At 55.4% G+C, this 57,671-nt stretch carries 55 protein-coding genes (1 of these 55 running past the window's edge); 29 read left to right on the top strand and 26 right to left on the bottom strand.

The annotated features are described in order from the left end of the window. Positions 1–28 precede the first annotated feature (28 nt). Entirely contained in the window at positions 29–208 is a 180-nt protein-coding gene (locus tag FBY13_RS10110; protein WP_063880551.1) for a hypothetical protein, read from the bottom strand. A gap of 189 nt (positions 209–397) precedes the next feature. Here FBY13_RS10110 and FBY13_RS23720 point away from each other — a divergent pair, with 189 nt between their 5' ends. Both FBY13_RS23720 and FBY13_RS10100 read left to right on the top strand, forming a co-directional pair. Then, complete coding sequence (locus FBY13_RS23720) at positions 398–661, top strand: hypothetical protein (RefSeq protein ID WP_082875218.1); 264 nt, start codon at positions 398–400, stop codon at positions 659–661. Position 662: 1 nt separating this feature from the next. Then, positions 663–1,166 carry an AlpA family transcriptional regulator gene (locus FBY13_RS10100; protein WP_145394070.1) on the top strand — a complete coding sequence of 168 codons (504 nt, stop codon included), beginning with the start codon at positions 663–665 and terminating at the stop codon, positions 1,164–1,166. Here FBY13_RS10100 and mgtE read toward each other — a convergent pair whose 3' ends face one another. From mgtE to ppk1, 5 genes are all read right to left on the bottom strand, one after another. Continuing rightward, positions 1,167–2,600, bottom strand: a complete 1,434-nt coding sequence (mgtE, locus tag FBY13_RS10095; RefSeq protein ID WP_063880549.1) for a magnesium transporter — start codon at positions 2,598–2,600, stop codon at positions 1,167–1,169. Between the two features lie 124 nt (positions 2,601–2,724). Then, complete coding sequence (locus tag FBY13_RS23715; RefSeq protein WP_063880548.1) at positions 2,725–2,910, bottom strand: YfgG family protein; 186 nt, start codon at positions 2,908–2,910, stop codon at positions 2,725–2,727. Between the two features lie 98 nt (positions 2,911–3,008). Further along, entirely contained in the window at positions 3,009–3,647 is a 639-nt protein-coding gene (gene tehB / locus FBY13_RS10085) for a tellurite resistance methyltransferase TehB (RefSeq protein ID WP_172896757.1), read from the bottom strand. Between the two features lie 2 nt (positions 3,648–3,649). Further along, a complete protein-coding gene (ppx, locus tag FBY13_RS10080; protein ID WP_063880547.1) occupies positions 3,650–5,173 on the bottom strand; it encodes an exopolyphosphatase in 1,524 nt (507 codons plus the stop codon). A gap of 5 nt (positions 5,174–5,178) precedes the next feature. Next, entirely contained in the window at positions 5,179–7,239 is a 2,061-nt protein-coding gene (ppk1, locus tag FBY13_RS10075; protein WP_063880546.1) for a polyphosphate kinase 1, read from the bottom strand. Between the two features lie 154 nt (positions 7,240–7,393). On the opposite strand from ppk1, the gene FBY13_RS10070 reads away from it, so the two are divergent. The 3 genes from FBY13_RS10070 to pstB are packed head-to-tail and all read left to right on the top strand — an operon-like array spanning position 7,394 to position 11,901. Next, positions 7,394–9,490, top strand: a complete 2,097-nt coding sequence (locus tag FBY13_RS10070) for an ABC transporter permease subunit (RefSeq protein ID WP_145394069.1) — start codon at positions 7,394–7,396, stop codon at positions 9,488–9,490. Continuing rightward, positions 9,487–11,121, top strand: coding sequence for a phosphate ABC transporter permease PstA (gene pstA / locus FBY13_RS10065; protein WP_145394068.1), 1,635 nt, complete (start codon positions 9,487–9,489; stop codon positions 11,119–11,121). The genes FBY13_RS10070 and pstA overlap by 4 nt, the downstream gene beginning before the upstream one ends. Positions 11,122–11,127: 6 nt before the next feature. Next, on the top strand, positions 11,128–11,901 hold the full coding sequence (gene pstB / locus FBY13_RS10060; RefSeq protein WP_063880543.1) for a phosphate ABC transporter ATP-binding protein PstB: 774 nt from the start codon (positions 11,128–11,130) through the stop codon (positions 11,899–11,901). 29 nt (positions 11,902–11,930) lie between these two features. Here the strand turns inward: pstB and purN are convergent, their stop codons facing one another. Continuing rightward, on the bottom strand, positions 11,931–12,569 hold the full coding sequence (gene purN, locus FBY13_RS10055; protein WP_145394067.1) for a phosphoribosylglycinamide formyltransferase: 639 nt from the start codon (positions 12,567–12,569) through the stop codon (positions 11,931–11,933). After that, positions 12,566–13,606, bottom strand: a complete 1,041-nt coding sequence (gene purM, locus FBY13_RS10050; protein WP_096012831.1) for a phosphoribosylformylglycinamidine cyclo-ligase — start codon at positions 13,604–13,606, stop codon at positions 12,566–12,568. Before purM ends, purN begins: the two co-directional genes overlap by 4 nt. A gap of 229 nt (positions 13,607–13,835) precedes the next feature. On the opposite strand from purM, the gene upp reads away from it, so the two are divergent. The 3 genes from upp to hda all read left to right on the top strand — a co-directional run bounded on the left by upp (position 13,836) and on the right by hda (position 16,714). Next, positions 13,836–14,462 (top strand): uracil phosphoribosyltransferase, encoded by a 627-nt coding sequence (gene upp, locus FBY13_RS10045; RefSeq protein WP_013026702.1) that lies wholly within the window; start codon positions 13,836–13,838, stop codon positions 14,460–14,462. Positions 14,463–14,621: 159 nt separating this feature from the next. Continuing rightward, on the top strand, positions 14,622–15,917 hold the full coding sequence (gene uraA / locus FBY13_RS10040) for a uracil permease (protein ID WP_096012832.1): 1,296 nt from the start codon (positions 14,622–14,624) through the stop codon (positions 15,915–15,917). 95 nt (positions 15,918–16,012) lie between these two features. Further along, positions 16,013–16,714 carry a DnaA inactivator Hda gene (hda, locus tag FBY13_RS10035; RefSeq protein WP_216639872.1) on the top strand — a complete coding sequence of 234 codons (702 nt, stop codon included), beginning with the start codon at positions 16,013–16,015 and terminating at the stop codon, positions 16,712–16,714. Here the strand turns inward: hda and arsC are convergent. Further along, positions 16,711–17,058 carry an arsenate reductase (glutaredoxin) gene (arsC, locus tag FBY13_RS10030; RefSeq protein WP_145394066.1) on the bottom strand — a complete coding sequence of 116 codons (348 nt, stop codon included), beginning with the start codon at positions 17,056–17,058 and terminating at the stop codon, positions 16,711–16,713. The genes hda and arsC overlap by 4 nt on opposite strands. Positions 17,059–17,062: 4 nt before the next feature. Further along, on the bottom strand, positions 17,063–18,526 hold the full coding sequence (locus tag FBY13_RS10025; protein ID WP_096012834.1) for a M48 family metallopeptidase: 1,464 nt from the start codon (positions 18,524–18,526) through the stop codon (positions 17,063–17,065). Positions 18,527–18,640: 114 nt separating this feature from the next. On the opposite strand from FBY13_RS10025, the gene FBY13_RS23435 reads away from it, so the two are divergent. From FBY13_RS23435 to FBY13_RS09990, 8 genes are all read left to right on the top strand, one after another. Next, positions 18,641–18,793 (top strand): hypothetical protein, encoded by a 153-nt coding sequence (locus FBY13_RS23435; RefSeq protein ID WP_186440809.1) that lies wholly within the window; start codon positions 18,641–18,643, stop codon positions 18,791–18,793. A gap of 288 nt (positions 18,794–19,081) precedes the next feature. Then, entirely contained in the window at positions 19,082–20,107 is a 1,026-nt protein-coding gene (locus FBY13_RS10020) for a substrate-binding domain-containing protein (RefSeq protein ID WP_145394065.1), read from the top strand. Then, positions 20,091–21,113, top strand: coding sequence for an ABC transporter substrate-binding protein (locus tag FBY13_RS10015; protein WP_096012836.1), 1,023 nt, complete (start codon positions 20,091–20,093; stop codon positions 21,111–21,113). Before FBY13_RS10020 ends, FBY13_RS10015 begins: the two co-directional genes overlap by 17 nt. Further along, positions 21,113–21,994: an ABC transporter permease gene (locus FBY13_RS10010; protein ID WP_109717558.1), complete on the top strand. Its 882-nt coding sequence runs from the start codon at positions 21,113–21,115 to the stop codon at positions 21,992–21,994. The genes FBY13_RS10015 and FBY13_RS10010 overlap by 1 nt, the downstream gene beginning before the upstream one ends. Next, positions 21,991–22,806: an ABC transporter permease gene (locus FBY13_RS10005; protein ID WP_096012838.1), complete on the top strand. Its 816-nt coding sequence runs from the start codon at positions 21,991–21,993 to the stop codon at positions 22,804–22,806. The genes FBY13_RS10010 and FBY13_RS10005 overlap by 4 nt, the downstream gene beginning before the upstream one ends. Then, complete coding sequence (locus FBY13_RS10000; RefSeq protein ID WP_109717559.1) at positions 22,803–23,789, top strand: ABC transporter ATP-binding protein; 987 nt, start codon at positions 22,803–22,805, stop codon at positions 23,787–23,789. The genes FBY13_RS10005 and FBY13_RS10000 overlap by 4 nt, the downstream gene beginning before the upstream one ends. Positions 23,790–23,800: 11 nt before the next feature. After that, positions 23,801–24,631: a phosphodiesterase gene (locus FBY13_RS09995; protein WP_063880531.1), complete on the top strand. Its 831-nt coding sequence runs from the start codon at positions 23,801–23,803 to the stop codon at positions 24,629–24,631. 155 nt (positions 24,632–24,786) lie between these two features. Further along, positions 24,787–26,367, top strand: a complete 1,581-nt coding sequence (locus FBY13_RS09990) for a sensor domain-containing diguanylate cyclase (RefSeq protein WP_063880530.1) — start codon at positions 24,787–24,789, stop codon at positions 26,365–26,367. A 70-nt stretch (positions 26,368–26,437) separates the two neighbouring features. Here the strand turns inward: FBY13_RS09990 and FBY13_RS09985 are convergent, their stop codons facing one another. Continuing rightward, complete coding sequence (locus FBY13_RS09985) at positions 26,438–27,259, bottom strand: AraC family transcriptional regulator (RefSeq protein ID WP_145394080.1); 822 nt, start codon at positions 27,257–27,259, stop codon at positions 26,438–26,440. Between the two features lie 247 nt (positions 27,260–27,506). On the opposite strand from FBY13_RS09985, the gene FBY13_RS09975 reads away from it, so the two are divergent. From FBY13_RS09975 to FBY13_RS09965, 3 genes are all read left to right on the top strand, one after another. After that, positions 27,507–28,907, top strand: coding sequence for an MFS transporter (locus FBY13_RS09975; RefSeq protein WP_145394063.1), 1,401 nt, complete (start codon positions 27,507–27,509; stop codon positions 28,905–28,907). 10 nt (positions 28,908–28,917) lie between these two features. Continuing rightward, positions 28,918–30,873 carry a glycoside hydrolase family 127 protein gene (locus tag FBY13_RS09970; RefSeq protein WP_145394062.1) on the top strand — a complete coding sequence of 652 codons (1,956 nt, stop codon included), beginning with the start codon at positions 28,918–28,920 and terminating at the stop codon, positions 30,871–30,873. A gap of 261 nt (positions 30,874–31,134) precedes the next feature. After that, entirely contained in the window at positions 31,135–32,205 is a 1,071-nt protein-coding gene (locus FBY13_RS09965; RefSeq protein ID WP_063880527.1) for an AI-2E family transporter, read from the top strand. A 37-nt stretch (positions 32,206–32,242) separates the two neighbouring features. Here FBY13_RS09965 and bcp read toward each other — a convergent pair whose 3' ends face one another. After that, complete coding sequence (bcp, locus tag FBY13_RS09960) at positions 32,243–32,710, bottom strand: thioredoxin-dependent thiol peroxidase (protein WP_014605294.1); 468 nt, start codon at positions 32,708–32,710, stop codon at positions 32,243–32,245. Positions 32,711–32,852: 142 nt separating this feature from the next. Next, on the bottom strand, positions 32,853–33,467 hold the full coding sequence (locus FBY13_RS09955) for a glycine cleavage system transcriptional repressor (protein WP_306278027.1): 615 nt from the start codon (positions 33,465–33,467) through the stop codon (positions 32,853–32,855). A 110-nt stretch (positions 33,468–33,577) separates the two neighbouring features. Here FBY13_RS09955 and dapA point away from each other — a divergent pair, with 110 nt between their 5' ends. The 6 genes from dapA to ypfH all read left to right on the top strand — a co-directional run bounded on the left by dapA (position 33,578) and on the right by ypfH (position 40,071). Beyond that, a complete protein-coding gene (dapA, locus tag FBY13_RS09950) occupies positions 33,578–34,456 on the top strand; it encodes a 4-hydroxy-tetrahydrodipicolinate synthase (protein WP_063880525.1) in 879 nt (292 codons plus the stop codon). Positions 34,457–34,470: 14 nt separating this feature from the next. Beyond that, a complete protein-coding gene (bamC, locus tag FBY13_RS09945; protein WP_109717566.1) occupies positions 34,471–35,502 on the top strand; it encodes an outer membrane protein assembly factor BamC in 1,032 nt (343 codons plus the stop codon). Between the two features lie 146 nt (positions 35,503–35,648). Further along, entirely contained in the window at positions 35,649–36,362 is a 714-nt protein-coding gene (gene purC, locus FBY13_RS09940) for a phosphoribosylaminoimidazolesuccinocarboxamide synthase (protein ID WP_145394060.1), read from the top strand. Positions 36,363–36,492: 130 nt separating this feature from the next. Next, positions 36,493–37,353 carry a neutral zinc metallopeptidase gene (locus tag FBY13_RS09935; protein ID WP_109717567.1) on the top strand — a complete coding sequence of 287 codons (861 nt, stop codon included), beginning with the start codon at positions 36,493–36,495 and terminating at the stop codon, positions 37,351–37,353. Continuing rightward, the gene (locus tag FBY13_RS09930) at positions 37,350–39,317 is read left to right on the top strand and encodes a tRNA(Met) cytidine acetyltransferase TmcA (protein WP_145394059.1); all 1,968 of its coding nucleotides are present in this window, start codon (positions 37,350–37,352) and stop codon (positions 39,315–39,317) included. The genes FBY13_RS09935 and FBY13_RS09930 overlap by 4 nt, the downstream gene beginning before the upstream one ends. A gap of 73 nt (positions 39,318–39,390) precedes the next feature. Next, positions 39,391–40,071 carry an esterase gene (gene ypfH / locus FBY13_RS09925; protein WP_145394058.1) on the top strand — a complete coding sequence of 227 codons (681 nt, stop codon included), beginning with the start codon at positions 39,391–39,393 and terminating at the stop codon, positions 40,069–40,071. 35 nt (positions 40,072–40,106) lie between these two features. On the opposite strand, the gene FBY13_RS09920 is transcribed toward ypfH, so the two are convergent. Genes FBY13_RS09920 through FBY13_RS09910 form a run of 3 tightly spaced genes read right to left on the bottom strand, consistent with a single transcriptional unit; the run spans position 40,107 to position 41,812 of the window. Then, a complete protein-coding gene (locus FBY13_RS09920; protein ID WP_047715355.1) occupies positions 40,107–40,292 on the bottom strand; it encodes a YpfN family protein in 186 nt (61 codons plus the stop codon). A 22-nt stretch (positions 40,293–40,314) separates the two neighbouring features. Continuing rightward, on the bottom strand, positions 40,315–41,442 hold the full coding sequence (gene dapE / locus FBY13_RS09915; protein ID WP_063880518.1) for a succinyl-diaminopimelate desuccinylase: 1,128 nt from the start codon (positions 41,440–41,442) through the stop codon (positions 40,315–40,317). Between the two features lies 1 nt (position 41,443). Beyond that, entirely contained in the window at positions 41,444–41,812 is a 369-nt protein-coding gene (locus tag FBY13_RS09910; protein ID WP_063880517.1) for an ArsC family reductase, read from the bottom strand. A 386-nt stretch (positions 41,813–42,198) separates the two neighbouring features. Between FBY13_RS09910 and ypfM the strand changes: the two genes are divergently transcribed. Then, a complete protein-coding gene (ypfM, locus tag FBY13_RS23900; RefSeq protein ID WP_139015967.1) occupies positions 42,199–42,261 on the top strand; it encodes a protein YpfM in 63 nt (20 codons plus the stop codon). Between the two features lie 124 nt (positions 42,262–42,385). Here the strand turns inward: ypfM and acrD are convergent, their stop codons facing one another. From acrD to narQ, 3 genes are all read right to left on the bottom strand, one after another. Further along, the gene (gene acrD, locus FBY13_RS09895) at positions 42,386–45,502 is read right to left on the bottom strand and encodes a multidrug efflux RND transporter permease AcrD (protein WP_109717570.1); all 3,117 of its coding nucleotides are present in this window, start codon (positions 45,500–45,502) and stop codon (positions 42,386–42,388) included. A 164-nt stretch (positions 45,503–45,666) separates the two neighbouring features. Beyond that, positions 45,667–46,299: a response regulator gene (locus FBY13_RS09890; protein ID WP_063880515.1), complete on the bottom strand. Its 633-nt coding sequence runs from the start codon at positions 46,297–46,299 to the stop codon at positions 45,667–45,669. A 192-nt stretch (positions 46,300–46,491) separates the two neighbouring features. Further along, complete coding sequence (narQ, locus tag FBY13_RS09885; RefSeq protein ID WP_145394057.1) at positions 46,492–48,180, bottom strand: nitrate/nitrite two-component system sensor histidine kinase NarQ; 1,689 nt, start codon at positions 48,178–48,180, stop codon at positions 46,492–46,494. Positions 48,181–48,429: 249 nt separating this feature from the next. On the opposite strand from narQ, the gene FBY13_RS09880 reads away from it, so the two are divergent. The 3 genes from FBY13_RS09880 (at position 48,430) to nudK (ending at position 51,209) form a co-directional block, all read left to right on the top strand. After that, positions 48,430–48,705 carry a DUF1471 domain-containing protein gene (locus tag FBY13_RS09880; protein ID WP_145394056.1) on the top strand — a complete coding sequence of 92 codons (276 nt, stop codon included), beginning with the start codon at positions 48,430–48,432 and terminating at the stop codon, positions 48,703–48,705. A gap of 273 nt (positions 48,706–48,978) precedes the next feature. Further along, positions 48,979–50,451 carry an L-asparagine permease gene (gene ansP / locus FBY13_RS09875; RefSeq protein ID WP_063880512.1) on the top strand — a complete coding sequence of 491 codons (1,473 nt, stop codon included), beginning with the start codon at positions 48,979–48,981 and terminating at the stop codon, positions 50,449–50,451. A 179-nt stretch (positions 50,452–50,630) separates the two neighbouring features. After that, on the top strand, positions 50,631–51,209 hold the full coding sequence (gene nudK, locus FBY13_RS09870) for a GDP-mannose pyrophosphatase NudK (RefSeq protein ID WP_063880511.1): 579 nt from the start codon (positions 50,631–50,633) through the stop codon (positions 51,207–51,209). A gap of 44 nt (positions 51,210–51,253) precedes the next feature. On the opposite strand, the gene FBY13_RS09865 is transcribed toward nudK, so the two are convergent. The 7 genes in view from FBY13_RS09865 to FBY13_RS09835 are tightly spaced (at most 13 nt apart) and all read right to left on the bottom strand, a layout consistent with a single transcriptional unit that may run on beyond the window. Beyond that, positions 51,254–52,213, bottom strand: coding sequence for a ribokinase (locus tag FBY13_RS09865; protein WP_109717575.1), 960 nt, complete (start codon positions 52,211–52,213; stop codon positions 51,254–51,256). Then, on the bottom strand, positions 52,210–53,106 hold the full coding sequence (gene alsK / locus FBY13_RS09860) for an allose kinase (protein ID WP_145394055.1): 897 nt from the start codon (positions 53,104–53,106) through the stop codon (positions 52,210–52,212). The genes FBY13_RS09865 and alsK overlap by 4 nt, the downstream gene beginning before the upstream one ends. Then, positions 53,103–53,795 carry a D-allulose 6-phosphate 3-epimerase gene (alsE, locus tag FBY13_RS09855; protein ID WP_109717577.1) on the bottom strand — a complete coding sequence of 231 codons (693 nt, stop codon included), beginning with the start codon at positions 53,793–53,795 and terminating at the stop codon, positions 53,103–53,105. Before alsE ends, alsK begins: the two co-directional genes overlap by 4 nt. Next, the gene (locus tag FBY13_RS09850; protein WP_109717578.1) at positions 53,795–54,847 is read right to left on the bottom strand and encodes an ABC transporter permease; all 1,053 of its coding nucleotides are present in this window, start codon (positions 54,845–54,847) and stop codon (positions 53,795–53,797) included. Before FBY13_RS09850 ends, alsE begins: the two co-directional genes overlap by 1 nt. A 13-nt stretch (positions 54,848–54,860) precedes the next feature. Next, positions 54,861–55,850, bottom strand: a complete 990-nt coding sequence (locus tag FBY13_RS09845) for an ABC transporter permease (protein ID WP_063880506.1) — start codon at positions 55,848–55,850, stop codon at positions 54,861–54,863. Beyond that, a complete protein-coding gene (locus tag FBY13_RS09840) occupies positions 55,843–57,348 on the bottom strand; it encodes a sugar ABC transporter ATP-binding protein (RefSeq protein ID WP_063880505.1) in 1,506 nt (501 codons plus the stop codon). The genes FBY13_RS09845 and FBY13_RS09840 overlap by 8 nt, the downstream gene beginning before the upstream one ends. A gap of 2 nt (positions 57,349–57,350) precedes the next feature. After that, positions 57,351–57,671, bottom strand: the final stretch of a protein-coding gene (locus FBY13_RS09835; RefSeq protein WP_145394054.1) for a substrate-binding domain-containing protein. It continues 660 nt past the right edge of the window; the window shows 321 of its 981 coding nt (coding positions 661–981); its start codon lies beyond the right edge, outside the window; the stop codon is at positions 57,351–57,353.

Genomic DNA, 57,671 nt, shown 5'->3' with positions numbered 1-57,671 from the left:
GCGGTCGGTGTGAGTCACGTCACCCCTTTTAACAGACGCCAAAATCGCCCTCTTCATGGTAGAGATTGACGCTTTCTGCGTTAACTTCAATTTCCTTTTTGCTGGCATCGTCCACGCGAGCGCACCACAGTGTTTCACCATCGGCACGCAGTACGACCATTTTGGGTCCGCCCGTTTTCGCTTGTACCAGGTCATCAGTTTTAAACATATTTCCTCCGTTGTTATCTTCGATTGTCGTCCATCACGTCAGGCTGACACTTTTTTGCGTAATCCTTTCCATTTTAGTCGCAACCTGTTTTACCTGCCGCCAGACAGCCCGCATGCTGCCCCTGTACCGCACGAATGACACTTTAGTTGTCAGTTGACAGCCCTCTAAAAACAAGGAATGATAGGCGCCATGGTGGACAGAAAGCGACATCCCAGCAAAGAGATTGAAGCCGCCTTATGTTACGCAGAATCACAGGGGTGGCTCGTGGTGGCTACGGGTCATCACGCATGGGGCAAAATGTACTGTCCGGCAAATCTGGCGACGTGCCGCTGTGGGGAATACTGTCTGACCTGTATCTGGCGCACGCCAAAAAATGCCCATAACCATGCCAGAGCGCTGCGGCGCGTGGTAGATAACTGTACCGTTACTGATACGTTAAAAAGAGGGAATTAATATGACGGAATATCATTTCATCTTGCGGTTTGAATTGCCTGAATCAGCGGTGTCCATTGATGCGTTACTGGAAAAACTGGCGGAGGCAGGATGCGATGATGCATTGGTCGGTGCCGGTGTGGCAGGCAAGCTGGCGCTGGAATTTACGCGCCACGCCGACTCGGCGAGCCACGCACTCAGCAGTGCGATAGCAGATGTGCAGTCTGCTATTCCTGGCGCATTGATGGTTGAAGCCGCGCCTGATTTTGTCGGCTTAACCGATGTTGCAGACCTGATTGGCGTATCACGTCAGAACATGCGCAAACTGATGCTGACGCACAGCAAACAGTTTCCGTTACCGGTACACGATGGCAAAACGGCTATCTGGCATTTAGCTGATGTGCTGGAGTGGCTGGGGCAGCGCAATCACTACCAGCTGCCCGCGGTCACCTGCGAACTGGCACAGGTGACACGTCGACTGAATGTCATGGGATCGCTGCAGCGCTACGGTTATCAAAACCAGTAATCAATGCGGTATCAGGAAGATCGTCGCCAGGCCCAGGAAAATAAAAAAACCACCGGTATCGGTGATGGCGGTAATTAATACACTGGAGCCCACGGCGGGATCGCGTTTCATTTTGGTCATGACCAGCGGCACCATCACACCCATTATGGCTGCCAGCAGAAGATTCAGCACCATGGCCAGCATCATCACGCCGCCCAGCGCCATGTTGTCGTACATAAGCCAGGTGATACCGCCCATAATCGCGCCCCAGAACAGGCCGTTGATCAAGGCTACGCCGAGTTCGCGCATAAACAGGAACGAGAAGTTGCCCGGTTCAACCTGATGCAGCGCAAGGGCGCGAACAATCATCGTGATGGTCTGATTGCCGGTATTACCGCCAATACCGGCAATAATCGGCATTAACGTGGCAAGGGCGACAATTTGCGAGATAGTGTTTTCAAATAAGCCAATGACGCGGGATGCAACAAACGCCGTACATAAATTGATCGCCAGCCAGGCCCAGCGATTACGCACAGATTTACGCACCGGGGCGAAAACATCCTCTTCCTGGCTAATCCCGCCCATTTTACGGATATTGCTTTCGTTCTCTTTGTTGACCAGGTCGACAACGTCTTCAATGGTAATACGGCCAATAAGTTTACCCTGCGCATCGGTCACCGCCGCTGAGATCAGGTTATAACGTTCAAAGGCACTGGCCGCGTCTTCGGCTTTGTCGTCGAGCTGAAAGGTGGTGGGATGCGAATTCATCACGTCGCTCACCATAGTCTTAGGTTTGTTCAGCAGGATATCGGTTAGCAGTAGCTCGCCCAGCAGCTGATTGTTTTCATTGGTGATGAAGATTTTGTCTGTGCCATCCGGCATGCTTTTGCCTTTACGCAAAAAGCGCTGCACAGTGGCTAATGTGACGTCCTCGCGTACCGTGAGGATATTAAAGTCCATGACCCGACCCACGCGATCACGGTCAAACTGCATCACGCTCAGGATGCGGGCGCGCAGGTTCGGCTCCAGAGAGGTCAGCAGGCGTCCTGTAAGGTCGCGCGGCAGATAACGCACCAGCCAGGCCTGATCGTCAATATCCAGCGGTTCCATCGCCTGCAGGATGGCGCGATCGCTCATCTCTTCAGTCAGGCTGTCCCAGACGGTTTCTGAGGCTTCAACCAGTACGCGGCCGCGTTTTTCACCCGGAACCAGGCTCCAGAGCGCCAGTCGGGCTTCTTCAGGCAAGGCTTCAAGAATATCGGCAAGGTCAGCGGCGTGAAGCTGGCTGATGTCTTGCTGGAGTATTTCCCGATGTATCACATTTTCACGTTGCTGCTCAGGGGAGAGATGACTGGCTTTATCCAGTAATTCATCCACAAGGTCGTGCTCATTGAGCAGCAGCGTCAGAATACGATGACGAATTTCACTTAAACGTTGAGAGTGTGAGGCAGACACATTGCATCCCTTTAGTCTGAAAGCACCTGCACGAAGTGTAGCGTTTTGACTGGAAAAGGGATGTAAAAAATGGCGCAAGCAGCGGGATTGCGCGTCGTTTAATCAGGTTAATGACACCTTTCGATTAACGACTGTCAGAAAGCGTCGTGATCACCGGCGGTGATTCAGTTTGTTTTTGCTGGTGATGCTCGAAGGCCGCAGGCAGGATAAAAACGAGGCGACTAAACAGAATGATAAAACTGATCAGTAAAACAATCCGCGTCATGCTGACGCTTTTTTTACGTCTTCGTGGAGAAAGGGCGCTGTTCACGCAGGGTAATTCCTGTAATAACCCAAACCGGGCGACAGCAATATTTAGTCACAGTCGCCCAGTGAAATCAACCGTTGTTTAAAAAAAACACAACTGTGTTAATAACTGGCTTTCTGCGCCAACAGCGTGGCAAAGCGGCAGTTAATCCGGTTGCCGTTTTCATCTTTGCGATGTAGCTGTCCCCAGTTTTCGTTGTACTTCACAATATGCCAGTTGCGGTAGTAATGACTTAACTCACCCGATTTAAAGGCAAACGGGAAGTCAGACGGGCAGGGCGCGTCCTCGGTATTCATGGCCGCAACAATCAGGTTAAAGCCGTTTTTCACCGTACAGGCCTGCATATCGGCAATAAGCTGCGGGATCGTTCCCGGTTGTAAAAACATCATTACCACCGTGGAGAGCACCACTTGGTAGGCTCCATTAAAACGCACCTGGTTCAGATCCTGTTGGGCCGTATGAATGCCGGTCAGGCCTTCGGTGGCAATAATGTGATTCAGGCGATCCAGGCTGGCGGGATTATGGTCCCAGGCCGTGACTTCAAAACCATGTTGATTCAGGAACAGCGTGTTACGCCCGCTTCCGCATCCCAGATCAAGCGCTTTTCCGGGCGTCAACTGAGGTAAGGCTTCGACCACTTCAGAATGGGTCGGTGTTAAGCCGTAGGTCTCGGCAAAATAATTATCGGTTCGTAATGTCATCGTCGTCGGTTCAGTGATGCGGGCAGTCAATGCCCGCATTATCAGGCTTCTGCGAGAATCAGTTTCCAGCCGGTTACTTCATCCCAGTAGGTTTGCTCACGCTCAAGATCGAGTTGCACTAGGTTATTCTGATTGAAATAGCCTGCCGGGAAGGTGAGCGTCCAGTGACCGTCATCGCAGGTCAGTTTTAACGAATCCGGGCGCGTCGTGGCCTGGCGCTGGTTGTTCAGTAAGGTGCCCAGACGAAGCAGAAAGATCAGGGGTAAAAACTGCTTCTTCTTGAACAGCGTCACGCGTGGCAGCTCATCCACCTTCACCGCTTTACGGTGAAATCTGACCAGCGCCGCCAACAGCATTTGCTGATCCTGATTGAAGCCCGGCAGGTTAGTGTTCTGCAAAATATAGGCAGAATGGCGCTGTAAACCACTGTGGTTAATGGTCAGCCCGACCTCATGCAACATGGCTGCCCATTTCAACAGCGCAGCCAACTGGGGATTCGCCAGTTTGGGATTTTGATCGCGCCACTGCAGATAAAGCTGTTCAGTCGTTTCCAGTACGCGCCGGGCCTGATCGCTGTCGATGGCATAGTGATTAGCCAGGCTCTGGGCTGTACGGCTGCGAATATCCTGATGACGGAAACGGCCTTCCATTTCATACAGCACGCCTTCCCGTAGTGCGCCATCACTCAGCGTCAGCTCACGGATGGCGAGTGCATCAAACACGCCACAGAGAATGGCTAAGCCGGGAACAAATACGCTTTTACGCTCTTCAGACAGACCCGGCAAACTCAGCGCCGCAAAGGATTTGTGCTTAATGACTTCATCGTAAAGCATGGTCAGGCGCTCGGGCGTAATCAGCTTCTCCTTCTCGCCCATGGCCAGCAGCACTTCGCAGGCCGCTTTGATGGTGCCCGATGCGCCCAGCGCATACTGCCAGCCGTGCAGACGATACTGCCACGCCAGCGTTTCCAGCTTTTGAGTGGCGGCCAGGCGAGCGCGACGAAAGTTCTCTACGCTGATTTCACCGCCAGGGAAATAAAGCTGGGCAAAACTGACGCAGCCCATACGACGGCTTTCCACCAGTTGCGGCTCAAAATCCTCGCCGATAACCAACTCCGTTGACCCGCCGCCGATGTCGATCACCAGCTTGCGGCCTTTTTCTGGCTGAGTATGCTCGACGCCCATAAAAATCAGGCGAGCTTCTTCGTGGCCGGAAATCACCTCAATCGGATAGGGAATGACCTCTGCTGCACGCTGCAAAAAGGTTTCGGCGTTCACCGCCTGGCGTAACGTATGGGTGCCCACAATCGTCACGTTGCTGGCGTTAAAGCCCTGCAGGCGTTCAGCAAACAGCGCCAGGCAGTTCAGCCCGCGTTCCATTGCCTCTTCGCTCAGGTAATTTTTGGCATCCAGACCATCGGCCAGATGTACCCGTTGCTTCAGACGCCCCAGAACCTGCAAAGCACCATCCACCACGCGGGCAATTACCATGTGGAAACTATTGGAACCAAGGTCAATTGCCGCAAACTCTTGAGGTTTCGGCGTACTTTTTTGGGAGATTGGCATAGGCGTTATTCAGGTTGTTCCAGCTTCTTAATGTAATCGTAAATGGCCATCTGCGACCGCACTTTACGACGATTGCCGCGCTGAACGTACTGGTTAGTCAGCTCTTTATCGACAACCCGGGCTTTAACGGTGTCGCTGAGCTGAATAGCAATAATGTCCAGAATGCGCTGCTTTATTTGTGGATCAAGGATCGCTACGGCAACTTCGATGCGATAATCAATGTTACGCGTCATCCAGTCAGCGGATGAAAGAAACACTTTCTTATCACCACCGTTTTCAAAAATATAAACACGGTCGTGTTCCAGGAAGCGGTCAACGATACTGATTACACGAATATTTTCACTGATCCCGGGCAAGTCTGGAATCAATGAGCACATTCCGCGCACCAGTAAATTAACATTTACGCCCACGCTGGATGCGGTATAAAGCCTGTCTACCAGCCCTTTGTCCACCAGGTTGTTAATTTTCAGCGTAATCCCACTGGGGCGTTTTTGCTGGGCATTGGCTATCTCGTTATCGATCAAATCATACAGCATCCGACGTGAGTTTTGCGGAGAAACCATTAAATGGTCAAAGGTCACCGGACGGTAAGGGTTTTCGATAAAGTTGAACACCCGGCGCACTTCATTGGTGATACGAGCATCGGCGGTTAACAGGGAATAGTCCGTGTAGAGCCTTGCCGTTTTTTCGTTGAAGTTACCGGTGCCAATGTGGGCGTAGCGCACGATCTCTTCGCCTTCACGTCGGGAAATTAAAAACAGTTTGGCGTGAATCTTCAGGCCGGGTGCCGAGAAAATAACGTGTACACCGGCTTCAGTCAGACGTTTCGCCCAGTAAATATTGGCTTCTTCATCAAAGCGGGCCTGAAGTTCTACCACAACCGTGACTTTCTTCCCGTTATAGGCGGCATGAATCATCGCATCCATGATGCGGGAATGCTTGGCGACGCGGTAAATATTGATTTTAATCGCCAGCACGCTCGGGTCGAATGACGCCTGACGTAACAATTCCAGCACATGCTCGAAGGTGTGATACGGATAGTAAAGCAGCACGTCGCGATTACGGATGGCATCAAAACCGTTGCGGAAACCATCAAAGCCAATATGACGGATTTGCGGCATCGGCCGGTTAATCAGGTTGTTTTTCCCGACATTAGGGAAGCCGATAAAATCTTTAAAGTTGTGGTAACGGCCGCCCGCCAGGACGGAGTCATAATTTGAAATCGACAGTTTGTCGCACAGCAGCGCCACCATCGAGTCCGGCATGTCACGCTGGTAAACAAACCGCACAGGTTCAGCCGTCAGGCGTTGTTTCAGACTGGAGGACATCAGTTCCAGCAGGCTGGATTCCATTTCCGTTACCAGATCGTACTCTGCGTCACGCGTCATTTTCATCGAATAAGCGTTGAGCGTGTCGTAGTCATAAAACCCCTTGAAGATATCATCCAGGCAATAGCGCAGGATGTTATCTAACAGGATCATCGGCTTACGGCGACGTGGCGGTTCAGCTGGCAGATTAATAAAGCGCGGCACCTTGTCGGAGGGGATCTCCAGCAGGGCGTACTGAATATCCTGACCGCGAATAATTTCAACGGCCAGGTACGTGTAATCGTCTTTAAGAAACTCGGTCAGGTCGGTTTCATGGGTAATCAGAATCGGTGTGATGTGCTGACGCAGTTCATGCTTGAAATAGTGGCGTAGCCAGCTTTGCTGATTGGGGGAAAGCTGACGCTCGTTAATCAGGAAGATTTGATTGCGCGCCATCTCCAGCAGCAGGTCGTTATACAGGGCATCAAATTCCTGATCTGATTTCAGGACGCGCTGTTGAATCTTCTTTAATAAATGACGTGGCGTACTGGCAGAGCCTTGCTCTTCGCCAATCAGGATACGTCGTTTCAAATCGGCAAAACGTACCTTGTAAAATTCGTCGAGGTTGTTCGAGTAAATACCTAAGAAACGCATACGTTCAATCAGCGGATTACTTTTATCTGCCGCTTCCTGCAAAACACGTTCGTTAAAGCACAACCAGCTCATTTCTTTTTCGATATAAAGCTTTACCTGACCCATTCTCACTCCGTATGACGGTTGCAGGACTGACGACGATACAGTATCCAACTGCATTATGGCGAGAGTATGGCAAGGTTGTCCAACGGCAAAAGTTGTCTTATCAACCAGCTACGGGCAACATAGCGACTCATTTCCGCCGGATAATCAGGGCCGCATGAGCGTAAACCATATTCCTGTGCAGTTTAGCGATCGCCGACGACGTGCGATTGACCGCTTTACGCGGCGCCTCGTCACGTCTTGCGGGGTGGCTATTCTGCTACTGATGATGCTGCTGTTCTTCTGGTTGCTTTGGGTGGTCCTGCCGCTGTTCAGCGCGCCGGGCGTGCAAAGCATCAGCAGCCAACGACTGTGGGACTCGGCCCCGGCCCTGGCGATTGGCAACCAGGGAACCCTGGGCTGGCGCATCAGCAGTGATGGTAAGGCGCGATTTATTCCGCTGAATGGCCAACCGGCGGCACCGGCTTTAGCACTGTCATCCGTTCCACAGCAAATCGTGACCAGCGCAGACGACAGGACATTACTGCTTAATGCCCAGGGCAACTTAACGCTGCTGCAACCGGTGATAAGCCAGGGCGAGGGCGAGTGGCATTTTCCGCTAGGTGATAACGTGTTTCGGCTGCCGCAGGGTGGCATAAAAAAGATGGCGCTCGCCACAATAACCCCGAAACAGTGGCGCATTGCCGCCTCAGGTGACGCAGGATTAAGCATACTGACGCTGGGCACTAACCAGCAGGCATCGCTGATTACGCTGCCAGCCCAGCAGCCCCAACATCTGTTACTGTCGCCAAAAGGTGACCTGCTGTATACCACCGAAGGTCACCTGCTGCGGGTCTGGCAAATTGATGACGGGCGAGCATGGCTGCGCGAAACGCAGACGCTGCCTCAGGTGCCTCAGCAGCTGAAGTTACTGGCTGGAGGGCAAACCCTGCTGATCCAGGATGACAGCGGCATTACCCAGTGGTTTTCCATCGCAGGTGAGCACGGTCTGCGCTTACACCCTGTGCGTACTTTTGAACACAGCGCCGGACAGGCCACGATCATCAGCGAGCCACAGCGACGGGTTTTCGCCACTTTTGATCACGCCGGCATGTTGAAAGTCTTTGCCAGTAAACAGAATGGGCCGATCCTGCAACGCCAGTTGGCCCCCGGCATTCTTCAGGCGCAATTCTCACCGCATGGCGACAGCCTGTTGCTGGAACGGCAGTCAGGCTGGGAAACGCTGAAGCTGACGAATGCCTGGCCGGATGTGACCTGGCGTAATTTCTGGCAAAAAATCTGGTATGAAAACTACCCTAAACCCGACTGGGTCTGGCAATCCACGAATGCTGGCGACAGCTATCAGGCAAAATTCAGCTTAATTCCCATGGTTGTGGGCACACTGAAAGCGGCCAGCATGGCACTGTTGTTTGCGACACCACTGGCGCTGGCGGCTGCCATGTATACTGCGTGGTTTATGGCGCCGGGCTTGCGCCGTTGGGTTAAGCCCGCGATTGAGATGATGGGCGCACTGCCCAGCGTGGTGATCGGACTGATAGCCGGATTATGGTTAGCGCCCCATGTGGGTCAGGCGTTAATTGGCGTGCTGTTGCTGCCCGTCACACTTGCCGGTAGCCTGCTCGGGTGCGGCGTAGTGAGCCATCGTCTGCCTGAACGCTGGCGGCAGCCGGGGCGCGAGGTGCTGTTATTACTGCCTGTGCTGCTTGTTGTCACTCTGCTAACGTTGTGGCTGCCGACGCTGATCGTACCGGATGCCGGCGACTGGCTACCGCATTACGAGCAACGTAACCTGCTGGTGGCAGCGCTGGCGATGGGGTTTGCGCTGGTGCCCTTAATTTTTACCCTGGCAGAGGATGCGCTGTTTAGCGTACCGGCCTCGCTGGGACAAGGTTCACTGGCGTTGGGTGCCACACCCTGGCAAACCCTGACGCGCGTGGTGCTGCCGGGTGCCTCGGCGGGCATCTTTGCCGCCCTGATGATTGGCTTTGGCAGGGCGGTCGGCGAAACCATGATTTTACTCATGGCGACCGGTAACACGCCGCAAAGTGAAGGCGGCTTGTTCAGCGGCCTGCGTACGCTTTCCGCCAATATCGCGATTGAGATGCCCGAAGCCGCAGTGGGCAGCGCCCATTATCGGATTCTGTTCTTAAGTGCGCTATTGCTGCTGATTTTTACGATGATCATTAATACCTTTGCAGAACTCATCCGCCAGCGCCTGCGCCTGCGCTTCAGTCAGTATAAGGAGCAGGCATGAAGGTGATGCGACAAAACGACCGCTGGCGCTGGTTAACGGCCGGGGCCGTGACGGTGTGTCTGCTGGCGTTTACCTTACTGATTGGGTTGCTGGGATGGCAGGGGCTACGGACGTTTTGGCCCCACAGAGTAGAGCTCTATACGTTTACGCAGCCCGACGGCAGTCAAACCCGCCTGCTGGGTGAAACCCTTGAGCGGCAGTCGAAGTATCCGGCACCCGCTGAAGGGACAGACGGCCAGCGAGCCTTTCTGCACCGCTACCTGATCAAGACCGGCAACCGCGACTGGGCCGCGCCCGATTTTCGTATTGCGCTCAGCAAAGCCGCACCGGCGGTCAGTCAGCCGGACGATATCATGGTGTTACAGCGCCGCAGCCACGGCAATGCTTACGGCTGGCTTGTCGGCTTGCGCGAAGACAATGAGGCGCTGACGGCAAAGAACATCCATGCGCTACTGCAGCAGCGACTCGAACAGGTACAGCTCACTGTGCGCCAGGCCAGCGAGATCCGTCGTATTGATATGGCCCAGCTGAATCAACAACTGGATCAGTTAGACGATCAGGCTGAACAGCAGCGCGAGGAAAAGCAGTTCGATTTACAGGCGCAGTCAGAATACGACGCCAACCAGGCAGCCCTGGAACGCCGGCTTATCCAGCTCAATGAAAGACTCAACAACCTGCAAGAAGAAAGCGAGCGTGACGTGTTGATTCTGCGTGACGTTAATGGCATTGAGCACAGTATCCCACTGTCGCAGATTGTGGCCGCCTGGCAGCCCAACGCCATGACGCTAACAGAAAAAACAGGGCACTTCTTACAGCAGTTGTGGCGCTTTGTCAGCGATTCACCTGCCGAAGGCGAAAGCGATTTTGGCGTTTTCCCCGCGCTGTTCGGCACGGTGCTGATGGTGCTGCTGATGTCGGTGGTGGTCATGCCGCTGGGGGTCATCGCGGCAGTCTGGCTGCATGAATATGCCGGACGTAATGCGTTGACTCGGCTGGTGCGCATCGCGGTGGTGAATCTGGCGGGCGTGCCCTCTATTGTCTATGGTGTGTTTGGTCTGGGCTTTTTTGTCTGGCTGGTGGGCGGAACGGTCGATCGGCTGTTTTACAGCAGCGCACTGCCGAATCCCACGTTCGGTACGCCGGGCTTACTTTGGGCATCGCTGACGCTGGCCTTGCTGACCCTGCCGGTGGTGATTGTGGCAACGGAAGAGGGGTTATCACGTATTCCGGATAGCCTGAGGCAGGGATCGCTGGCGCTCGGGGCGACCCAGGCCGAAACCTTGTGGAATGTGGTGTTACCGATGGCGGTTCCGGCCATGTTAACCGGGCTGATTCTGGCGGTGGCCCGCGCGGCGGGAGAAACCGCCCCCCTGATGTTGGTTGGCGTGGTAAAAATGGTACCGGAATTGCCCGTTGATGCCGTCTTCCCCTATCTGCACCTTGACAGGAAATTCATGCATCTGGGCTTTCAGATTTATGATTTAGCCTTTCAAAGCCCTAATACAGAGGCCGACCGTCCGTTGGTTTTTGCCACGGCGCTGCTGCTGGTGTTAATTATTCTGTTGCTGAACCTGTTAGCCATGGGCCTGCGTCACCGTCTGCGTGAACGCTATCGCCTGATGACTCAATAACTGACGATGACTACAATGCCCGAAACTGATATTGCGCTAACCGTTGATCATCTTTCACTTTGGTACGGTGAGCGCCAGGTGCTTCATGATATCTCCCTGCAACTGCCTAAAAACCGGATTACCGCATTAATCGGTCCCTCCGGCTGTGGCAAATCAACGCTGCTGCGGTGTTTTAACCGCATGAATGATGTGATCGACAATTGTCGTGTCGACGGGGACATTTTGCTTGAGCAGCAGTCGATTATGCGGCCCACTCAGGATCGTTCCGCGCTACGCCGCCGTGTTGGGATGGTGTTCCAGCGGCCCAATCCTTTTCCGAAGTCGGTTTACGAAAACGTGGTTTATGGGCTGCGCTTACAGGGCGTGCGCGATAAGCGGGTGCTGAACGAGGCCTGTGAACGAGCACTGCGGGCGGCGGCGTTATGGGGGGAAGTGAAAGATCAACTGGCACAGAATGCCCTGACGCTCTCCACCGGTCAGCAGCAAAGGTTAGTGATTGCGCGTGCTATCGCGATTGAGCCGGACGTGCTGTTGCTGGATGAGCCGACATCCGCCCTGGACCCGATTTCAACGCTGGTGATTGAGGAACTGATGAGCACCCTGAAACAGCACTTCACGTTGGTGCTGGTCACCCACAATATGCAGCAGGCTTCACGGGTGTCGGACTACACCGCCTTTATGCACAATGGCGCGTTGGTCGAATTTGATGACACCGACCGCATTTTCACTGCGCCGAAGGTGCGGCGAACGGAAGATTATATTACCGGGCGGTATGGCTGACAGGTGCAGGGAGCCAGGCTCCCTATGAGTTACTCGTGTGCATAACCCTGAGGGGGCAATGGTTTACCATCCAGCCAGGCCTTACCATCATGCATAGCCAGGCGGCCTTCAACAAACCAGCTAATCACCAGTGGATAAATGGCATGTTCCTGATGTTGTACGCGCTCGGTAATGTCCGCTTCACTGTCTTCCGCAAAAACCGGCACCTTTGCCTGTAGAATCACCGGCCCACCGTCCAGCTCATCCGTCACGAAATGCACAGAGGTGCCGTGTTCAGCATCGCCGTTTTCCAGCGCCTGGCGGTGAGTATGCAGACCGGGATATTTGGGCAGAAGCGACGGGTGAATATTCAGCAGGCGGTCAGCGTAATGCGCCACAAAAGCATGGCTTAAAATGCGCATATAACCGGCCAGCACGACGACGTCCGGGGCATAAGCATCGATCTCATGCATAAGCTGCCGATCAAAATGTTCACGATCGCTGAAATCACGGGGATTCAGCGCGGTCGCCGGAATCCCGGCGAGCGAGGCGCGCACTAAGCCGTAGGCGGAAGCGTTATTACTGAATACGGCAGCGACGCTGCCGTGAATACGCCCGTTTGCACAGGCGTCAAGGATGGACTGAAGATTGCTTCCGTTGCCGGAAATCAGCACAACCAGCTTTTTCATGACGTGATGACCACACGCTCTTCCGCTTCTGATGCGTTAATCACGCCAATTTTCCAGGCATTTTCACCAGCGGCGCGCATCAGTTCAACGGCGTTATCCGCATCGGCAGGGCTCAGTGCAATCACCATACCGACGCCACAGTTGAACGTGCGATACATTTCATGACGGCTGACATTACCGGCCTGCTGCATCCAGCTAAACACGGCGGGCCACTGCCAGCTGTTCTCGTCAATCACGGCCTGGGTGTTATCGGGCAGCACGCGTGGGATATTTTCCCAGAAACCGCCACCGGTAAGGTGAGCGATAGCGTGAACATCGACCTGTTCGATTAGGCTCAGGATGTTCTTAACGTAGATACGGGTTGGCTCAAGCAGATGATCGGCAAGCGGTTTGCCTTCCAGCTGTTCCACCAGCGGATCGGTACCACTGACTTCCAGAATTTTGCGCACCAGTGAATAACCATTGGAGTGCGGGCCGCTGGAACCTAATGCGATCAGGACATCGCCATCCTGCACTTTGCTGCCATCAATGATGTCTGACTTCTCAACCACGCCCACGCAAAAGCCAGCCACGTCGTAGTCTTCGCCATGATACATGCCTGGCATTTCAGCGGTTTCACCGCCCACCAGTGCACAGCCTGACTGCAGGCAACCCTCGGCGATACCGGTGATAACGGCGGAAGCGGTATCCACATCCAGTTTGCCGGTGGCGTAATAATCCAGGAAGAAGAGCGGTTCAGCGCCTTGTACCACCAGGTCGTTGACACACATCGCCACCAGGTCAATGCCGATGGCATCGTGGCGCTTGAGATCCATCGCCAGACGCAGTTTGGTACCTACGCCGTCGGTGCCGGAGACCAGCACGGGTTCACGGTATTTTTGCGGCAGCGCACAAAGCGCACCGAAACCGCCCAGTCCACCCATTACTTCCGGGCGACGCGTCTTTTTCACTACGCCTTTAATACGGTCAACCAGAGCGTTACCAGCATCAATATCAACACCGGCGTCTTTGTAACTGAGAGAGGTCTTATCGGTCACTGCGAGGTCCCCACGCGAGTTGCGGTTGGTGGTTTAATATAAAGCGCGGCAATTCTACCAGCGCAGGCAAACGTTTGCGAGTCTCAGATTGCGTCCCTGGCGATTTTCATTAATCCTTACTTTGTCCTGACAAAATGCATTTGATTGCGCAAGCACATGTGGCGCAGGGGCGAAAAGGCGGTATAATCCGGCGATTTTTTTTAGCTCAACTCACTCCGGGAGAACAACAATGAAGATCGTGGAAGTTAAACACCCGCTGGTCAAACATAAACTGGGACTGATGCGTGAGCATGATATCAGTACAAAGCGTTTCCGCGAGCTGGCCTCTGAAGTTGGCAGTCTGCTGACCTATGAAGCCACCGCCGACCTGGAAACCGAAAAGGTGACAATTGAGGGCTGGAATGGCCCGGTTCAGGTTGATCAAATCAAAGGTAAAAAAATCACCGTGGTGCCTATTCTGCGTGCCGGTCTGGGCATGATGGAAGGGGTGCTTGAACACGTTCCCAGCGCGCGCATCAGCGTCGTGGGCGTTTACCGTGACGAAGAAACCCTGGAGCCAGTACCTTATTTCCAGAAGCTGGTTTCAAATATTGAAGAGCGCCTGGCATTAGTGGTTGACCCGATGCTGGCCACAGGCGGCTCGATGATCGCCACGATCGATCTGTTAAAGAAAGCGGGCTGTAGCAGCATAAAAGTGCTGGTGCTGGTCGCTGCGCCTGAAGGCATTGCCGCGCTGGAAAAAGCGCATCCGGATGTTGAGCTTTACACCGCTTCTGTGGATCAGGGACTCAACGACAAAGGCTATATCATCCCGGGTCTGGGTGATGCTGGCGATAAAATCTTCGGCACCAAGTAATGACGAAAATGCGCGGCTCCACGCATCACGGTGTTTTCAGCCTGCAGCAGCAGGCCGGGCCGCTTTTTTCTGTCGTAACAGACCATCAAATGAATTAGCCGACCACAGAGTCGGCTTTTTTTTATCTAAAAACAGACGATTAACTCAAGGGGACTTTTAATGACTCGTCGCGCTATCGGCGTTAGCGAACGGCCGCCATTACTGCAAACCATTCCGCTCAGCCTGCAACATCTGTTTGCCATGTTTGGCGCTACGGTATTAGTACCGATTCTGTTCCACATCAATCCGGCGACGGTATTGCTGTTTAACGGTATTGGCACCTTGTTGTATCTGTTTATTTGTAAAGGAAAAATCCCGGCTTATCTGGGATCGAGCTTTGCTTTTATTTCGCCCGTCTTGCTGCTGCTGCCGCTGGGCTATGAAGTGGCGCTGGGCGGTTTTATTATGTGTGGTGTGTTGTTCTGCCTGGTTGCGCTGATCGTTAAAAAAGCCGGGACAGGCTGGCTGGATGTGATGTTCCCGCCTGCGGCGATGGGCGCCATCGTGGCCGTCATTGGTCTGGAACTGGCTGGCGTAGCCGCGAATATGGCCGGACTGCTTCCTGCCGAAGGCCAGTCGCCGGACGGCACAACCGTCTTGATTTCCGTCGTCACCCTGGCCGTCACCGTGTTTGGTTCGGTCTTGTTCCGTGGTTTTATGGCCATCATTCCGATTCTGATCGGTGTGCTGGTGGGTTACGCGCTTTCCGCATTCATGGGCATCGTGGACTGGAGCGGCGTTGAACATGCGCCCTGGTTTGCCTTACCAACCTTTTATACGCCGCGCTTTGAGTGGATTGCCATGCTGACCATTCTGCCTGCTGCTCTGGTGGTCATCGCCGAGCATGTAGGCCACCTGGTGGTCACGGCGAATATCGTGAAAAGAGATCTGGTGCGCGATCCCGGATTGCATCGTTCGATGTTCGCCAACGGCTTATCGACGGTCATTTCAGGTTTCTTTGGATCAACGCCCAACACAACCTACGGCGAAAACATCGGCGTGATGGCGATTACCCGCGTTTACAGTACCTGGGTGATTGGCGGCGCGGCCATTTTCGCTATTTTACTTTCCTGCGTGGGCAAACTGGCGGCCGCGATTCAGGCGATTCCGGTGCCCGTTATGGGCGGCGTGTCCTTGCTGCTGTATGGGGTTATCGGTGCGTCCGGTATTCGCGTATTGATTGAATCTAAAGTGGATTACAACAAGGCGCAAAACCTGATCCTGACCTCGGTTATCCTGATTATTGGCGTTAGCGGGGCGAAAGTGCATATCGGTGCTGCCGAGCTAAAAGGCATGGCGCTGGCAACACTCGTCGGCGTTGCGCTGTCCTTAATCTTTCGGGTGATTTCCGTACTGCGTCCGGAAGAAGTGATTCTGGATGCAGAAGATAACCCCGAGTCGTCATCGCGCAGCTAGACGTCAATACGCGGGCAGGGATGCCCGATTCATCTCTGGTTAAAAACTATGATAGACTTGCCCCGATTTTTGCTTGTTCTCTTGCTGAGGTGCTTCTGAACACGCCGGCACAATTGTCATTGCCACTCTATTTACCTGACGACGAAACCTTCGCCAGCTTCTGGCCGGGTGAAAACCCGTCGCTCATTGCCGCGATTAAGGGTGCGCTTAGCCAGCAGCATGGCAGCTATCTCTATTTCTGGTCTCGTGAAGGGGGCGGTCGCAGCCATCTGCTGCACGCCGCCTGCGCTGAAATGTCCGCACGCGGCGAAGCCGTGGGCTATGTGCCGCTTGATAAACGCACCTGGTTTGTCCCGGAAGTGCTGGAAGGCATGGAGCAACTGCCGCTGGTTTGCATCGACAATATTCAATGTATTGCGGGAGACGAAGCATGGGAAATGGCGATTTTCGATCTCTATAACCGCATCCTGGAAACCGGCAATACCCGGTTATTTATTACCGGCGATCGCCCACCGCGTCAGCTTAATTTGCATTTGCCCGACCTGGCATCCCGCCTCGACTGGGGGCAAATTTATCGTCTACAGCCGCTTTCCGATGAAGATAAGTTACAGGCTTTACAGCTGCGTGCCGGATTGCGGGGATTTGAACTGCCCGAAGACGTTGGTCGGTTTTTGCTGAAGCGGCTCGATCGTGAAATGCGTACCCTGTTTGATACGCTGGATCGCCTGGACAGTGCGTCGATCAGCGCCCAGCGTAAGCTGACGATTCCCTTCGTGAAAGAAACCCTCGGTCTCTAAATAATCTCCAGCACCGCTTCCGGCGGACGTCCCAGTCGGGCGCGATCGCCGTTAACCACAATGGGTCGCTCGATCAATTTGGGATGTTCCAGCAGGGCGTCCAGCAACGCGCTTTCCCCGATTTCTGGCCGATCCAGCCCCAGCGCCGCATATAATGGCTCTTTGTGGCGCATCAACTCACGCGCGCTTTGCATACCCAGTTTCTGCAGCAGGATTTGCAGGGTCTGGCGATCGGGCGGTGTGTCCAGATAACGCACGATTGTCGGGTGAATACCCTGTTGCTCCAGTAGCGCCAGGGTTTCCCGGCTCTTGCTGCAGCGCGGATTATGATAAAGCGTCACCATCCTGTTATCCTTTTTGATACTGCTTAAAGCGTTGCTGAAGCTGACGCAACTGATCGATGCGGGCATCGTATCGGGCCTGTTTCAGACTGCCGAGCGGCACCTGTGCACTGGCACGGCTCAGGGCACTAATGGCCTGATCGAGCTGGCCGTTCAACGCCAGACTTTCGGCGCGGGCAAAGAGTTCTTCATCTGTCTGTCCCTGCTGTGCTGAGGCCTGAGCCAGCAGATCCCACCCGTTGGTATCATCTTTATGTGTCCAGGTATAGCGGTTCAGGATGCGGCTGGCATTCGCGGGCTGTTTCGCTTCCACATAAGCGTTAGCGAGGTTTAGCTGCACGACCGGGCTGGTTTTTGCCGCCTGCGTGGCGGTCAGCATAGCTATTGCCTGCTGCGGCTGGTTCAGGCCGATATCAATGTCCGTCATCAGATCCAGCAGCCAGACATTTTCAGGCTGTTTAGCCAGCAGGGGCGCCACGATCTTTTTCGCCTCGCCATAGCTTTTGGCCTGAAGAAACTGCACGGCTTTACCGTACTGTGAGGCGAGCTGTTCGCGAGAATTACCGTTGGCATATTGCGTGAGCAAATCGTCCGTCAACTGGTTGCGGCCCGTCGAATACATGCCTAATGACCGCACTTTGGCCAGATAGAAGTCTTGTGACGACTGCACGACCACCGGACGCATCTGGTTGGCACGGTTGCGCGCATCGGCAAGGCGGCTGTCAGGCAGCGGGTGCGTTAACAGTATTTCAGGCGGTTTTGAAGAGAAACGGCTCTGATCAGCCAGTTTTTGTAGGAAGTTAGGCATGGCTTGGGGATCAAACCCCGCGCGCTGCAACACCTGAATACCGATGCGATCCGCTTCCTGCTCATTGTTCTGGGTAAAGCTAATAATTCCCTGCTGTGTGCCTGCCAGCGTGCCGCTGAGTGCCGCCATCCCCATCTGCGGGCTGGCCATTGCCAGTAAAATGGAGCCAAGAGCGCCCACCCAGGTCAGCGGCGCATTGCGTTTTTGATCTTCCATCGCGCGCGCCAGATGGCGTTGCGTGACGTGGGAAATTTCATGGGCCATCACCGACGCCAGCTGGCTCTCATTATCCGTAAAACGGAACAGGGCCGCGTGCAGCACCACATTACCGCCAAAAAAGGCGAACGCGTTGAGCTCATCGTTCTGAATCAGAAAAAAGTGGAAAGGCGTTTTAACCCCGTCCGCATGTGAAACCAGGCGCTGCCCGAGTTGGTTGATGTACTGATTCAGTAAGGGATCGTTAATCAGCGGGGCGCTGGCGCGGAGCTGGCGGACGTAGAAGTCGCCCATCTGCAGTTCCTGATTAATCGACAAGGTCGAGGCTGCCGTTGTCCCCATATCCGGCAATGAGTCACTGATATCTGCGTGCGAGGTTAACGGGCAGGATAATGTCAGTGCAGGGAGCAGCGTCGCAATCAGCGTCTTTTTTAACCGGTTCAACATGCCTTTATCCTGTAATGAATCCCTGATTTAGCCAGGTAAGCAGCGGAAATGTTCTTTTTTTACGTCAATATTGGTGCCTTCTTCGTATCTTAACCACTGGTGGGGAAGAATGAAATGGCGCAGTGGCAGCAGGTGCAGGGGATTGTGCGTAAAACGCGACCTGTGAGGTCACGGTGGGCGACAGAACGTCATACGGATGCACAACGCTGGCCTGTCAGCGGGCTGAGTAAAGACACCGACGTGGCGATGATCATCCCTCTCAGCTGAGGCGACGAAGGGGCAAAGCTCGGGCAGCATCTCTATTCCGTGCCCCGGCAATGACGCACGGTTCTTGCGCGCCGAACGTTTCCTTCCCGGCTTCATGCCGGCTCTCTCCAGCAAGGCCACCGCGCCTTACAGCAAAATCAGGACGTTGCCTTTCCCAGGCTGCGACGTGTTGGCGGCATTTTGGGCTGCTGTCACCACAACGTCATCTTGCCGTGATGTTCGTGTCACACAACGCCGTTAGTTTACGCAGCAATGAGATCGATCTCATTACGGATAAACGAGGGTGAGATGAGTGATTTAATCAGTGTGGCGGTACTGGCAGGCGTTTCGCGAGCAACCGCGGCCCGTGCCTTTTCCGATCCCCATCTGCTCAAGCCTGGCACCCTGAAAAAAGTGCTGGATGCGTCGGAACAGCTGGGGTTCAGACCGAACCATATTGCACGCCAGCTTCGCACGCAACACTCCACCACGCTGGGGGTTTTACTTCCTTCACTCAGTAACCCGGTATTTACCTTACAGCTTGAGGCCATGGAGCAACAGGCGCGGCTGGCGGGCTATGGCCTGCTGGTGGCAACGACGGATTACCAGCCAGAACGCGAAGCGGCCATTGTCGAACATATGCTGCGTCAGCGCGTCGCGGGCCTGGTGTTGACCGTGTCCGACGCGGACAGCAGCAGCGTATTACCGACGCTGGCAGCGGCGCACATGCCCTTTGTGCTGGCGCATAACGTCCCGCAAAACCAAAACTGGCGCTGTGTGTACGTGGATAACCGCCGCGCGATGGCGGAAGCCACGGCACATCTGATTGCGCTGGGCCATCAGCATATCGCCATGGCGGCAGGGCCGATGTTGCAGTCTGACCGTGCACGCCAGCGTTATCTGGGCTATTGCGATGCCATGCAGCAGGCGGGATTCGCCCCTCGTGGGCTGATTGACATGCCAAGTCATATCCAATCCCGATTCGATCCGCTTTTACCGCTGATCTACGGCCCTGACCCGCTGACCGCCGTGATTTGCAGTAACGATTTGCTGGCGATCAGCCTGATTGGCGCGGCGGCACGTGCAGGCATTCAGGTGCCGCAACAGCTGTCGGTCATGGGGTTTGATGGCATTGCCATTGGCGAACAGCTTTCGCCATCACTCGCCAGCGTAGTGCAGCCCAGCGATCAATTGGGTGCCTGCGCAATCGATATGCTTCTCCAACCTTCTCACGATGACTCGCGCCTGCTGGACCACCGGCTGCGTACAGGCGAGAGCATCGCGACCGTATTTCACTCGTCAACATCAGGGAACCATCATGTCTACACACAATAAAATCACGCTGCTTGCCAGGGCGGCATTCTTTACCGCCTGCGCATTTTCCAGCCCGCTGGTGCAGGCGGCTGAAAATGCTATCTGCTACAACTGTCCACCCGAATGGGCGGACTGGGCCACCGAGCTGCAGGCCATCAAAAAAGACACCGGTATCGTGGTGCCGCAGGATAACAAGAACTCAGGACAGGCTCTGGCGCAGTTGGTTGCCGAGAAAGGTAATCCGGTTGCCGACGTGGTGTACTACGGCGTCAGCTTCGGTATCCAGGCGGCGCAGGCAGGCGTGATTGCTGACTACAAGCCAGCCAACTGGGATCAGGTGCCGACAGGCATGAAAGATCCGGAGGGGAAATGGGTTGCACTGCACTCCGGCACGATGGGCTTTATGGTGAATGTGGATGCCCTGGGCGGCGCGCCCATTCCCAAATCCTGGGACGATCTGCTGAAACCAGAATACAAAGGCATGGTGGGCTATCTCGATCCGGCCAGTGCGTTTGTCGGTTATGTTGCCGCCGTGGCGGTAAACCAGGCGAAAGGGGGCAGCATGCAGGATTTCACCCCAGCCCTGACCTGGTTCAAAAAGTTACAGGCGAACAAGCCTATCGTGCCTAAGCAGACCGCCTACGCGCGTCTTATCTCCGGTGAGATCCCGATTCTGCTGGATTACGACTTCAATGCCTATCGCGCCAAATATAAAGACCATGCCAATGTGGCATTTGTGATCCCACAGGAAGGAACGGTCACGGTGCCTTACGTCATCAGCCTGGTGAAAAACGCGCCCCATGCCGCCAACGGCAAAAAAGTCATGGACTATGTGCTGTCTGATAAAGGTCAGGCGATTTGGGCCAATGCCTATCTGCGTCCGGTGCGTCCTTCGGCCATGTCTGCTGAGGCTAAAACGCACTTTCTGCCAGACAGTGATTACGCCCGTGCGCACACTGTGGACTACCAGCAGATGGCCGATGCACAGAAAGCCTTCTCTGCCCGTTACCTGAGTGAGATTCGGTAATGGCACCGTCTGACGCCCGCCGCGATTTACCGGTGGCTTCGCGCCGCCGGTCACGCCGACGCGAGCAGGGGGCTAACTGGCCATGGATGCTGCTGCCTGCGTTACTGTTTTTTGCCGCGTTCTGGCTGTTGCCTTTCGCCCGTTTATTACAGATGGGTATGACGCCAGATCGCAGCACCCAGCACAGTGGTTACTGGACGGTGCTTACCCAGCCGCAATATCTGCAAAGCCTGGTGAATACCGTACTGTTGTCGCTGTCGGTCACGCTATTGACGTTGGTCATCGCCACTGTGGTGGGCTGCTTTCTGGCCCGCCAGCGCTTCACCGGGCGCGGAACGTTGCTGGCACTGCTGACCTTTCCCCTGGCTTTTCCTGGCGTGGTGGTGGGGTTTTTAGTGGTGATGCTGGCGGGACGGCAGGGCGTTCTGGCCCAGATCAGCCTGCGCCTGTTTGACGAGCGCTGGACGCTGGCCTATTCACTGACCGGGCTGTTCATTGGTTATCTCTACTTTTCACTGCCGCGCGCCATAGTGACATTAGTGGCCGCCAGCGAAAAACTGGATCGCTCGCTGGAAGAGGCGGCCCGTTCGTTAGGTGCCAGCCAGTGGCGCATTGTCTGGGATGTGATTGTGCCGGGGCTTAAACCGGCACTGCTCTCCAGCGGTGCGCTCTGCTTTGCCACCAGCATGGGCGCATTCGGCACCGCATTTACTCTGGGAACTGACCTGAGTGTCCTTCCGCTCACCATCTATGGCGAATTTACCAACTACGCGAACTTTGCCACCGCTGCGGCGCTGTCGGTGGTCATGGGAGCCGTCGCCTGGGCAGGCTTAATGCTGGCGCGGGTGCTCACCCAATCCCGCCAGGAGACGTCGTCATGAAACGTCGTGGTTTATTTTACCTGCAAATCGCCATTACCACGCTGACTGCTCTGTTCATGATTGTTCCGGTCATCCTGTCGATGCTGGCGGGCGTGACGCAGAACTACTTTGTTGGTCTGCGCAGCGGACTGACGCTGAAATGGGTGGAACAGGTTTGGGAGATGTACAGCGACACCTTTTGGCTGTCACTGTTAATCGCCGTCAGCTGTCTGGCGGTGACCCTGGTGATCGGCGTGCCAGCCGCCTGGGGCTTACTGAAATCGCCGTCGCGCTGGTCATCGCGCATTGAAGAGTGCCTGATGTTGCCGGTAGCGCTACCGGGCCTGGCCACCGCACTGGGCATTATCCTGCTGTACGGTCAGTTCAGCAGCCTGCGTGACAGCTGGGTTTTTATCTTGATCGGCCACGTCCTTTTTACGCTGCCGTTTATGATTCGACCGGTGCTGGCGGTGATGCAGGCTATTCAGCTACCGCGCCTTGAAGAGGCTGCCGCCAGCCTGGGGGCGGGCTTCTGGCGTCGCTTTTTCACCGTGGTGGTGCCTAACTGCCGCAACGGCATTCTCGCCGGAGCCTTTATGGTGATCACGCTATCGGTAGGCGAATTTAACATTACCTGGATGTTACATACGCCACTCACCAAAACCCTGCCCGTGGGCCTGGCCGACAGCTATGCCTCAATGCGGCTGGAAGTGGGGTCGGCCTATACCTTGATCTTTATTTTAATGATTTTACCACTGTTGCTGATGCTCAACGCCTGTAATCACTGGCTTGAACGCCAGTCTCGTCAGCAACACAGGGAGGAGAAAGCATGATCCTTGAAGCTGTAAACGTGACGCTGCGCGGCTGCGCACGCCGCTTTAATCATCACCAGGCGCTCCATCCGCTCGATCTGAGCGTGCGGTCAGGCGAAACCCTGGTGTTGCTGGGCCCATCCGGCTGCGGCAAAACGACCACGTTACGCATTATCAGCGGCCTGGAGAGCACCGATGCGCCGGGTGAAGTCTGGTTTGACGATCGCAACGTGACCGACCTGCCTGTCGAGAAACGTAACGTGGGAATGGTCTTTCAAAACTACGCTCTGTTCCCCACGCTGAACGTGGCACAGAACGTGGCTTATGGCTTGAAAGTGCAGGGCATCCCGCGCCACGAGCGAGAGGCGCGTGTTGAGGAAATGCTGGAACTGGTCGATCTCACTTCCCTGGCCCAACGTCATATCGACAAGCTCTCCGGCGGGCAGAAACAGCGCGTGGCGCTGGCAAGAGCGCTGGCGGCACGGCCTAAAGTGCTGCTGTTTGACGAGCCGCTGGCTGCGCTGGATGCCAAACTGCGCGAGCGTCTGCGTCTGGAAATCGGGAGCCTGTTAAAAAAACTGGCTATCACCGCCGTGTACGTGACCCACGATCAGCAGGAAGCCATGGCGCTGGGCGATCGTATTGCCGTCATGGAACAGGGACGCCTGGTGCAGATCGACACGCCGCAGGCCATCTATCAGCGTCCGGCCTCTCGCTTTGTGGCGGATTTCGTTGGCGCGATTAACTGTATCGCACGTGATGAGCAGGGCCATCCGCTGCGTTTTTGTCGCCCAGAGGATGTGCTGCTGGCAGACGAAGGCCGCTATGCACAGCACGGTTATATCGTTGCCAGCACCTTTCTCGGTGCATCCCAACGTTTGATGATCGATATCGGGCTGGACAAGCCGATTCAGGTAGAGCGACACGCACGGGAAACCTGGCACGCCGGGCAGCGCGTCAGCTGGTCGCTGGCTGAGCAGGCCGCGCTTGAATTTACTGTTTAAGGAGACAACGTTTGTCTGTTGAACCTACGCTGATTGCGCAAATCAGCGACTTGCATATTAAAGCCCACGGTCGTCTGTCGTATAAAAAGGTCGATACCTATAACGCCCTGCTACGGGCGATTAACACCCTGAATGGGCTTAGGCCACGGCCCGATGCCGTGGTAATAACCGGTGACCTGGTGGATTTTGGCACGGCGGCAGAGTATCAGACGTTACGGCAGGCGCTGGCAACGCTGGATCTGCCGTTTTATCTGATGGCGGGCAATCATGACGATCGCCAGGCATTGAGGGCGGCGTTTCCCGATCATCCTTATTTGCAGCAGGGGCCAACGCTCAACTGGCGGCAGGAGGTGAAGGGCATTCAACTGCTGGCGCTCGACTCCAGCGTGCCGCAGCAACCGTGGGGCCAGCTTGATGAGCAGCAGCTTAGCTGGCTGGATGCAGCACTGACCGCGTCACCGAGCGTGCCCACGCTGGTGATGCTGCATCATCCGCCGTTTGCCTGCGGGATCGATCATATGGATCGCCAGCGATTACGCGATCCCGACGCACTGGCGGCGATTATTGCCCGCCATCCGCAGACAGAACGCGTGCTGTGCGGTCATGTGCATCGCGCCATTCAGACGCGCTTTGCCGGTACGCTGGCCTGTATTGCGCCTGGCGTCTCCCATCAGGTTGCGCTGGATCTGCAACCGGATGGGCCTGCAAATTTTGTGCTGGAACCGGCCGGATTTTTGCTCCATCGCTGGCATCCACAGCAGGGAATGACGACGCATCAATGTGCCATTGGTGACTATGACGGGCCCTGGCCTTTTTATGACCAAAACGGTTTAATCGATTAAAGGCCGTACAGGCTGACTTTTTGGTGAATGCCGCGCTTAAACCTGCTCAAATTGTCCTACAGCGTGTAGACTTACACGCAGTAGGACCGCTATTACCATAAAAACAACAGAGCCAGGCACAGCAAAATGAATCTTTGCACTGTGGCGTCCACGCCATGCTAATTAATTTCCGTCCCCGGGCGGACTTACGCACGCTTATTGCGCTGCTGGTAATTACCAGTATTGTCATCACGCTTGCCAATAATTTATATGCGACCTGGCGCGTGCAACGCATGGTGCTGATTGACAGCACGCTGGAAGCCAACCGCGCGTATGCGGCCAAGTTGGCCTCCACCAGTGAGGTTTTTTTCCGTCTGGCGCAGTCTCAACTGCACTTTAGTGCCAATGTACTGGGAAAAGATTTCAATAATGCGTCACTGCTCAAAGCGGAAGTTAACCGTTTACGTGAACAGACCGACAGTTTCAACTCTGTCGCCGTGGTGGATGAAAACGGCAACGTTCAGGCGATATCACCTGAATCCCTTACCTTAACGGGGATGCATCTGACCAGCGATGCGGCCCGCGAAGCGCTGCAAACCCGACAGCCGTTAATTAGCAAACCGACGGTTTCCGCTGCGAATAACCTGCTTATTTTTGTCTCATGGCCGATCTGGAATAACCAGGGACGCTATCTGGGTTATATTGGCGGCACGATTTACCTTAAAAAGAAAAGTATTCTGAACGCGCTGCTGGGTGAACAGTTTTATCGTGACGGCACCAGCGTGTTTGTTCTCGACAGTAATAACCAGGTGCTGTATCACCAGAATCGTCAAATGGTCGGCAAAATTATGCCGCCGTTGATGAGCGAACGTGAGCGCCAGGAAAAAGATAATGGCTCGCTGGTCTTGACCGAGACCGACAAACCGACCCGGCTGGCGGGTTACGCCATCGTCCCGACGACCGGCTGGATGGTGGTGGCACTGAAGCCTGTCGACGTCACGCTGCAACCGCTGTCGGGCCTGCTCCTGAAAGTCCTGAAACGTTCTGTGCCCTTTGCGCTGCTGACCTTGCTGGTGGCGGTTATTCTGGCGCGGATGATCGCCATGCCGCTCTGGCAGTTGGCCCGCAAGGCCAGCAAAATTGATGCCTCAAGTGCCACTTATGAAATTGGCGGCATTCGCGCATGGTACTTTGAGGCCGCGCAGGTAAAACGGGCGCTACTCACCGGCATTGGTCTGGTGCAGGATAAAATCGGTCGCCTGAGCTCCGAAGCACAGACCGATTCACTGACCCTGTTACTGAACCGGCGCGGGCTGAACGCGGTACTCGATTATTACCAGAGCATACGCCAGCCTTTCGCCGTCCTGGCTCTGGATATCGACCATTTTAAAAGCGTAAACGATAACTGGGGACACGATGTTGGCGATCGGGTGATTCAGCAGGTGGCGCAGGCGCTACGGCAGAGCGCCCGGCAGTCGGACGTGGTCAGCCGTAACGGTGGCGAAGAGTTTTTAATGCTGCTGCCGAATACCTCCCTGAAAGAAGCAGAGGCCACGGCCGAGCGGATTCGGAACAGCATCGCGGAAAAAGAGATTGAGGAAGTCGGTCATATCACCATATCCATCGGTGTGGCCGAATGGGACGCGCGCCGGTTGCCACTGGAAAGCAGCCTGAAGCGGGCCGATGATGCTCTGTATCAGGCTAAAAACACCGGACGCAACTGCACCGTGGTCGCGAAACGCGTTAAAGCGTCTTAATCGTTAACCGCGTCGGCAGACCTGGCGCTTCGCCCGTGCAGTGAAATCCCGCGCGGGCCGTGGCGAATCATCAGGAATTGATATGTTCCCGGCAGTAGCGCCGCTTCCAGCTGGCGGGCGTTAAGCCGGTGTGCTTGCGGAATATCTGGCGAAAATAGCCCACATCATTGAACCCACACTGGCGCGCCACCTCGGTTAGCGGCAGCTTGTCGCCGATCAGCAATTTTTCTGCCATTAAGACGCGCTGTCGGTGGATGGCTTCCGTCAGCGTCAGGCGAAATACGCGCCGGTAAACGCGTCCCAGATAATCCGCATTGCAATGCAGCATTTTTGCCAGTGCGGAGGTCGAAAGCGGCAGGTGATACTGGGTACGAATGAGCTGGTTCGCTTTCCAGGCCAGGTCAACGCCGGGGCTGTCAACGACGTTCTCATGCAGGGCAGGAGCGGCGAGCTGCTGGAGGATCAGCAGTAAAATACATTCCAGTGCGACGCTCCGGTGAATGTTTTCCTGCTCGCTGAGGAACTGCCTGAACAGGGCGATGATATAGGCCGGATCGCCAACGCGGGTATTCTGGGGAAGATGCAGCAGTGCCTGGTGTAATCCATGTTGAGGCTTCGGCTGTTTCAACCAGTCAAAATGCAGCCAGTAAAATTTCAGATCCGCCGGAAAAATCCCTTCACCCACATGCAAATGCCCGGGCCTGAGCAGCAGGCTTTCGCCCGCCTGCACGCTATACGGCACGTCATCCTCACGAATGGTTAACTGACCGCGCTCAACGAAGATGATCTCCCACGAGGTCAGCCTGCGTGCCGGATGTGTGCCGACACCGCGTGAAATAAACAGCCCGCCATTTTGCACCCGAACCGGAAACGCTATGGATAATTCGAACATCATTATTCATTTTCCCGCTGCGACAACCCTGATAATCACCTTTGTCTATGATTATTAACAAAAAACCACGAATGTATCTGATCCACTTCACAGTTTGCTTCACAGGTCGGAATTACCCCGTTTTTATACTTTTTTGTGCTCTTGTTGGTTAACGGATTCCTGACAGAATACATCGGGTAAGGCGCTAAAACACCAATAAGCCCGCCAGAAAGCGGGTCATCCTCTCTGTCCTGCATGAGGCGTTTTTATGACTTCTACCACCATCGCTCAGGCCGATCTTAGCCAGTCGGCGACGCAGAGTGCGCTGTCCCTGCGTGAAAAAATAGGTTACGGGCTGGGAGACGCCGGCGGCACGGTGATCACCTGCCTGATCATGAACTTTCTGACGTTTTTCTACACCGATGTCTTTGGCTTAACACCTGCGCTGGTCGGCACCCTGTTTATGGCGCTGCGCGTGTTTGATGCGATATCCGATCCGGTGATGGGCGTGATTGCCGACCGTACGCATAGCCGATGGGGACGTTTCCGTCCCTGGCAGCTGTGGGTCGCTGTCCCCATTGGCATCATTGGTGTGCTGACGTTCACGGTGCCCGCCGTCAGCATGGACATGAAAATCGTCTGGGCGTTTGCCACCTACCTGCTGCTTTCCGTCAGCTATACCGCCATTAATGTGCCCTATTGCGCGCTGATTAACACCATGACCACCCGCCACACAGAAGTGCTGGCGTGCCAGTCATGGCGGTTTGTGCTGTGCGGCGTGGCCGGATTTCTGGTCTCGGTAGGGCTGCCGTGGCTGGTTTCTGTCTTAGGTAAGGGGAATGCGGCACTCGGCTATCAGTCTGGCGTCGGCATTTTGTGCGCTCTGGCGGTCGTGATGTTCCTGTGCTGCTTCTTCTGGGTTCGCGAGCGCGTACCGCTGGACAGCCTGGGCAAGTTTACCCTGCGCGAACATATGGCCGGGCTGCGTAAAAACGATCAGCTGTTACTGATGCTGGTGATGTCGTTTTTGCTGATTAACGTGTTCAATATCCGTGGCGGCGGCTACATGTACTTCATCACCTATGTGTTACAGGGCAGCACCGCCTACACTTCGCTGTTTTTTACCATGGTGACCTTAGCCTCTATCTTAGGTGCGGTCATCGTTAATCCGCTGGCAAAACACATCGACACCGTCCGGCTCTACTACTGGACCAATTGTGTGCTTGCCGTGCTGGCGGTCATGATGTGGTTCCTGCCGGTGGGGCCGTCATGGCAGGTATTATGGCTGGTGGTGATCCTCGCCAACGGCGTCATTCTGGGGTTCACGCTCCCGCTGCACTTTGCCCTGATGGCCTTTGCCGATGACTACGGTGAATGGAAAAACGGCGTCCGCTCATCGGGCATGAATTTCGCGTTTAACCTGTTCTTTATTAAACTTGCCTGGGCCTCCAGCGGCGTCATTATCAGCCTGCTGTTTATCCTGGTGGCTTACAAGCCAGGAATTACGCATCAGACACCGGCATCCTTGCAGGGCATTACCGCAATGGAAACGTTGTTGCCTGCCCTGTTTCATCTGCTGCTGCTATTCGCCATCCGCGCCTGCAAGCTCAATAACCCGATGATGGCGCAGATTTCCAGCGACCTGCGAATTCGCCATGTCCCGTCCTGAGGAGAGTAAAATGTCTGTCAATGAAGTCGATCTGCATAAGCTGACGATTCACGATCCCTTTCTCGGTCAGTATCAACGACTGGTGCGGGAGGTGGTCATTCCTTATCAATGGGAGGCGCTTAACGATCGGATCGACGAAGCCGATCCCAGCCATGCCATCGAAAACTTTCGTATCGCGGCTGGCCAGCAGGAAGGGGAATTTTATGGCATGGTCTTCCAGGACAGCGATGTCGCGAAATGGCTGGAAGCCGTGGCCTGGTCACTTTGCCAGAAGCCTGATGCAGAACTGGAAAAGACGGCGGATGAGGTGATTGAACTGGTGGCGGCGGCGCAGTGCGAGGATGGTTATCTCAATACCTACTTCACGGTGAAAGCGCCGGAAGATCGCTGGACGAATCTTGCCGAATGCCATGAGTTGTATTGCGCCGGACACATGATTGAGGCGGGCGTGGCGTTTTACCAGGCGACAGGTAAACGCCGTTTACTTGAGGTGGTGTGCAAGCTTGCCGATCACATCGACAGCATGTTTGGCCCCGGCGAAAATCAGCTGCACGGCTACCCAGGCCATCCGGAGATCGAGCTGGCATTGATGCGGCTGTATGAAGTGACCCAGGACCCTCGCTATATGGCGCTGGTAGATTATTTTGTCGCGCAGCGGGGAACGCAGCCTCACTTCTATGATATTGAGTACGAGAAGCGCGGGCAGACCTCCTACTGGAATACCTATGGCCCGGCCTGGATGGTGAAGGACAAGGCTTACAGCCAGGCGCATCAACCCCTTGCAGAACAGCAGCACGCGGTGGGGCATGCTGTGCGGTTCGTTTATCTGATGACCGGCGTGGCGCACCTTGCGCGCCTGAGCCAGGACGAAGAAAAACGTCAGGACTGCCTGCGGCTGTGGCACAACATGGCGCAGCGGCAGCTGTATATTACCGGTGGCATCGGCTCCCAGGGCAGCGGTGAAGCATTCAGTAGCGATTACGATTTACCTAATGACACGGTTTATGCCGAAAGCTGCGCGTCCATTGGCCTGATGATGTTTGCCAGACGTATGCTGGAAATGGAAGCCGACAGCCAGTACGCCGACGTGATGGAACGCGCGCTGTATAATACGGTACTGGGCGGCATGGCGCTGGACGGGAAACACTTCTTCTACGTCAATCCGCTGGAGGTGCACCCGAAAACCCTCAGTTTTAATCATATCTACGATCATGTGAAACCTGTGCGTCAGCGCTGGTTCGGTTGTGCCTGCTGTCCACCGAACATTGCCCGTGTGCTGACCTCACTCGGCCACTATATTTATACGCCACGCGAGGATGCGCTTTATATCAATCTCTATGTCGGCAACCGGGTTGAAATACCGGTCGGTGAGCATACTTTGGGCATTAGCATAAGCGGTAATTTCCCCTGGGATGAAAAGGTCACCATCAGCGTCGATGTCGCGCAGCCTGTGCAACATACGCTGGCGTTACGTCTGCCTGACTGGTGTGAGGCGCCGCAGGTAAGCTGTAACGGCGACGCTGTGACCGATCGCGCCCGCAAGGGTTACCTCTACATTGAGCGACAGTGGCAAGAGGGCGATACGCTGACCCTGACGCTCCCGATGCCGGTGCGCCGGGTTTATGGTAATCCGTTAGTACGTCACGTGGCGGGCAAGGTGGCGGTTCAACGCGGCCCGCTGGTGTACTGCCTGGAGCAGGCCGATAACGGCGAGCAGTTACACAATCTGTGGCTGCCCGCGTCGGCATCGTTCACCACCATTCAGGGACGCGGTGTTTTTGCGCATAAGGTGTTAATACAGGCTGAAGGGGTGAAAAAAACCGCCAGCGATCCTGAACGCCAGCCGCTGTGGCACTTCGATCACGCCCCTGCCGCGCAGCAAACCCAGACGCTGACCTTTATTCCCTGGTTCTGTTGGGCGAACCGGGGAGAAGGGGAGATGCGTATTTGGGTGAATGAAGCCTGACGCCTGAAAATGACCCACAGCAGGCCGGGCGTGTTGCTGGCCTGCGGTGAAGATAATGACCCCGTCGGCGACGATTCGCCTGCCAGCGCGCAACGGCGGGAAGCCTGAGGCTGGGGAGAATGGTACGGCACGCACCTTCACCGCGTGCCGTTTTTCATCATCCGCTAGCGCCTGTCAGGTCACGGACTGATTTTCACGTCTTTCCAGCACCAGAATATCCGGTACAATCATGGCCCTTTCTGACCTTATGGACCTGACGGCATGCTGGCTTTATTGATTCAATGGTACAAACGCCGTTTTAGCGATCCCCAGGCGATTGGCCTGCTGGTGATTCTGCTGGCGGGGTTCTGCATTCTTTTCTTCCTGAGCGGGTTGCTGGCCCCCTTGCTGGTGGCGGTGGTGCTGGCTTATCTGCTTGAATGGCCAACGGTACGGCTACAACGCATTGGCTGTACGCGTAGCTGGGCGACCAGCATTGTGTTGGTGCTGTTTGCCGGAATTCTGCTGGTTCTGGTTTTGATCGTCGCGCCCGTGGCCTGGCAACAGGGCATCAACCTGACGCGGGATCTGCCTAATATGCTGAACAAACTCTATCAGTATGCGGCGGGGCTACCGCGACGTTTTCCCGCCCTGGTCGATGCCGGCATTATTGATGTCATCGTCGAGAACCTACGCGGTCGTCTCAGCGGCGTGGGCGATTCTCTGGTGAAGTATTCCCTGGCATCGCTGGTGGGATTAATGACCCTGATGATTTACCTGGTGCTGGTGCCGCTGATGGTGTTCTTTCTGCTGAAGGATAAAGAGCAGATGCTGAGTGCCGTGCGACGCGTCCTGCCGCGTAACCGTGGGCTGGCGGGTGAAGTATGGCAGGAGATGAACCAGCAAATCACCAACTACATTCGTGGCAAAGTGTTGGAGATGGTGGTCGTGGGCATCGCCAGTTGGCTGGCATTTATGTTCCTCGGCCTCAACTATTCGCTTCTGTTGGCCGTGCTGGTGGGCGTTTCAGTTCTGATTCCTTACATTGGCGCGATGCTGGTGACCATCCCGGTTATTGGCGTGGGCTTATTCCAGTGGGGGCTGGATAGCGAGTTCTGGACGCTGCTTACCGTCTATCTGGTGATTCAGGCGCTGGACGGCAATGTGCTGGTGCCCATTTTGTTCTCAGAGGCGGTCAATCTTCATCCGCTGGTTATCATCTTATCGGTGGTGATCTTTGGCGGGATGTGGGGATTCTGGGGCGTATTTTTTGCGATTCCGCTCGCAACCCTGGTCAAGGCGGTGGTGCACGCCTGGCCTGAGGCCACGCTGGATGAAACGCTGAATCGTTAAACGTTCAGGGCGCGGTAGATGCCGCGCCCTGAAGACATCAGGCTGATTTCAGATAGTCCATCACGATGTCGTGGTGATTTGACGTTTTGAAGTCGTCGAACACCTTTTCGATTTTGCCATTCGCATCCACCAGGAAGCTGATGCGATGGATGCCGTCATAGGTTTTACCCATAAAGGTTTTTTCACCCCAGACGCCAAACTGCTCGCAAACCTGATGCTCCTGGTCCGACAGCAGAGTGAAGTTAAGCAGCTCTTTTTCTGCAAAACGTGACAGCTTTTCAGGTTTATCTGTGCTGATTCCCAGCACCTCGACGCCAGCTTTCTTCAGCTCATCCATGTTGTCACGCAGACCACATGCCTGCACGGTACAACCCGGCGTCATCGCTTTTGGATAGAAATAGACCAGAACGCGCTGCCCCTGGAAGTCGGCTAAATTCACTTGTTCGCCATCCTGATCGGGCAAGCTAAATTTCGGTGCGGTATCACCGGCTTTCAGTGGATTCATCACATCTCTCCATTTTGAGTTCATGCTGTGGTTAATACACCAAGAGGCGAGAAACTGCCAAATGGAAAATAATCAATTTCAGACGATTTCCTCACCTGACCGTACTTTTAACGTAGCAGAACAGTCAAGGCGGCGCTCGTCTTTACCTGCCGGGTATCACCAGTTCACGGTTATCGGCATCGTTCAGGCTATAAAGGCGTAACGCGCCCTCGGCATTAAGTTCCTGACACAGTGCATTAAATGCCTGTTCAAATGCCGGACCATCGCTACGCGTTGGGCTGTGCGCCGTCATCTGAATATACAGCGTGGCGGGCCGATCCTGCTGGGCGGGCTGGATACGTGACACCAGTTCCGCAATGTTCATTTGGTGCTTATCCGTCAAATCCGTAAAGCGCTCAATGATATGCGGCGAGTCAGCCACTTCGACCTGAATAAACGCGGTATCCGCCATCGGCGGCCGGGCTGTGGCATGGGTACGTTTCATGACGATCAGCAGCTCCAGCTCAGCGCCTTTCAGCGGCAGCGTCGACTCAATCAGCGTAATCGCGTTCCAGCTACCGGAAAGCAGCATGATGAACGTAAATTCATCCCCGAGCATGGCAAGGCGACTGTCTTCGATGTTGCAACCGCAACTGCTGACGTGGCGGGTGATCGTATTGACGATACCCGGGCGGTCAACACCCAGAGCGGTGATCACCAGGTGGTGGGGTTGAGATTGCGGCAAAATAGGATTCCCTGTGCATTTGCTAATAACCATAAGGTAAACATAAAAAAAACTGCTGACAAGCGCGGGAATGGCGGAGCTTGCTTGCTTTTCCCTAAGTGTAAAACGTACCATGAAGCACTTGTTTGTCGAGGGGATCGCCAATGTTTACGGGAAGTATTGTTGCACTCGTTACGCCAATGGATGACAAAGGTAATGTCTGCCGTGCGAGTTTGAAAAAACTGATTGATTACCATGTCGCCAGCGGTACAGCGGCGATCGTTTCCGTCGGCACCACCGGCGAGTCAGCCACGCTGAGCCATGACGAGCACGGTGATGTGGTGCTGCAAACCCTGGAACTGGCGGATGGGCGTATTCCCGTGATTGCCGGAACCGGTGCTAACGCCACTGCGGAAGGTATCTCTCTGACCAAACGCTTTGAGAATTCGGGTGTTGTTGGTTGCCTCACTGTTACGCCTTATTACAATCGCCCGACGCAGGAAGGCCTGTTTCAGCACTTTAAAGCGATTGCTGACAGTACCAGCCTACCGCAAATGCTGTATAACGTACCTTCGCGCACCGGCTGTGATATGTTGCCGGAAACCGTTGCCCGCCTCGCTGAAATCAAAAATATTATCGGAATCAAAGAGGCAACGGGGAACTTATCGCGTGTCAGCCAGATCCAAGAGCTGGTTAATGATGAGTTCATCCTGGTGAGCGGCGACGATGCCAGCGCACTGGACTTTATGCAACTGGGCGGCAAGGGCGTCATTTCGGTGACGGCAAACATAGCAGCACGCGAAATGGCCGAGCTGTGCAGGCTCGCACAGCAGGGTAATTTCGTGGAAGCTCGCCGTCTGAATCAGCGTCTGATGCACCTGCACCAGACGCTTTTCTGTGAACCTAATCCAATCCCGGTTAAATGGGCGGCAAAACAGCTAGGATTAATCGCTAATGACACGCTGCGTCTGCCTATGACGCCACTGACTGCGGTTGCACAGCCGAAAGTGGAGCAGGCGCTGGTGAAAGCGGGTTTGCGATAATTTAGGGAGTTTGAATGAATTACTCAGTAAAGCGGTCAACGGTTGCAACGGTGGTGGGGCTTTCCACCCTGATGCTGTTGTCGGCCTGTTCGAACGATCAGCGTTATAAACGTCAGGTCAGCGGTGATGAGTCTTACTTACAGGCCAGCGGGCTGCGCGAACTGAAAGCGCCGTCGGGCATGATTCTGCCTGTCCAGAACGGCGAATACGATATTCCACCGTCAACCAGTAAGGCACCAGTAGGCAAGCAGCTCGATATTCGCCCACCTGCTCAGCCTCTGGCGCTGATGAACGGCTCACGTGCGCAGTTCAGCAATAACACCGGCGTGCTGATGTTTGATAACAGCCGCGGCTCGATTTGGTCCCAGGTTGTAGGCGTTGTACAGTCGAATAACTTCCCGATCGCTTCCCGTAATGACGCCGGACAGCAGCTGACGACCGACTGGGTACAGTGGAACCGGGCGGACGAAGATAAGCAGTATCGTGGCCGTTACCAAATCAGCGTTCAGTCGCAGAGTTATCAGCAGGTCCTGACCGTGCGTCTGCTTGAACTGCAGCAGGAAGGCAATAGCGTGACGTCGCCGGTGCAGGTTCAGCGTTATACCGCACAAATGCTGAATGATATCGCCGCCGGAATGGATAAGATCGCCACCATAAATGAAAACGCCGCAGCGGGCCGCGTCAGCGGTGCGATTGACGTGCAAAGCGGTGCCGATGATACCGGTCTGCCAATGCTGGTGCTGCGTACGCCGTTCAACGTGGCCTGGCAGCGTTTACCGGCAGCCATGAATCGTGTTGGCATGGAAGTGACCGACAGCACGCGTTCGACTGGCAGCATGAAAGTGACCTACAAGTCGCCAGGCAGCAGCACCTGGGACAGCGTAGGTGCCAAAGATCCTGAATTGCCGAACGGCGATTACAAGGTTCAGGTTGGCGACCTCGACAACCGGACCAGCCTGCAATTTATTGATCCTAAAGGCCATGTACTGACACAGGCGCAAAACGATGCGTTAGTGGCGGTGTTCCAGGCCGCACTGAATAAATAAAAAATTACCCCAGGCCGGAGATTCTCCGGCCTTTTTATTTCGTTTTTTGGCATAATAGCGCCAGACGAGGTAATCGATTGCGTCACGGCAATCAACGCAAATAGTCTGCCTCAGAACCGGATCTTTCATGTTTGGAGTTAAATAAGATGCAAAAGCGAGCTGAGTTGTATCGCGGTAAAGCGAAAACCGTATACAGCACCGATAACCCGGATCTGCTGATACTTGAATTCCGCAACGATACATCAGCCGGTGACGGCGCCCGCATTGAGCAGTTTGATCGCAAAGGCATGGTGAACAACAAGTTCAACCATTTCATCATGACGAAGCTGCAGGAAGCGGGCATTCCGACGCAGATGGAAGCCCTGCTGTCAGATAACGAAGCGCTGGTGAAAAAGCTGGACATGGTCCCGGTTGAGTGTGTGGTCCGTAACCGTGCAGCAGGTTCGCTGGTCAAGCGTCTTGGTGTTGAAGAGGGCATGGTGCTGAACCCGCCGCTGTTCGACCTGTTCCTGAAGGACGATGCTAAACACGATCCTATGGTCAACGAATCCTACTGTGAAACCTTTAGCTGGGTGAGCAAAGAGAATCTGGCACGTATGCGTGAGCTGACCTACAAAGCGAACGACGTACTGAGCAAAATGTTTGATGATGCGGGTCTGATCCTGGTGGACTTCAAGCTGGAGTTTGGCCTGTTCAACGGTGAAGTTGTGCTGGGTGACGAATTTTCACCCGATGGCGCGCGTCTGTGGGACAAAGAAACCCTGGATAAAATGGATAAAGACCGCTTCCGTCAGAGCCTGGGTGGCCTGATTGAAGCCTATGAAGCGGTAGCCCGGCGTCTGGGTGTCAAACTCGACTGAATAAAACTCAGTGAATCAATGAAAGGAGAGCCCCGGCTCTCCTTTTTTCATTTTGGCGTAAAGCTGGTGATTGCTCCGTCACGCATCTAAAATCATGCCATCAGAGTTAACCTGCCACAGGGAGCAAAACATGCGCTGGCAAGGACGTCGCGAAAGCGACAATGTAGAAGATCGCCGTAATCAGTCATCGGGCAACCGGGGAGGCCGTATTCCTCTGCCGCGCGGCAAAGCGGGCATTATCATGCTGATTCTGGTCGCGGTGGCGGGGTATTACGGTTATGACCTGACGCCACTGCTTACTGGAGGCGAGGGCGCGTCGGTGAGCCAGCAACAGCGCACTACTAACCCGAATCAGGACGAGGCAGCGAAGTTCACCTCGGTGATGCTGGCGACGACCGAAGATACCTGGGATAAGTTGTTCAAACAGATGAACAAACAGTATACGCCGCCGAAGCTGGTGATGTATCGCGGAGCCACGCGCACCGGCTGTGGGACCGGGCAGTCTGTTATGGGGCCTTTTTATTGCCCGGCAGACCAGACTGTCTATATCGACCTGTCCTTCTATGACGATATGAAAACCAAACTGGGGGCAGGCGGAGACTTTGCGCAGGGCTATGTGATTGCACATGAAGTCGGCCACCACGTGCAGAAGTTACTGGGCATTGAACCCCGGGTCCGTCAGATGCAGCAGGGGGCCAGCCAGGCCCAGATAAACCAGCTGTCCGTAAAAATGGAGCTACAGGCCGACTGCTTTGCCGGCGTCTGGGGCCACTATATGGAGCAGGAAAAAATCCTCGAAGTTGGGGACTTACAGGAAGCGTTAAACGCCGCCGAAGCTATTGGTGACGATCGCCTCCAGCAGAAAAGTCAGGGTCGGGTCGTCCCGGACAGCTTTACGCACGGCACCTCAGAGCAGCGTTACACCTGGTTCAAACGCGGATTCGACAGCGGTAACCCCGGCCAGTGCGATACCTTTGCTAATAAAGGATGAACCTGAAAGCAGTGACCTGTGCCATGCAGGCCGCCGGTATACGGCGATTGGCCGTCATCAGCGGGGAAGCCCGCTGGTGCCAGGAGACGGCGATCGCCTGGTGCCAGACGCTGGAAGGCGACATGCTGTGGCTGAGCGATAACGCGCCAGATGTGGGCACGCACTGTCCGACTGCCGCCTTTCGTACGCTGCTGGGGCGCGAGTTCCGTCATGCCGTTTTCGATGCCCGATATGGCTTTCATGCCGAGGCGCTGGCGGCGCTGGCAGGAACGCTGACGGCCGGTAGCTGGCTGCTGCTGTTAGTGCCCGAATGGACGCGTTGGGCGCAGCAGCCCGATGCTGACAGCCTGCGCTGGGCGGATGTCAGCGAGCCGATTGCCACGCCAAACTTTGTCCATCATCTGCAATACCTGATTGAAAATGATGAGCAGGTGCTGTTACACCAGCCACCGCAGCCGCTACGGTTGCCCAACTGGACGCCACGGCCCGCCTGGCATTGTCAGGCGGCTTTTCAGCAGCAGGCGATTTTGCACGAGCTGGCTGGTTTCTCTGCGGGCGTGGCGGTGGTCACAGCGGCACGTGGCAGAGGAAAGTCGGCGCTGGCAGGCATGCTGGCCCGGCAGAACACGCGTTGCCTGATCACCGCACCCGCAAAAATCACCACGACAGTGTTAGCGTCCTTCGCCGGGGATCATTACCGGTTTATGGCACCTGATGCGATTCTGGCCCTGCCCACATTGCCTGACGTTGACTGGCTCATCGTGGATGAAGCCGCCGCCATTCCGGCACCGCTACTCCATGCGCTGGTGGCGCGGTTTCCGCGCGTGTTGCTGGTAACGACGATTCAGGGTTATGAAGGTAGCGGCCGGGGCTTTATGCTGAAATTCTGTGCGGCGCTTCAGCAGGTACGCCATTTTACCCTGGACGAACCGCTGCGCTGGGCGCGCCATGACCCGCTGGAACACTGGCTTAACCAGGCGCTGCTGTTCGAGGATGCGCCCGAAACAGCGGGAACGGGTGAGCTATCGCCCCGGCGAGTCGAAGGCTCTGATATTGCTGCCCAGCAGGCGGCTTATCAACTGCTCACCCGTGCGCATTACCGCACCTCACCGCTGGATCTGCGTCGCCTGCTGGATGCACCGGGAATGCATCTCTGGCTGGCGGGCGATGTTCCGGCGCTACAGGGGGCGCTATGGTTGGTGGAAGAGGGCGGACTGACAAATGAATTAGCGCAGGCCGTCTGGGCGGGCCACAGGCGGCCTCGCGGTAACTTAGTTGCGCAGTCGCTGGCGGCGCACGCGGGTTTCACCGACGCCGCCACGCTTCGTGCCTTACGCATCAGCCGGATTGCCGTCGCCGCGTCTTCCCGCCGTCAGGGAACCGGAAAGCAACTGGTTGCGTCCGCCAGTGCAGATTCCGCCGGATACGACTACCTCTCCGTCAGCTTTGGCTACACTGACGATCTCTGGGCGTTCTGGCAAGCCTGCGGTTTTACGCTGGCACGCATCGGCAGTCAGCGCGAAGCCAGAAGCGGCTGCTACGCCGCGATGGCCTTACGGGGGCTGACGCCCGCCGGAAAACAGCTGCAGCAGAAGGCGAGCGGGCAACTGGCACGCGACTGGCCACTGCTGAGATCACATATTCAGTTGGACCTGCCATTACCTGAGGCTTGTGATCAGGATTTTACCCCGCACGATGCCTGGCTGGCAGCCGGTTTTGCCTGGGCGCAGCGCCCACTGGAGGCAAGCCTGGCGGTTCTCCAGCGGCTGGTCGATATCAGCCAGCAGCCTTTGCCGTTACTCCGGCAGGCGGTCAGCGCCAACATCAGTCTGGCTGAACTGGCGCAGGCGGCACGGCTCAACGGACGCAAGGCGCTGATTATGGCGTTACGCGCTGAAGCCGCCGGGGCACTGCTGGCGTTACCCGACAGGGATGGCGAAGCCTTGCGCAGGCAATTGCAATAAATCCACCAAGTCGTTCAAATATTCCCAATATCATCCTGCGCCCGGGAGCGTAGAGTAGTAGCAGGAGGTCGATATGACACTGAGATACGTAATTGTTCAGCAGCCTGCAAGGGCTGCCCAGCTGTTTCTGCTTTATCACGGCGTTGGTGATAATCCCGACGCCATGGCCGAAATTGGCAGCTGGTTTGCTAAAACCTTTCCTGCGGCGCTGGTGGTGTCGGTGGGATCGCCAGGCCCTGGCGGTCAGTGGTTTAAGGAAGCCGGACTGCATGATAAAAGCGAGCAGGCCTGCGTTGACACCAGCATGCCGCAATTTGTGGCGTCGGTTCGCCACTGGCAGCAGCAAAGCGGCGTGAATCCCGAAGCCACCGCGCTGGTGGGCTTTTCACAGGGTGCCAGTATGGTGCTGGAAGGCATCAAAGCCAACGACGATCTGGCTGGTCGGGCGATTGTCTTTAGTGGCCGCTTTGTCACGCTACCGGAAAAAGCCAGCTCGCGTACGACTGTGCATCTGATTCACGGCGATGAGGATGAGAATATTCCGCTGGCACAGGCGCAGCAGGCTGAACAGCGTTTAAGGCTGCTCGGCGGTGACGTGACGCTAAATATTGTGGAAGATCTGGCGCATGCCATCGATCAGCGCAGTATGCATTTTGCCCTGCATCATCTGCAGTACACGGTGCCGAAACGCTATTTTGATGAGGCGCTGGGCGGCGGAAAACCCGGCAGTGATGATGTCATTATGACGATGTAATCGTGCGCCCTCACACAGGCGAGGGCGCGAAGCGGTTATTTCTTTTTCGGCCAGTCGTCGTCGTCCCACTTATCGTTAAAATCACGGTGTGGCGGGAGATCAGGCTTGTTATCCATAAACTTTTTGTGGTCGATGCGTTTCAGATCTTTATAAACGTTCATTAACACACCTACCATCAGCAGGATCACCAGTATCCACCAATAATCTTTAATAAACTCCATAGGCCCGCTCCTTCCCTCGCTGTCAGGCGATCAATTGTTCCATGATGCGTTGGTACATTCGGCTCAGCATTTGTAAATCGGATGCTTTAACGCATTCGTTGATTTTGTGAATTGTGGCATTCACCGGGCCCAGTTCCACCACCTGCGAGCCCATTCGAGCAATAAAACGTCCGTCAGAGGTTCCACCAGAAGTCTGTAACTGCGGCTTAATTTCATTATAGTGCGTTACGGCGTTTATTACGGCATCAACCAGTTTGCCGCGTGATGTCAGGAAGGGCTGACCGGAAAGTTTCCACTCGATGGTATAGCGCAACTGATGGCGATCCAGCAGTTCTGCCACGCGCTGCTGAATCATGCTGTCAGTGAGTTCGGTACTGAAACGGAAGTTGAACTGGACAAACAGCTCGCCGGGAATCACGTTGTTGCTGCCGGTGCCAGCCTGAACGTTGGCGATCTGCATGCTGGTGGCAGGGAAGAAGGCATTGCCCTGATCCCATTCGGTGGCGACCAGCTCATTGAGTGCAGGCAGAGCACGGTGCACCGGGTTATCAGCAAGCTGAGGATAGGCCACATGGCCCTGTACGCCATGCACGGTAAGGTTAGCGGTAATCGAGCCACGACGGCCATTTTTCACGACGTCACCCACGACTTCGCTGCTGGAAGGTTCCCCGACCAGACAGTAATCCAGACGCTCGTTACGTGCCATCAGGCGCTCAACGACTTTTACCGTTCCGTTTGCGCCACTGGCTTCTTCGTCAGACGTAATCAAAAAGGCCAGGCGTCCTTTGTGATGAGGATGAACCGCGACGAAGCGCTCGGCGGCAACGACCATGGCGGCCAGCGATCCTTTCATATCGGCGGCACCGCGACCAAACAACATGCCGTCACGGATGGTGGGTTCAAACGGCGGATTGATCCAGCGGCTGGCATCGCCAGGCGGCACGATATCGGTGTGGCCGGCAAACGCCAGGGTTTCGCCCTCACCGCGCGTGGCCCAGAAATTCAGGGTATCGTTGATGTTCATGGTTTCGATATGGAAACCAATCGCTTCCAGACGCGCAATCAGCAGCGCCTGACATCCGGCGTCATCGGGGCTGAGAGAAGGACGACGAATAAGCTGCTGCGTCAGCTCAATGACCGGACAAAACATATTATGACTTCTCCTGAAGCAGGTTCTGGTAAAGGGATTCACTGAAGCCGAGCAGCAAAGCGCCGTCGGGCGCGCGCAGGACAGGGCGTTTGATGATGGCGGGCTGGTCCAGCATCAGCGCTTTGGCACTCCCGGCATCCGTAATGGCCTCACGCTCTGCCTCGGGTAGCTTACGCCAGGTTGTGCCGCGCGTGTTGAGCAGGTCCTGATAGCCCAGCACGTCGATAAACTGCTGCAACTGGTCACCGGTCAGGCCGTCAGCACGGTAATCGTGGAAACGATAGTCCACGCCCGCCGCCTCTAAAAAGCGACGCGCTTTTTTAATCGTGTCGCAATTCTTAATCCCAAACATGACCCACTGCGCGCTCATCGTCTGCTCCTGTCATTAAAATCAGCTCGGCAGTTTACCATAGTGTGATCTGATGCATCATCCGCCCGATGGCGTCTGGGTGGAATAAATTGCGCCAATACAGAGGTTTCCCGCCTGTAGGTAAACGGTTTCAGTTATGCCTCTAATAATTACGTGGTTTATCAATTTTGAATTAAGAATTTCCTTAATTACGCTTTTTAGGCTACGTCCTGGTCAAAACCGCATTAAAACCTGTCAGGTTAAGCCTTTGCTGAAATGTGCGTCAGCCAGCAAATCAGAAAAGACTCAGCCTTTTGGCGCCTTTGCCGATAGTAATAACAGGTGTAAACGTATTCACCAGGCGAAAAAAAAGGCGTAATATTGCCACTACAATAAGAGAGGGTTCTATGATTGACACCGAAATGGGGAACTGGAAAGAATTCATCGAAGCGATGTTACGCAATAAGTAACACGCGAGGAGAAAAGCAGGGCAATTTCCCCTCTGCTGTAATTCTTACCACACACAGAAATAAAACGGCCGCTGTTTTCAGAGGCCGTTTTTTTTGCCTGTTCATTGTGAAAACAGGCGGCAGCTCAGTCCTGATGTTTCTCTTTGAGTGGGAAGCGGCGACGCACCAGAACAAAGAACAGCGGGACGAACAGGATGGCTAACAGGGTGGCGGAAATCATACCGCCCATGACGCCCGTTCCCACCGAGTGCTGGCTGCCCGATCCCGCACCGCTGCTGATCGCCATCGGCATCACACCGAAGATAAAGGCCAGGGAGGTCATCAGGATCGGCCGCAGGCGTTGACGTGAGGCCGCCAGCGTCGATTCAATCAGTTCTCCGCCTTTGCTGTTAAGCTCGTTGGCAAATTCTACGATCAGTATTGCGTTCTTAGCCGATAACCCCACGACGGTCAGCAGACCGACCTGGAAATAGACATCGTTCTCCAGTCCTCGCGTCCAGGTGGCAATCAGAGCACCAAGAACGCCAAGTGGGACGACAAGCATCACCGAGAAGGGAATCGACCAGCTCTCGTACAGTGCCGCCAGGCAGAGAAACACGACCAGCAGAGAAACGGCATAGAGTGCGGGAGCCTGAGAGCCGGATAACCGCTCCTGATACGACGCACCCGTCCACTGGAAACCGACGCCCAGCGGCAGGGCGTTGACCAGTTTTTCCATCTCGTCCATCGCGGTGCCGCTACTCACGCCCTGCGCGGCTTCCCCGACGATTTCCAGTGAGGAGTACCCGTTATAACGTTCCAGACGCGGTGAACCCGTTTCCCAGCGGCTGGTGGCAAACGCGGAAAAGGGCACCATCGTGCCGCTGCTGTTGCGCACGTACCATTTATTGACATCATCCGGCAGCATGCGGTACGGGGCTTCCGCCTGAACGTAAACCTTTTTCACCCGGCCGCGATCCAGGAAGTCGTTAACGTAGTTGGAACCCCAGGCGGTGGTCAGCGTGTCGTTAATGGTATCCAGTGACACGCCAAGTGCCTGTGCTTTGCGCTCATCAATATCGATTTGCAACTGCGGGCTGTCGTCCAGACCATTGTGGCGCACGCGAGACAGGAGTTTGTCTTTGCTGGCCCTGTCCAGCAGCGTGTCACGCATCGCCATTAACTTGTCATGACCAATACCGGCATGATCCTGTAATTCCAGGTCAAAGCCGGATGAGCTGCCCAGCCCGGTGATTGCCGGTGGACTGCTGGCAATCACGACGGCTTCATTGATGTGTTTAAACGCTTTACCGGCGCGTTCAATAATGGCAAATGAGGTGCGATCGGCACCTGGTCTGTCGTCCCAGTCTTTCAAACGGATAAACAGACGCGCCACGTTCTGCCCGTTACCGCCCGGCCCGGAACCGATGGTTGAGAAGACCGACAGAACATTGTCTTTCTCTTTGGTCAGGTAATATTTTTCAACTTTTGCCACTACCGCTGAGGTTTGATCCATGCTCGAACCGGCAGGAAGCTGTACCTGGGTCATGATCATGCCGCGATCTTCCTGCGGCAAAAAAGAGGAGGGCAGATGAAGAAACAGGTACGCCATAATGCCAATAATCGCCAGATACAGCAGCAGCCAGCGCCCGCCGGTGCGCAGGATACTGGCGACACCGCGTTCATAGCGGTCGGCGTTGCGGTTAAAATGGTAGTTAAACCAACGGAAAAACCCACGCTGACCGTGATGCTCTCCTTTGGCGATGGGCTTGAGCAGCGTGGCACAGAGCGCGGGCGTCAGGATCATCGCCACCAGCACTGACAGGATCATGGCGGAGACGATGGTGATGGAGAACTGACGGTAGATCGCCCCCACGGTGCCGCCAAAAAAGGCCATGGGGATGAACACGGCTGACAGCACCAGCGCAATGCCCACCAGTGCGCCCTGAATCTGACCCATGGATTTGCGGGTGGCCGCGCGGGGCGACAGCCCTTCCTCGCTCATGATTCGCTCAACGTTCTCGACCACCACGATGGCATCATCCACCAGCAAACCGATAGCCAGCACCATGGCAAACATGGTCAGAGTGTTAATACTGTATCCGAAGGCATAGATAACGCAGAAGGTGCCAAACAGCACCACCGGCACGGCGATAGTGGGGATTAACGTGGCACGGAAGTTCTGCATAAACAGGTACATCACGCCAAACACCAGCAGGATGGCCTCCAGCAGGGTTTTCACGACATCCGTAATAGAGGCTTTAACAAAAGGCGTGGTTTCATAGGCGATTTTGGCCTCCAGCCCATGTGGAAAATACTGTGACAGCTCATCCAGACGAGCACGCACCAGTTTATCCGTGTTCATCTCGTTCGCGCCGGACGCCAGTTTTACACCCAGTCCGGACGCCGCCTGGCCGTTGTAGCGGCTGAGATAATCATACTTTTCTGCACCCAGCGCCACATCAGCCACATCGCCCAGGGTGACGACCGACCCGTCAGGATTGTTCTTCAGGGTAATCGCCTTAAACTGCTCGGGTGTTTGCAACATCGACTGCGCATTTACCGTGGCGTTTAGCGCCTGTTTTTTGACGGCGGGCAGGCCACCGACCTGGCCGACGGCCACCTGGGCGTTCTGAGATTTAATGGCGGTAACCACATCATCTGTGGTCAGAGAATAGGCGGTCAGTTTGTAGGGATCGAGCCAGATACGCATCGCATATTGCGTGCCGTAGGCGTCCACTTCGCCCACGCCGTCAATACGACTCAGCGGGTCCTGAATATTACTGGCGACGTAATCGGCAATATCCTGCTTGTCCATGCTGCCATCGGTCGAGACAAAGGCCACCATCAGAATATTGCTGTCGCCGGTTTTGTTTACCGTGACGCCTTGCGACTGCACGGCCTGAGGCAGCTTGCGTAGCGCTGCCTGCAACTGATTCTGCACCTGCTGGCGCGCTTCATCTGGATTGGTTCCGGCGGTGAAGGTCAGGGTAATTTGTGCCTGTCCGGTATTGCTACTGTTGGAGGACATATACATCAGGTTATCGATGCCGGTCATGTTTTGTTCGATAACCTGAGTTACGGTGTTCTCCAGCGTTTGTGCCGACGCGCCAGGGTAGGTGGCGGTGATACGCACGTTTGGGGGAGCCAGGTCAGGATACTGTTCAACAGGAAGCGAAATAATGGAAAGCGTGCCGCAAAGGCACAGCAAAATTGCCAAAACCCAGGCAAAAATAGGGCGGTCGATAAAGAAATTCGACATTGAATCGACACTCCTCACTGCTTTTATTATTAATATGAGCGATACAGCGCATGATGCACAAAAAATCCACGCAAACCACGCACGGGTAGAAGTCTACTTTACGTGCGAGGCCGGGTTGAAAAGTGGAGAAATTATAGAGAATGTGTAAATTTGCGCGTTTTTTATCAACTGTTTCGACGTTCAATCCACATAATTGTTGCAGCAACGCGTGAACGCACATCCAGTTTGCGCAGGACGTTACGAATATGCACCTTCACCGTTTCTTCTGAAATATGCAACGCATTCGCGACTTCTTTATTTGACAGTCCTCGCGCCACTTCCTGCATCACCCCGCGTTCGCGTTCGGTCAGCAAACGGAAAGGATCATCGCTGTTATGCCGCGTAGCAAGATAGTGCTTCACCGCGTCGCTAAACACCTTCTCGCCCTGCGAGGCCTGCATAATCTGGCCGAGCAAGATTTCGGGTTCGCTGTCTTTGAGTAAATATCCGTCTGCGCCCGCATCCACCAGAGCATAAATATCACTGCGCGCATCAGAGACGGTCAGGACCAGAATACGTGAGCTAATGCCTTCGTGGCGCAGCGCTTTCAACGTATCAAGGCCCGACATGCCTTTCATATTCAGATCGAGCAGGATGACATCCGGTGTCAGGCGGCGGGCTTCCGCCAGCGCTTCGGTGCCGTTACTGGCCTCCGCGACGACCTGTAGCTGCGGTTCCAGCGCCAGTAACTGGCGAATGCCACGGCGCATGAGTGGATGGTCGTCCACTATCATGATGGTTAAAGCAGGTTGTTCCATGTTATCTCCCTGTCCCCTGGCATTACTGGCTTGCGGTATGGGCAGTGCGTCTGATCGGTTTTCCAGACTGCGCCTGAACGTTCAGGCGCAGGATGTTCATTGTACGGGGCAATCCCGCCTTCGTCTGTTGATCTGCCACATCCTGCATGATTATTGCGGCGTGGGTAAAATGCAAAACGGTGTGTTGTGGCGTTATTCAATCTGCTGAGCCAGGCGCGGCGGAAAGCGCAGTGCGACGCGCGTGCCCCGTTGCAGTGCTGTAATCTGCAAAGACCCTGCCAGCCGTTCAGCACGTTCGGTCATCGTGGTTAAACCATAATGGCCGGGCGGCTCTTCCGTGCTGCCGATACCGATGCCGTCATCCGTCACGGTCAGGACATGTTCACCTTTCTCCGTGTGCTGGTAGTCGATAATAATCACCTGAGCACTGGCATGGCGAATCGCATTTAACAGCGCCTCTCGGGCGATCTGTAAGACGTGGACCTGTTGCTGGGCATCCAGGTCCTGAAGGCCTGGCTGGCAGGTGAACTGGATCTCGGCCGCGGACTGTTCCTGTAAGGAGGCGATCATGGCTTGCAGGGCCGCCACCAGATCTGATTTTTCAATGGTTAAGCGGAAGGTGGCAAGCAGCTCGCGCAGCTGGCGGTAAGCCTCTGCCAGCGCCCGATCAAATTCAGCAATGATGTCGTGTGCGGCACGATCGCCAGCATCGACGGTGCGCCGCAGCAGTGTCAGTTGAATTCGCAGGTAGGTTAACGCCTGGGCCAGCGAATCATGCAACTCGCGTGCAATCGTTGCGCGCTCTTCAAGCAGCAGCATCTGCTGATGCTGTTTTTGGGTCTGCCAGATCCAGAGTGACCGCCCCAGCATGGCGGCCAGGCTTCGCATTAATGCCTCCGGCGGCGTGGTGACGGTCGTTTGCCAGCGCAGCGTGCCAATAGGTTGACCGTCCTGCTGCAAGGGTAAATGATGCCAGGCGTACGAAGCATCGATCTGGCCCGACGCAAACATAAACGACTCGCCTTCCAGCCGGATAAACGCAAGGTTTTCCCTGGCGCGCACGTTGGCTAACACGTTGTCGAAAAGGGCAGGGTGCAAGGGGCCACGGGTCAAAATCTGTGAACTCTCATACAGCAACGACAGCGTATGGTTCGCCTGGGTGAGATCCCGGGTTTTGTCGCGCACCCGCTGCTCCAGTATCTGATAGTGAGACTGTAACTGTGCGGCCATACTGCTGAACGTATGTGACAGCACCTTGAGTTCATTCTGCTGCTGGACATGCAGTGGCGGAAAGGCAAAATTACCGCTTTCCACATACCGGCTGGCCGTGACCAGCGCATTCAGCGGCTTAACCACCTGCTGGCGGGTAAAGCGGATTGTCATCAGCGCCAGGGCCACAATCGCCACCACGCCTGTCAGACTACTGACCGCCACCACCCGCATTTTCAGTTCTGCATAACGCTGCAGTTCCAGAACAAAGCGGTCAATTTCGCCGACGTAAGCAGGCATTTGTTGCCGCCAGGCCTGCGCCGCGTTGTCATGAAGATGCTGAGCCAAAACGGGCCAGCCCACACGCAAACGCTGATAGTGGTCAATCACTTTGCGTGGCACCCAGGGACGGTCGAGCTGCTGTAAAACTGAGGCATCAAGGGTTTGCTGGAACTGCACCAGATGATTCGCCAGCAGCTGTGGCTCCAGTCTGGCATCCCAGGCCAGCCGGTAACTCTGCATCCGCAGTGAGCCCGCCAGGTTAATGGCTTCCGCGTCGCGCAGGCTGCTGGACAGCGTGAGCAGCGCCAGACCGGTAGTCAGTAAAGCCAGCAACACAATCAAGGTTAAAGACTGCGCAATACTTCTGGTAACAGAGCGTTTAACAATCACGGTAATAACCCCTTTAATGGCAGGGAATTATAAAAGAGGTGGCGGGATACGCAAGCGGCTTGTCATGGCATCGCCCAACGCGCGCCGTTCAGTCATTCAATAACCGCAGTTGACGTTTCCCAGGAATCCCGACGTCAGAGCGAACATTACTCGCACAGCTTTACACCTCACAAAGGTTGCCTTTCATTATCTCGGCAATAATCACTACCGTGTTTAACCACAGCGACCAACGCGAGTACAGGAGTATTGATGAAACATTTACCTGCTTACCTCACCGCCGCCGCCCTGTTGGCCACTGCGCCATTCCCGACCTTCGCCGCCACGGCGGTGGATCAACGTGAAGCTCAGAACCTGCAAAAGATTGGCAGCGTCTCTGTCTCCAGCGTGAATGGCTCACTGGATGATGTCACCCGCCAGCTTTCGCAGCAGGCGAAAGCCGAAGGCGCCCGCCATTTCCGTGTTATCGGCGTGGACACACCCGGCGATTCCAGTCTTTGGACCGGCACCGCAGAGATTTACCGCTAAACCCTCTCTTTTTCCATCCCTGTAGTGTTTACCGGCCAGCCAAAGGCCGGTTTTTTTGTGATCTCAGAAAAATTTTTTACAAATCGTCCGACTGATCCCCTCGGTATATTTTGCTTCGATGTTACATAACGGTTAGGATTCATCGCCGTAAATTCCCGCGCCGCTTTTCGTCAACTCACAGGCGGGCGCACAGAGGAAGACAACCCATTTCGCACTGCTAAACGCAATCGTTTGGATGCGCTATGACTTATGGTCAGGACAAACAGGAAGGCTATGAAATCTACTAAGAAATCAGCAGCGGACATGCGCGCTGCGAAACGACGCTGGCTCAATTCCCACGACTCCGGCTATAAGAAAGCCATGGGCAATCGTCACGTACAGATGATTGCTATCGGTGGTGCCATTGGTACGGGTCTGTTTCTGGGCGCAGGCGCCCGTTTACAGGCAGCGGGTCCGGCCTTAGCCATCATTTATCTGGTCTGCGGTATCTTCTCTTTCTTCATCCTGCGTGCACTGGGCGAACTGGTTTTACACCGTCCCAGCAGCGGAAGCTTTGTCTCCTATGCTCGTGAGTTCATGGGCGAGAAAGCCTCTTATGTGGCGGGCTGGATGTACTTTGTTAACTGGGCCATGACCGGGATTGTTGATATCACTGCCGTTGCGCTTTATATGCACTACTGGGGCGCGTTTGGCGATGTGCCGCAGTGGGTGTTCGCCCTGGGCGCACTGGCGATTGTCGGCACCATGAACATGATCGGCGTAAAGTGGTTTGCCGAAATGGAGTTTTGGTTCGCCTTAGTGAAAGTGCTGGCGATTGTGGTGTTCCTGGTGGTCGGCGTGGTGTTTCTTGGCACGGGCAAACCGCTGGATGGTAACGCAACGGGTTTCCATCTGATCACGGATAACGGCGGCTTATTCCCGCATGGCCTGTTACCGGCGCTGGTGCTGGTGCAAGGCGTCGTGTTTGCCTTCGCCTCGATAGAACTGGTCGGCACGGCCGCCGGCGAGTGTAAAGATCCTGAAACCATGTTGCCGAAAGCGATCAACAGCGTCATCTGGCGTATTGGTTTGTTCTATGTCGGTTCCGTGGTGCTGTTGGTGATGCTGCTGCCGTGGAATGCCTATCAGGCCGGACAAAGTCCGTTTGTGACCTTCTTCTCTAAGTTAGGCGTGCCTTATATTGGCAGCATCATGAATATCGTGGTGCTCAGTGCGGCATTATCCAGCCTGAACTCCGGTCTCTACTCCACCGGTCGTATCCTGCGTTCCATGTCGATGGGCGGATCTGCACCTAAGTTCATGTCAAAAATGAGCAGCCAGCAGGTTCCTTATGCCGGAATTCTGGTCACCGTTGGCGTATACATTCTCGGTGTGGTGCTTAACTACTACGTGCCGTCACAGGTGTTTGAGATCGTATTAAACGTGGCGTCGCTCGGCATTATCTCGTCGTGGGGCTTTATCGTGCTTTGCCAGTTACGCCTGCGTAAAGCGATCAAAGAAGGCAAAGCGGACGATGTCAGCTTCAAGCTGCCGGGTGCACCTTTTACCTCGTGGCTGACGCTGCTGTTCCTGTTTAGCGTGCTGGTCTTGATGGCGTTCGACTATCCAAATGGAACCTACACTATCGCGTCCATTCCGTTGATCGCGGTGATTCTGGTACTGGGCTGGTTTGGCGTGCGCAAGCGTGTTAATGCCATCGCCGCTACCGAACATGACCACCATGAGCACGACGGCAAATCGTCATAAACATGACCCTATTTGCTGCATAAAATGCCAGCCAGCGTGCTGGCATTTTTTTGCGCTGCACCTGCGCTTTCGGCACGCCGTTATTGATGATAGCGTGCGGGCGGTGCGCAATTCAGATAGTTTTCTTTGGCTGCACGTCCTATTATCTCTGGCTCCCTTCATATGGCTGCGGAGCGTCCATGTCGTTCAAGATCAACATCATCAAAGATAAGCTGCTGTCAGAGAACTGGTTTGTTCTGCGTAATATCACCTATGAGATTACCGACAACCAGGGCGAAATCGTGCGTCACAAACGCGAAGTTTACGATCGCGGCAATGGTGCCACCATTCTGCTGTATAACCGTGAAAAAAACAGTGTGGTGCTGACGCGCCAGTTTCGCATCGCCACCTATGTTAACGGTAATCAGGACGGTATGTTGATTGAGGCCTGCGCGGGCCTACTGGATGATGATTCCCCTGAAGATTGCATTCGCAAAGAGGCCATCGAAGAGACCGGTTATGCCGTGGGAGAGGTGGAAAAACTCTACGCGGTTTACATGTCGCCGGGTGGCGTGACCGAGCTGGTGCATTTCTTTGCGGCTGAATATCACGAGTCGCTGCGTGAGAATGCGGGCGGCGGTGTCGACGATGAAGCGATCGACGTGCTGGAAATGGCTTTTCCTGATGCCATGCAGTGGGTGAAAGAAGGGCGGATTCGCGACGGCAAAACCATTATGTTGTTGCAGCATGCGCTTATCGCCGGCTGGCTGACGCTCTGATGATGTGCAGAGCAGATGTGCCTGGCGGCACATCTGCTGCCGGGTTACGCGCAGGCCATGACGTTCCCGGCCACGCATTCGGGATGCGCCTGCAGGCGCGCCAGTGCATCGGCGTAGGAGGGCATAGCGTGGGCGGCGCCGGGTTGTTCGACGCACAGAGAGGCAAACGCCGCCGCAAAAAGCGCGGCCTGCTCCAGAGAAACCCCTGCGGCTAACCGGGCAGCCAGCGCACCGTTAAAGGCATCGCCCGCGCCAGTTGTATCCAGTGGTGTGGCGGGAAAAACAGGAATGTGAAGCAGCTGTTGCCCGTCAGACAGTAAGGCACCGGCTGTGCCAAGGGTAATAATCACCTGACGTGCGCCTTTACGGTGAAGCGCCTCGGCGGCCTGCCGGGCACTGGCCATGTCCGTGACCTTCACGCCCGTCAGCAGCATGGCTTCGGTGCTGTTTGGCGTCAGCAGATCGACCTTCGCCAGCAGGGCATCACTGATTTTTTGAAACGGGGCCGGATTGAGGATCACAAAGGTATTTGCTGCGCGTGCGTGATCAATCATGCGCTGAATGGCGCTCAGATTATTTTCCAACTGCACCAGCAGAATGTCCGCCGCCGCAACGGTCGGTTTACAGCGCGTAACCTCTGCGGCTGTCACGGTGAGATTGGCACCCGGATAGACGGAAATCATGTTCTCGGCGTCATTCCCGGCCACGTAAATCAACGCATTTCCGGTGGGTTTGTCTTTGCAGGTGAACAGCGTAATCGCATCAAAACCGGTTTTTTCCAGATGTCGCCGGGCAAAGAGACCAAAGTCGTCGTGTCCTACTTTGCCAATATAGTGCACCCGGGCACCGGCGCGCAGCGCGGCGGTGGCCTGATTAGCCCCTTTGCCTCCTGGCCCCATCATGCTGTGCTGTGCAATTAAGGATTCGCCCGGTAACGGAAAGCGCGTCATGCCTGCCACGATATCCAGGTTGAAGGAGCCGAACACACACACTTTGCCTTTCATTTTTCCCCTCCAAAATAGCGCTCAGCGGCCAGACAGGCACCGCGACAGCCGGTGTGATCGGTCGCGTGACTGAAGACGATTTTCAGACCCTGGCGCGTCACGGGTGGGCGCAGGTATTGCTGTATGGCACTGCGCAGCCGCGCCAGCGGAAAATCAGCCATCGCCAGCACGCCGCCGCCCAGAATCAGGTACTCGGGATCGAGAATATTCATTTCGCTGGCGATCAGCTGGGCCAGGCGCTCGACGAACGCCAGCAGATCGGGGTGATCGCCGTGCAGGGTAAAGAGCTGCGAAATGGCGGTATCGGGCTGCTGTGATGCTGCCCAGCCGCTCAGCCAGTGACCGGATATCAGGGTTTCGGCGCAACCCCGGTTTCCGCACGGGCAGGGCAGATCGTTGCCCGCCAGCGGAATATGGCCTAACTCGCCTGAACCCCCATGATGACCATGATAAAACCGGCCTTCCAGCCACAGGCTGTTCCCCAGGCCTGTTCCGGGATACAAGCCCACGGCATTCGCGGGTAGCCCCTCAAGCTGCAGCAGATCCCATAACATCAGGTGGTTCACATCTTTATCCATCGCAACCGGCACGCCAAGCCGCGCACTGAGTTGCGCCACCACGGGTTGCTGATCCAGCGCCTGAATAAAGGGCAAAGAGATCACCTGCTGACGGTCACGGCTGAGAATACCGGGCAAGCCGAGCATCACGCCGTTTACCGGCTGTGTCTCCAGAGTTTCGCCGATCACATCGCCCAGCGCGGTCAGCGCATCCGGTTGTTGTGACCAGCTGGCGGTCGGCACTTTACGAAAGCCACACCAGTTCCGGCCTTCTTCCATCAACTGCAGGCGCGTACTGGTACCGCCAATGTCAATGCCAAGCCAGCGTCGTTTCATGCCGACTCCTGCACCAGTTCCTGCGCCGCATCAATACTGCTGCGCATCATCGTCCAGGCGGTGGTGAGATCCTCATGTATATTGAACAGACCCGAGGTGCCCACAATCAGCACTTCCGCCCCGGCCTCCAGCAGGGTGCGGTAAGTGCGCTGATTACAGGAACCATCAATCTCAATCAGATAGCGGTAGCCGTGAGCCTGTTTTAACGCCTTGAGTGTCTGAATCTTCTCGACCATTTCCGGAATAAACGGCTGCCCGGCATAACCCGGGTCCACCGTCATCACCGTGATCTTCTCCAGCAGATGAAGATAGTGATGGATAAAGGACACCGGCGTGGCAGGGTTTAATACCACGCCCGGTTTTTTCCCCAGGCTGCGGATCTGGTTGATGACCCGGAAGGCATCACGGTTGATCGTCTCTGCGTGCGGGCAAATAAAGTCAGCCCCCGCTTTGGCCACCGCTTCAATAAAATCAGTAGGCTGCTCAACCATCAAATGCACATCGATAGCCACCGGCGTATGCGGACGGATTTGCTCGATAAAGAACGGCGAGAGGGTGATATTTTTAACGTAGTGACCGTCCATGATATCGACATGCAGGAAGTCGGCGCGGGAGTTCAGCACAGCCAACTGCTGTTTGATCTCCATCAGGTTCATACACATCAATGATGGGGAGATTTGAATACGCATCATACTTCCTTTTTCTCAGTCAGAGGATTCAGTGCCGCGCTCAGGCGCTTGCTGCGCTTCACGTCACGGCGTGCATTCAGTCGGGCTTTTCCCTGTTTCACGGCGAGCACCACAATCAGTACCGCGCCCCACATCGCCAGGCTAACGTGCTGGCTGATATTCATCAGGTTGAAGCCGGTGGAGAGGATCTGCAGTGCAATCAGCGCCAGAACGACACCGGTAACGCGGCCAAAGCCGCCGTTGGGATCGGTGCCGCCAAGAATAATGGCCAGCACGGTCAGCAGCAGATAGGCATCGCCATAACCCATGCGCGCAGAGTTAAAGCGCGCCATCATTACCAGCCCCGCCAGCACACACAGCAGGCTGGAGATGACATAGACAAGGATGATCATGCGGTGTGTGTTGATACCGCTAAACCAGGTGGCATTGATGTTACTGCCGCCCATATAGATGCATTTACCGGCGCGGGTTTTTCCCAGGAACAGCGCCAGTAGGGCGGCGGCGAGTAAAAATACCCACAGCGGCAGCGGAACACCGAGCAACGTATCGGAGCCCAGGGCGCGCACGACCGGCGGCATGCCGCTCACCGCCGCCCCTTTTGTCAGCCAGATGCCGATGCCGTTGAGCGTGATCATGGTCGCGAGCGTCACCAGAATAGGATGCGCGCCGATGCGCGTGACCATCACGCCGGTAATCAGACCGATGAGTGCCGCAATGACCATCGCGCCCAGCATCGCCAGCAGTAACCAGCCCAGTTGCTGGCCGGTTCCCGCGCCGTCCGGCAACATGCTCAGCAGCACCCAGGCGATGAATAAGCTGGTCAGGTTGGCGGTCGTAATAATGGCCAGGTTTAATCCCCCGCTCAGAATGGCAATAAACATCGCCAGAGTAAGCAAGCCCAGCTCAGGCAGTTGAAAGGCCATACTGAGAAAGGTGGAATCGGTAAAGAAACGACCGGGCAACAGGATGCTGAACAGCGCCAGTGCAAACGCGATGAGCAGCAGCAGGCCGGTATTGGTGCCGTCAGGTTTTAACGCCAATAAAGGTTTCATAGGGGTTCTCCCATCAGACAAAGCTGACGTCAGTCTCTTTGCGTTTTTTATAGTGAGTAACGGCGATGGCGATCATGATGACCCCGCCGACCACGATGTTCATGAAGTAGTTGGAGACACCAAGCAGGTTGAGACCGTTCTTCAAAATGGCGATCAGGAAAACCCCCATTAAGGTGCCGCTGACCGTGCCTTTTCCGCCCATCAGGCTGGCACCACCCAGCACGGTGGCAGCCAGCACATCCAGTTCACCGCCCACCAGCGCGTTCGGCACCACTTCACCCATGCGGTAAACCTGTACCAACCCGCCAATCGCTGCCATCGCACCCAACCAGCCATAGGCAAACAGGTGGATCAGGCCGACGCGAATCCCGATGCGCCGAGCGGACTCTGCGTCACCGCCGACGGCATAAAGCTGGCGGCCTAAGTGGGTTTTGTTGAGTAACACGGCGGTCAGGGTGGCGATGATCAGCAGGATGAGCAGCGGCAGGCCAAGCTGAAACGTCTGGCCTTGCCACGTAAACGGCAGCACGTTGCGTAAGGTGATCCACCAGTCGGGTAACTGATAGAGGCTGCGTCCGCCGGTTAACCACATCAGCAGGCCAAACAACAGCGACTGCATACTGATGGTGATAATGATGGAAACGACCCGCAGCCAGGTGATGAGCCAGGCATTGATCACCCCGAACAGGGTGCCGCAGGCAATGGCAAGGATAATGCTAAGCAGTGCGTTATCAAATTGATAGTGCACAAACAGGGCGGCGATAAAGTACTGCACCACCGAGGCGACGGCAGCAAAGGAGATATCGATGCCGCCGGTGACCAGCACCACAAACAGCCCCAGCGCAAAGATGCCGGTTACCGCATAGCTTTCGGCTAAATCCAGCAGGTTTTGCACGCTGAGGAACTGGTCGCTGGTCAGTGAGAAAACCACAATAAACAGCAGTAAAACCCAGGTCAGCCAGCCTTGACTGGAGTGAGGACGTAAGCGGGATAAGTCAGGCATTGATCACCTCTGCAAGTTGCTGTTGCTCAACGCTGTCGGGCTGGTATTCGGCATGGATCGTGCCGTCGCGGAAATGCAAAATGCGGTCACAGTTGTGCCAGACCTCAGGGACCTCGTCGGAAATCAACATAATCGACAAGCCTTCACGCGCCAGCTCGTGGATCAACTGGTAAATACTGGCTTTCGCCCCGACATCCACGCCGACAGTGGGCGAATCAAGAATTAACAGACGAGGCTGAGTGAGCACCCACTTGGCTAAAACGATCTTTTGCTGATTGCCGCCGGAAAGCGTGGCGATCGCCTGCTCGGGATCGGCAACCCGGACGCCCAGTTGCTGAATCCACTGCAGGATCAGCCTGTTCTTGCGGTATTCATCAATCAGGTGAAAGCGGTTTTGCAGTTTGTCGAGAATGGGTAAAACCATGTTATCGGCCACCGACTGTTGCTGAACCAGCCCCAGCGTCAGGCGATCCTCTGACACATAGCCAATACCGGCTTTGATAGCGTCTTCATGGCTGCGAAAGCGCACCGGTTTCGTGTCCAGCCAGATCTTGCCGCTGTCAGGCCGGGTCATACCAAACAGCGACAGGGCCAGCTCGGTACGGCCTGAACCCAGCAGGCCACAGAGCCCCAGCACTTCACCTTCATACAAACGAAAATTCACGTCGTGGTACTGTCCGTTACGGCTGAGATCCTCCACCTCCAGCAGCACCCGATCGCGCTTACGCGTTGGATTTTTTAACGGATATTCCAGCTTTTGTCCGGTCATCAGCTCCGTCAGGCGGTGCGGCGTCATCTCCTGCGCTGGAAAGCTGCCAATCTTGCGACCATCGCGAATGACCGTGACCCGATCCGAGATCTCCAGCACTTCATCCAGACGATGGCTGACAAACACCACACAGATGTTTTTCTGCTTGAGATAGCGCACCGTGCGCAACAGCTGATTCACTTCCGTGCGGGTAAGTGAGGCGGTGGGTTCATCCATGATCACCAGCCGGGCATCGGCAACCAGGGCACGACAGATAGCCACCTGTTGCCGCTGGGCGATAGAGAGATGCGCCACTTTTTCGTTAAGATCGAGCGTGAATTGCAGCTCCTCGACAACGCGCCGGGCGCTGTCAAACAGCGTCTTACGCTGGTGCCAGCCGAACAGGCCACGCAGGTTGTGTTCAAACGCGATATTTTCAGCCACGCTCAGGTTGGGGAACAGGGACAGGTCCTGATAGATCACCTGTATGCCAAAGTCTCTGGCCTGCTGTGTCGAGAGACGAGGCACGATTTCCCCGTCGCCCAGGCGGATCTCGCTGCCGCTGTCCGGCGCATGTACGCCGGACATCACCTTGATCAGCGTGCTTTTGCCACAGCCATTCGTCCCGGCAAGGCAGTGCACTTCACCGGCCAGCAGCGTCAGCGACATATCGCTCAGTGCGCGATGACCGCCAAAGGTTTTCGACAACCTGTTCAGGGTGACGAGCGTTTGTGGTGCGACAGGTTCCATCACTACAGCCCCAGCTTAATCAGTTTCGGCAGGTTGGCTTTATCCAGGCTTTCGGTGTTGTTGCCCAGAATGGTGTGCGTGGTTTCATCCACCCGCACCTTGCCTAATCCTTCAATGGTCATGCCATCTTTAATCGGCGTGTTCTTCTCCATCATCTCGGCAAGACGGACAAACACTTCTCCGGCGGTATGCGGATTCCAGATATAGCCACCTTTAATGGCCCCCCGGTTGACGAGCTGCGCGCCCTGGCCCGGACTGAATGCGCCAATGACGCAGACCTGGTTAATCTTGTTGCGATTCATCACCGCCCGGCCTGCGCCGAT

Origin of the sequence: Pantoea sp. SJZ147, from assembly GCF_007828605.1 — a bacterium.
GTDB lineage: Bacteria > Pseudomonadota > Gammaproteobacteria > Enterobacterales > Enterobacteriaceae > Pantoea > Pantoea allii.
The sequence above is the reverse complement of the archived record's forward strand: the minus strand, read 5'-3'. Positions and strand labels throughout refer to the sequence as shown.

Excerpts from the sequence above, each read along its gene's own strand:
- FBY13_RS10110 (WP_063880551.1), bottom strand. The coding sequence starts at position 208 with ATGTTTAAAACTGATGACCTGGTACAAGCGAAAACGGGCGGACCCAAA.
- FBY13_RS23720 (WP_082875218.1), top strand. The coding sequence starts at position 398 with ATGGTGGACAGAAAGCGACATCCCAGCAAAGAGATTGAAGCCGCCTTA.
- FBY13_RS10100 (WP_145394070.1), top strand. The coding sequence starts at position 663 with ATGACGGAATATCATTTCATCTTGCGGTTTGAATTGCCTGAATCAGCG.
- tehB (WP_172896757.1), bottom strand. The coding sequence starts at position 3,647 with ATGCGGGCATTGACTGCCCGCATCACTGAACCGACGACGATGACATTA.
- ppx (WP_063880547.1), bottom strand. The coding sequence starts at position 5,173 with ATGCCAATCTCCCAAAAAAGTACGCCGAAACCTCAAGAGTTTGCGGCA.
- ppk1 (WP_063880546.1), bottom strand. The coding sequence starts at position 7,239 with ATGGGTCAGGTAAAGCTTTATATCGAAAAAGAAATGAGCTGGTTGTGC.
- FBY13_RS10070 (WP_145394069.1), top strand. The coding sequence starts at position 7,394 with ATGAGCGTAAACCATATTCCTGTGCAGTTTAGCGATCGCCGACGACGT.
- pstA (WP_145394068.1), top strand. The coding sequence starts at position 9,487 with ATGAAGGTGATGCGACAAAACGACCGCTGGCGCTGGTTAACGGCCGGG.
- pstB (WP_063880543.1), top strand. The coding sequence starts at position 11,128 with ATGACTACAATGCCCGAAACTGATATTGCGCTAACCGTTGATCATCTT.
- purN (WP_145394067.1), bottom strand. The coding sequence starts at position 12,569 with ATGAAAAAGCTGGTTGTGCTGATTTCCGGCAACGGAAGCAATCTTCAG.
- upp (WP_013026702.1), top strand. The coding sequence starts at position 13,836 with ATGAAGATCGTGGAAGTTAAACACCCGCTGGTCAAACATAAACTGGGA.
- uraA (WP_096012832.1), top strand. The coding sequence starts at position 14,622 with ATGACTCGTCGCGCTATCGGCGTTAGCGAACGGCCGCCATTACTGCAA.
- arsC (WP_145394066.1), bottom strand. The coding sequence starts at position 17,058 with ATGGTGACGCTTTATCATAATCCGCGCTGCAGCAAGAGCCGGGAAACC.
- FBY13_RS10025 (WP_096012834.1), bottom strand. The coding sequence starts at position 18,526 with ATGTTGAACCGGTTAAAAAAGACGCTGATTGCGACGCTGCTCCCTGCA.
- FBY13_RS23435 (WP_186440809.1), top strand. The coding sequence starts at position 18,641 with ATGGCGCAGTGGCAGCAGGTGCAGGGGATTGTGCGTAAAACGCGACCT.
- FBY13_RS10020 (WP_145394065.1), top strand. The coding sequence starts at position 19,082 with ATGAGTGATTTAATCAGTGTGGCGGTACTGGCAGGCGTTTCGCGAGCA.
- FBY13_RS10015 (WP_096012836.1), top strand. The coding sequence starts at position 20,091 with ATGTCTACACACAATAAAATCACGCTGCTTGCCAGGGCGGCATTCTTT.
- FBY13_RS10010 (WP_109717558.1), top strand. The coding sequence starts at position 21,113 with ATGGCACCGTCTGACGCCCGCCGCGATTTACCGGTGGCTTCGCGCCGC.
- FBY13_RS10005 (WP_096012838.1), top strand. The coding sequence starts at position 21,991 with ATGAAACGTCGTGGTTTATTTTACCTGCAAATCGCCATTACCACGCTG.
- FBY13_RS10000 (WP_109717559.1), top strand. The coding sequence starts at position 22,803 with ATGATCCTTGAAGCTGTAAACGTGACGCTGCGCGGCTGCGCACGCCGC.
- FBY13_RS09990 (WP_063880530.1), top strand. The coding sequence starts at position 24,787 with ATGCTAATTAATTTCCGTCCCCGGGCGGACTTACGCACGCTTATTGCG.
- FBY13_RS09985 (WP_145394080.1), bottom strand. The coding sequence starts at position 27,259 with ATGTTCGAATTATCCATAGCGTTTCCGGTTCGGGTGCAAAATGGCGGG.
- FBY13_RS09975 (WP_145394063.1), top strand. The coding sequence starts at position 27,507 with ATGACTTCTACCACCATCGCTCAGGCCGATCTTAGCCAGTCGGCGACG.
- FBY13_RS09970 (WP_145394062.1), top strand. The coding sequence starts at position 28,918 with ATGTCTGTCAATGAAGTCGATCTGCATAAGCTGACGATTCACGATCCC.
- FBY13_RS09965 (WP_063880527.1), top strand. The coding sequence starts at position 31,135 with ATGCTGGCTTTATTGATTCAATGGTACAAACGCCGTTTTAGCGATCCC.
- bcp (WP_014605294.1), bottom strand. The coding sequence starts at position 32,710 with ATGAATCCACTGAAAGCCGGTGATACCGCACCGAAATTTAGCTTGCCC.
- FBY13_RS09955 (WP_306278027.1), bottom strand. The coding sequence starts at position 33,467 with ATGGTTATTAGCAAATGCACAGGGAATCCTATTTTGCCGCAATCTCAA.
- dapA (WP_063880525.1), top strand. The coding sequence starts at position 33,578 with ATGTTTACGGGAAGTATTGTTGCACTCGTTACGCCAATGGATGACAAA.
- bamC (WP_109717566.1), top strand. The coding sequence starts at position 34,471 with ATGAATTACTCAGTAAAGCGGTCAACGGTTGCAACGGTGGTGGGGCTT.
- purC (WP_145394060.1), top strand. The coding sequence starts at position 35,649 with ATGCAAAAGCGAGCTGAGTTGTATCGCGGTAAAGCGAAAACCGTATAC.
- FBY13_RS09935 (WP_109717567.1), top strand. The coding sequence starts at position 36,493 with ATGCGCTGGCAAGGACGTCGCGAAAGCGACAATGTAGAAGATCGCCGT.
- FBY13_RS09930 (WP_145394059.1), top strand. The coding sequence starts at position 37,350 with ATGAACCTGAAAGCAGTGACCTGTGCCATGCAGGCCGCCGGTATACGG.
- ypfH (WP_145394058.1), top strand. The coding sequence starts at position 39,391 with ATGACACTGAGATACGTAATTGTTCAGCAGCCTGCAAGGGCTGCCCAG.
- FBY13_RS09920 (WP_047715355.1), bottom strand. The coding sequence starts at position 40,292 with ATGGAGTTTATTAAAGATTATTGGTGGATACTGGTGATCCTGCTGATG.
- dapE (WP_063880518.1), bottom strand. The coding sequence starts at position 41,442 with ATGTTTTGTCCGGTCATTGAGCTGACGCAGCAGCTTATTCGTCGTCCT.
- FBY13_RS09910 (WP_063880517.1), bottom strand. The coding sequence starts at position 41,812 with ATGAGCGCGCAGTGGGTCATGTTTGGGATTAAGAATTGCGACACGATT.
- acrD (WP_109717570.1), bottom strand. The coding sequence starts at position 45,502 with ATGTCGAATTTCTTTATCGACCGCCCTATTTTTGCCTGGGTTTTGGCA.
- FBY13_RS09890 (WP_063880515.1), bottom strand. The coding sequence starts at position 46,299 with ATGGAACAACCTGCTTTAACCATCATGATAGTGGACGACCATCCACTC.
- FBY13_RS09880 (WP_145394056.1), top strand. The coding sequence starts at position 48,430 with ATGAAACATTTACCTGCTTACCTCACCGCCGCCGCCCTGTTGGCCACT.
- ansP (WP_063880512.1), top strand. The coding sequence starts at position 48,979 with ATGAAATCTACTAAGAAATCAGCAGCGGACATGCGCGCTGCGAAACGA.
- nudK (WP_063880511.1), top strand. The coding sequence starts at position 50,631 with ATGTCGTTCAAGATCAACATCATCAAAGATAAGCTGCTGTCAGAGAAC.
- FBY13_RS09865 (WP_109717575.1), bottom strand. The coding sequence starts at position 52,213 with ATGAAAGGCAAAGTGTGTGTGTTCGGCTCCTTCAACCTGGATATCGTG.
- alsK (WP_145394055.1), bottom strand. The coding sequence starts at position 53,106 with ATGAAACGACGCTGGCTTGGCATTGACATTGGCGGTACCAGTACGCGC.
- alsE (WP_109717577.1), bottom strand. The coding sequence starts at position 53,795 with ATGCGTATTCAAATCTCCCCATCATTGATGTGTATGAACCTGATGGAG.
- FBY13_RS09850 (WP_109717578.1), bottom strand. The coding sequence starts at position 54,847 with ATGAAACCTTTATTGGCGTTAAAACCTGACGGCACCAATACCGGCCTG.
- FBY13_RS09845 (WP_063880506.1), bottom strand. The coding sequence starts at position 55,850 with ATGCCTGACTTATCCCGCTTACGTCCTCACTCCAGTCAAGGCTGGCTG.
- FBY13_RS09840 (WP_063880505.1), bottom strand. The coding sequence starts at position 57,348 with ATGGAACCTGTCGCACCACAAACGCTCGTCACCCTGAACAGGTTGTCG.